Source organism: Herminiimonas sp. (genome assembly GCF_030655415.1).
Window position 1 is genome coordinate 1 of the sequence record NZ_JAURVN010000014.1, and the last position, 57671, is coordinate 57671.

Below are 57671 nucleotides of genomic sequence, written 5' to 3' on the forward strand. Positions count from 1 at the left end.
ACTGCAAAACCAAAACCAAAACCAAAACCAAAACCAAAACCAAAACCAAAACCAAAACCAAAACCAAAACCAAAACCAAAACCAAAACCAAAACCAAAACCAAAACCAAAACCAAAACCAAAACCAAAACCAAAACCAAAAGTTCTAACTACAGCTACCGGATCGAATCTAAGTAAGATGGATTGAGGGTGACTCGCAACTATGTGGTTGCCGTCGAATTGAAGTTGAAGTTGAAGTAGCGGTTGACCTTCACCCGCTCTGACGCTGCCGTTTGTGCGGAGCAGAAAATGGAAAAAGAAGTGAACGCTGTTTGAGCCAAAGGCGAGTTTCGTTCGCTTCCCATTTTTTGATTTGCACAGATGGGAACCCGAAGGGCAGCGGCTTTGTGGTCGCCTTTCTTTGCCTTCTTTCTTTGGCGAAACAAAGAAAGAAGGTGGCAGCCGGGCCACTCCCGGCAACTGATTCAACCACATAGAACACCCATTTTCATAGAAAATCCCCGCAAAACGCAGCAAAAGCTACTGCCAAGCGCAGCCGGCCCAGCTCCACAATGGTAAAATGCCCGCCTATCCAAATTAATACCTCCAAAGGCTTTATCAGTGCTTTCCACAGCTAATATCACGATGCAGTTCGGCCCCAAGCCGTTGTTTGAAAACATTTCCGTCAAGTTTGGCGACGGCAACCGTTACGGCCTGATTGGCGCTAACGGCTGCGGCAAGTCCACTTTCATGAAAATTCTCGGCGGCGATCTGGATTCGACCGCGGGTACTGTCATGCTTGATCCGAACGAGCGCTTGGGTAAATTGCGCCAGGATCAGTTTGCGTTTGAAGAAATGCGCGTGCTGGATGTCGTGATGATGGGACACACGGAAATGTGGGCGGCGATGGCGGAACGCGATGCGATTTACGCGAATCCGGAAGCGACCGACGACGACTACATGAAGGCGGCTGACCTCGAAGCGAAGTTCGCTGAGTACGACGGTTACACTGCTGAATCGCGCGCGGGTGAGTTGTTGCTGGGCGCTGGTGTCTCTATCGACCTGCATCAAGGTCCGATGAGCAATGTGTCGCCGGGCTGGAAGTTGCGCGTATTGCTGGCGCAGGCGCTGTTTTCGAATCCTGACATTTTGTTACTCGATGAACCGACCAATAATCTGGATATCAACACGATTCGCTGGCTGGAAGATGTGCTGAATGAGCGCAACTCCACCATGATCATCATTTCCCATGATCGCCATTTCTTGAATCAGGTCTGCACTCATGTTGCTGATATGGATTACGGCACGCTGAAGATTTATCCAGGCAATTACGACGAATACATGTTTGCTTCGACGCAAGCGCGTAATCAACAACTGGCGAATAACGCGAAAGCAAAAGACAAGGTCGCAGAATTGCAGGAATTCGTGCGTCGTTTTGCTGCGAATAAATCAAAGGCGCGTCAGGCGACATCGCGTGCCAAACAGATTGAAAAAATCAAGGTCGATGACATCAAACCATCGTCACGTGCTTATCCGTTCGTGCGTTTTGATGGCGAGAAAAAATTGCATCGCCAAGCGGTGACAGTAGAAGGCATCTCCAAAGCATTTGATCGCCAGTTGTTCAAAAACTTCAGCATTACTGTTGAAGCGGGCGAGCGCGTTGCGATCATCGGTGCCAACGGCGCGGGTAAAACGACTTTGTTGCGTTGCATAGGCGGCAAGGATATTGCCGGTTTAGATGCTGACGGCGGCCGAGTCAAATGGGCGGAAAACGCCAATGTCGGCTACATGCCGCAAGATCCGACTGAAGATTTTGCCAGCGACAAAAACCTAACCGACTGGATCGGGCAATGGACGCAAGAAGGCGACGATGATCAACAGGTGCGTTCGATTCTTGGCCGTTTGCTGTTTGGTGGAGACGATGTAAAAAAATCGGTTCGCGTATTGTCCGGTGGTGAAAAAGGTCGCATGACTTACGGCAAGCTGATGCTCGGTCGTCACAACGTGCTGCTGATGGATGAGCCAACCAATCACATGGATATGGAATCGATCGAGTCGCTGAACATCGCGCTGGAAAAATACGCCGGCACCTTGATTTTCGTTTCGCATGATCGCGAATTCGTTTCATCGCTAGCAACGCGCGTGCTGGAAGTGAAAGAAAACGAAATCGTTGATTTCCAAGGTACATACGAAGAATATCTGACCAGCCAGGGTATCGACTAAGAACGGCAAGGAAAAAGCGCGACGTGGAAAATTCCCGTCGCGCTTTTTTACGTTTGCAGCCTTGTTTTAAAATAACAAACATTGCATTCGCGACGGCCAACCGTCACCTCGAAATGACGCTACAATTTGACTGCGGTATCGTCACAGCTTAACAAGTTCATCGTGTTCAATCACTGACCAGCCATGCAAATCCAGCCAATCAAAACTATTGAATTCGAACGTCCAGCAATGGAAAGCGGCACCAGTTGCGTCGCCCACGCTTGGGCGCGCTCACCGGCCACACCAACGCCGGAAGAAAAAATTGCCTTGAAGGAGCGCATCAAGCGCTTGCTGAAAGAACGCGAAGCCGTATTGGTTGCGCATTACTACGTTGATTCCGACCTGCAGGATCTGGCCGAAGAAACCGGTGGCTGCGTATCCGATTCTTTGGAAATGGCGCGCTTCGGTCGCGATCATCCGGCCAAGACGCTGGTCGTTGCTGGCGTAAAGTTCATGGGCGAAACAGCAAAAATTCTCAGTCCCGAGAAAACTATTTTGATGCCGGATCTGGACGCGACTTGTTCGCTCGATCTCGGTTGTCCTGTTGATGAATTCAATGCCTTCTGCGATGCGCATCCGGATCGCGTGGTGGTCGTTTATGCAAACACCAGCGCAGCAGTAAAGGCGCGCGCCGACTGGATGGTCACATCGTCGATTGGCTTGAAGATTGTTGAACATTTGCATGCACAAGGAAAAAAAATCCTGTGGGCACCGGACAAACATCTGGGTGGCTACATTCAAAAACAGACGGGCGCGGACATGCTGTTGTGGCAGGGCTCTTGCCTAGTGCATGACGAGTTCAAGGCAGTCGAGCTGGAACTGTTGAAGAAAGAACATCCACTCGCAAAAGTATTGGTGCATCCGGAATCGCCAGCATCAGTCGTGGCACTTGCTGACGCCATCGGTTCGACTTCGCAACTGATACACGCAGCGCAAACAATGGACGCGCCTGAATTTATCGTCGCCACCGACAACGGCATTTTGCACAAAATGAAACAGGCCGCACCGGGAAAAATCTTTATCGATGCACCGACCGCCGGCAATAGTGCGACCTGCAAGAGCTGCGCGCATTGCCCATGGATGGCGATGAATGGTTTGCAGAACTTGGCTGATGTGTTGGAGTCAGGTCGCAATGAAATTCACGTCGATCCAGAAATCGGCCGCAAGGCAACCGTCTGTATCGACCGCATGCTGGATTTTGCCGCAGCACAAAAAGCCAACGTACGTCCGTCCAGCGATCTGGCAAAAGAAGGAAAACTGTTTTCAGGAATAGGTCCGGCATGAGCCAGTTGCACAATCCATTTGCACCTTTCGATGCGGCACTGACCTTGGCGTTCGAAGCCAATATTGTGGCTGCGCTGGCCGAGGATATCGGTACTGGTGATGTCACCGGCAAGCTCGTACCTGAGCAAGAAATCGTCAACGCACACGTGATCGTGCGCGAAGCCGCGGTGCTGTGCGGCGCACCGTGGTTTGACGCCGTGATGAAGCGGCTTGATGCGCGTATCAAGATCGTCTGGAATTATGCAGAAGGTGATTTGATGAAAGCGGACAGCGAAGTGTGCGCCATCGAAGCACCCGCACGTGCCTTGTTGACGGCTGAACGTGCAGCCTTGAATTTTCTGCAATTACTCTCGGGCGTTGCGACCGCGACGCGTGAATATGTAGAACTGATAGCCGGTACCAAGGCAGCCATTCTGGATACGCGCAAAACACTCCCTGGCTTGCGTCTGGCGCAGAAGTACGCAGTGCGTGTAGGTGGCGGCAAGAATCAGCGCCTGGCGCTGTGTGACGGCATCCTGATCAAGGAGAATCACATTGCAGCAGCGGGCGGCGTTAAGGCCGCTATGCAAGCTGCGTTGGCATTGAATGCGGGTGTGACGATACAGATCGAGGTTGAAGATTTACAGCAATTGCAGGATGCGCTGGATGCTGGTGCGGAATCGGTATTGCTGGATAATTTTTCGCTGGAGATGATGGGTGAGGCGGTGGCGCTTACTAATGGTCGCGCTTTGCTCGAAGGCTCCGGCGGCGTCAATCGTGATTCGGTTCGGGCGATTGCGGAGACTGGGGTTGATCGGATTTCGATTGGTGGGTTGACTAAGGATGTGCGCGCTACGGATTATTCCTTGCGTATACTTTAAGCGAATTAGTATTGTGTATTACGAAGCCGCGTTATGCGGCTTTTTTTATGAAGTTGTGGTTTGAGTTTGGTTTGGTGTTTATTAATTTTTACGTTTCTTCGTTGTGAGTAGCCGCCGGGCTACTTCCGGCAACTAACCCTGAAGAGAGAAAAGCATCAACACCAACAAACCAAAACTAAACAACAATTAAAAAAGCGCTCCGAAGAGCGCTTTTTTAATCACAGCAAAAGATTATTGAATCTTCGCTTTAGCACGCAATTGCTGTTGGAACGCTTGCAGTTTTTTCTGTTGCAGGCCTTCTGCGATTTGCGGTTTTACTTCTTCCAGTGTCGGGATTTTCGCTGCACGTACGTCATCCAAACGGATCACGTGGTAACCGAATTGGGTTTTAACCGGTGTGTCGTACAGTTGACCTTTTTGCAGGGAAGTCATCGCATCCGAGAATGGTTTGACGAATGCTGCTGGGGCTGCCCAATCCAGATCGCCGCCGTTAGCTGCTGAGCCTGGGTCTTTAGATTGCTTGGCCAGATCTTCAAATTTGGCGCCAGCTTTCAACTTGACGATGATGGCTTTTGCGTCTTCTTCTTTTTCAACCAAGATGTGGCGAGCGTGGTATTCCTTGTCGCTTGCTTGTGCCTTGAAGCGGTCGTATTCAGCCTTGATGTCTGCGTCCTTGACCGGATTCTTTTTCAGATAGTCGGCAACCAGTGCACGGATCAGGATCGATTGGCGTGCGATTTCGACTTGGCTTTTGACATCGGCTTGGCTACCGAGGCCGAGCTTGTCCGCTTCTTGAATCAGGATTTCGCGATTGATCAATTCGTCCTTGATCATGGCGCGGAGTTCTGGGGTGTCTTGCTGACCTTGAGCAACCATTTGCTTGACCATGACGTCAGCACGGGAAGACGGGACTGGTTTGCCATTCACTACGGCCAGATTTTGTGCCATCGCAGGCAGTGCAGCGGATACGAATAATGCGACCAGCAGATGAGCAGGTTTGAAAGTCATATAAATTCCTAATGGAAGTATTTTATTAGAGGGTACGGCAATCGATCTATTTTTATTTACTAAGCGCGGGTCAAACTTCTGATGGCGCCAAAGCAGTAATGGCTAACGCATGTATTTCTTTTTGCATCATGTCATCTAGGCAATCATACACCAGCCTATGGCGTTGTATACGGCCCTGTTTTTCAAATTTATCGGAAACAATGCGCAGTCGATAGTGACTGCCACCTGAGGCAGCACCAGCATGTCCTGCATGCAAAGCTGACTCGTCTTCTAATTGACATTCCGATGGTGCAAAAGTTTCAACAAGTCGTTCCCGGATGCGGTCAATTCTGTCGCTCATTGTGGCTCTTTCATGTATTTGGACAGGATCAGGCTTTGCGCAATGATGAAGACAAACATCAATCCCATGCCGCCGAATAACTTGAAATTCACCCAAGTTGCAGTGGAAAAATTAAATGCCACATACAGATTCAGCAAGCCCATGCTCATGAAAAACGCGACCCATGACAAATTGACGCGACGCCAGATTCCATCCGGCAGCGACATTTGTTTTTCCATCATGGTGCGGATCAGGTTCTTCTTCAGGAAGATTTGGCTGAACAAGAGTGCAGCGGCAAAACACCAGTAGAGAACGGTAGGCTTCCATTTGATGAAGGTTTCATTGTGGAAGTAAATCGTCGCGCCACCGAAGAACACGATGATTGCGAACGACAGCCACAAGGTGCCGTCGACTTTTCTACGGCGAGAAAGCAGATAGCCGATTTGCACGATCGTCGCAATGATCGCGATGGCCGTCGCCAGCAGAATAGGCGCTTGCGTCAGCGTGACTTCACCACCGGAAACTAGACCGGAAAGAAATTGCTGGCCGAACGATTGCGCGGCTTCGGCATTACCTTCGCCCCATTTAAAGACGATGAAAAAAAGAATGACGGGGAAAAGGTCGAACAGGAATTTCATTTAGGCGCGCCTTCGGTCAGGTCAGGAGTGGCATCGAAGCGTAACGATGCCGAGTTGATGCAATAGCGCAGGCCGGTTGGTGGCGGGCCGTCGTTGAAGACGTGACCCAGATGCGCATCGCATACATTGCAGATGACTTCGGTGCGAATCATGCCGTAGGCGCGGTCGACTTTTTCTTTCACGTTTTCTGGATTGAGCGCAGTGAAGTAGCTCGGCCAGCCGCAGCCGGAATCGAATTTGGTATCCGACGCAAATAGCGGTGTATTGCAGCACACGCAGGTGTAAATGCCGTGTTCGTGATGATCCCAATAGCGGCCGGAATACGGCGCTTCGGTCGCAGCGTGACGGGTAACGTCGTACTGCTCATCGCCCAACATTGCGCGCCATTCGGCGTCGGTCTTGATTACTTTTTCAGTCATGATGAGCAACTCACTTCCAGGTCGTTGGCCCAGTCGGGCGGTAAGGCGGCATATTTCTCGTTTTCAGGCTGCTCGTCAAACGGTTTTTCCAGCACCTGCAATAATTTGGCGACTTCTGAAAAGTCCTTATTCTGCGCTTTTTCGATCGCAATTTGGGCCAGATAATTGCGTAAAACGTATTTGGGGTTGACTGCGTGCATTGCAAGTTTGCGCGGCTCGTCCTGGCTGTTTTCTGCTTTCAGGCGAGCAGTATATTGCTGAGCCCAGCCATCAAATGCGGCACGATCGATAAACAGGTCGCGTACCGGTTCCCAGCTATCGGCCACATCGATTTTCACATTGCCCAGACTACGGAAGAACAGTGTGAAGTCAGCATGACTGCCGTGCAGCACATCGAACAAGCCATCGAATAATTTTCCGTCATCCGGCTGGATGGTTTGCAGACCGAGTTTGGCACGCATCAGTTCCTGGAATTTTGCTGCAAAGGCTGGTTTGTAGATGCGCAGTGCGGCTTGGGTTTCTTCGACTTCGCCGATCAGGGGCAACAATGCCTGACCCAATGCATAGCAATTCCATTCGCCGATTTGCGGTTGGCGCGCATACGAATAGCGGCCTTGCTGATCGGTGTGATTGCAAATGTGGGTAGCGTCAAATGCTTCCATGAAACCGAAGGGACCGTAATCCAGCGTCAGGCCGAGTATAGACATATTGTCGGTATTCATCACGCCATGCATGAAGCCGACCGCCTGCCAGTGCGCAATCATGTGCGCGGTGCGCAAGGTGACTTCGGTGAGCAGCGCCTTGTATGGATTGTCGGCAGTCTTGAATTGCGGATAAAAATTGTCGATGACGTAATCGGCCAGCGTTCTCAGCTCATCGTGTTTTTCATTGTAAAACCAATGTTCGAACGAGCCAAAGCGCGCGAAGCTTTGCGCCATGCGCGTTGCGACCGCGGCGGTTTCACGCTGTTCGCGCATGACGATTTGATCTGAACCTGTGACGCACAAAGAGCGCGTGGTTGGGATACCCAAAGCAGCCATCGCTTCGGAACACAGGAATTCACGTATAGATGAACGCAACACCGCGCGACCGTCGCCCATGCGCGAATAGGGCGTCAAGCCGGCGCCTTTTAATTGCAGCTCCATACGGCCAGATGGTTCGATCGTTGGTGCTGGCACATCGCCGAGCAGGATCGCGCGGCCGTCACCGAGTTGTCCTGCCCATTGGCCGAACTGATGGCCGGAATACACCGCCGATAAAGGTTTCGAGCCTGCCAGGATTTGATTGCCGGTAAAGATGTCGATGAGGGTCACGTCATTGGCATCTTTAATATCAAGACCGATCAATGCCGCAGCCGACGCGCTGGTGCAGACCAGATACGGTTTAGGCAAAGGCGTAGGCATCAATGCCGTGTAATGCGCAGGCGGCAGCGCGGTAAAGGAGTTGGCAAGCGGCAGTTGGTCTATGGTGTGACCAGCTTGCGGCAATATTGGCGCGTTCATGTCAATTCCTTGAATTTCTGTAAGCCTGCAGATGGGGGCGATAGCGCAAAGTACAAATCAGATCAGAGAGTGATTGAGCAATGAATGAGGATCGAATTTAGGCTCGATTCAAATCGTGTGAATGATAGTTTGTAATACTTTGTTCAAGCCAGCTGCAGGACGAAAACGCGTATTTTGACAGAGAAGATCAAATGAGATGCGTGAGCTGGAAAATAGTTTCCTTAATGCATTTTTTGAAACAAAACTTCCCATATATATGGTATAAAAATAGCCACTATTGCTTACAAAAAATACGATGCTTCTTCGCGCTTTCTCTCTACCGATTTCACTTATTGCCACTGCAGCTTTTTCCTTCGCATACGCGCCGCTCGCGCACGCCGAGAATGTGAAAGTTGCCTTCATCGATCCTTTGTCAGGTCCGTTCGCACCAGTCGGACAAAATCTTTTGAGAAGTTTTCAAATGATGGCAGAGCGAGCCAGTCAAAAAAAATGGGGTGACGATAACACGATAGAAGTAGTTGGCTTCGATAACAAAGGTAGCCCGCAAGAATCGTTGATTCAATTGAAGTCCGCGATTGATCAGGGTTATCGCTACATCACGCAAGGCAATGGTTCGGGCGTCGCGATTGCGCTGATTGATGCGGTGAACAAGCATAACGAACGCAATCCCGGCAAGGAAGTCGTCTTTCTGAATCACTCAGCTGGCGATCCAGTATTGACGAATGAGAAGTGCAGCTTCTGGCATTTCCGCTTCGATGCGCATTCCGAAATGAAGATGGAATCGCTGACCACCTACATGGCCAAAGATCCGAGCATCAAGAAGGTGTATCTGATCGGCCAGAACTACGCATTAGGGCAAGAAGTCTCGCGCACCTCGCGTGTTTATTTGAATCGCAAGCGACCGGATATTCAAATCGTGGGTGACGATTTGCATCCTATCGGCCAAGTAAAGGATTTTGCCCCTTACGTCGCCAAGATGAAGGCCTCAGGTGCAGATACGATCATTACCGCCAACTGGGGCGCGGATCTGGCCTTGTTGATCAAGGCGGCCAAGGATGCGGATCTGAAGGCGAATTTCTATACCTATTACGCAGCGACGACGGGCGTGCCGACTGCAATGGCCGCAGCCGGGCTGGATAGAGTCCGCTACATCGCCAATTGGAATCTGAATAACGAAACCTATGCCGGCAAGGACATCATCGAGCAGTACAAGAAAAAATATAACGATGACTACTACGCGATCGCGTCCTATACGATCATGGCCATGCTGGGTAAAGCATTCAAGGAAAGCGGTTCCACCGATCCAGTGAAAGTTGCGTTGGCGATGGAAGGCATGAAGGTCACAAGTCTGAACGGCGAAGTAGAGATGCGCAAATCCGATCATCAGGCGCAACAACCTTTATACATCGCCACCTGGGTGAAGAAAAATAATACCGACGTCAAATTCGATCAGGAAGATACCGGCTACGGCTGGCGCACCAACCAAAAAATCGATGCCTATGTCGCGGCTCAGCCGACTTCTTGTCAGATGAAACGCCCCAATTAATTGCGGGCAAGGTTAGTATTGCAAAGCTGCAGATTTGTACCTGCAGCACTTGCGCAATATCGCCAACATCATCATGCGCGTAAATAGGCAGGAAGCTCACTGCCACTCGCGCTGCAATCAAACAGGGAAGCCGGTTTCTTGGAATTCACGCTGATCTCATTGCTGAACGGATTGAGCTACGGCTTGCTGCTGTTCATGCTGTCATCCGGATTGACGCTTATTTTCAGCATGATGGGCGTGCTGAATTTTGCACATGCCAGCTTCTACATGATCGGCGCGTATTTCGCATACAGCATCAGTACGGCGATCGGATTCTGGCCAGCGTTGGTGCTGGCGCCGCTGGCAGTAGGTTTGCTGGGCGCGCTGGTTGAACGCTACGGTTTGCGCAAGGTGCATAAATACGGCCAGATTCCCGAACTGCTGTTTACTTATGGCTTGTCCTACGTGATTGTCGAGCTAGTGCAATTGCTATGGGGCCGCGTTGCGGTGCCTTATGTTATTCCGGCAGAGCTGCAAGGTTCGCTGTTCACGCTCTACACCACCACCTTTCCGATTTATCGCGCCTTCATGATGTTGATTGCTGTCTTGATGCTGGTCGCGATCTATTTCGTGTTGACGCGCACCCGCATAGGCTTGGTGATTCAAGCTGCCTTGACGCATCCGCAGATGGTCGAAGCGCTAGGTCACAATGTGCCGCGTGTGTTCATGTGGGTATTCGGTGGCGGTTGTGCGCTGGCGGGTTTGGCTGGCGTGATTGGTGGCAATGCATTCGTCACTGAGCCGAATATGGCGCACGCATTGGGCAGCATCATTTTTGTTGTCGTTGTTGTGGGTGGCATGGGTTCGCTGACCGGTGCTTTGCTGGCATCGTTGTTGATAGGTGTATTGCAGACCTTTGCGGTTGCACTGGATTTCTCACTGTTGAGCATGCTCGCTGCATTGGGCTTCAACGTAGATGAAAGCACATTCGCTTACACAGCCATGCAGCTGACGATATCGCAACTCGCTCCGATATTGCCTTACCTTTTATTAGTGCTCATATTGATCTTCAGGCCCAAAGGCTTGATGGGCACGAGGGAAGGCTAGCCCATGAAAAATTTCAATCTCGGTCGCTGGATAGTGTGGGGTGGTTTTGCCTTGAGCTTGCTCATCGCGCCCTTGATTTTCAACAAGGGCGCATCGCTGTCATTACTGTGTCAGATGGGTGCATTCATTATTCTCGCTCTGTCGTACAACATGTTGTTGGGGCAGGGCGGCATGCTGTCGTTCGGGCACGCGGTGTATTCGGGGCTGGGTGCGTTTTGCGCTATCCACGCACTCAATCTTGCAGCTGCTGGCAGTGTGGCTATTCCCGTTTCGTTGATTCCATTGGTGGGTGGTTTTGCAGGGATGTTTTTTGGCGCACTGTTTGGTTATGTGACGACAAAAAAATCCGGCACCACGTTCGCGATGATCACGCTCGGTATTGTGGAATTGGTGTTCGCTTGTTCACTAATGTTTCCGAAATTTTTCGGCGGCGAAGGTGGGGTCTCAACGAATCGCGTCATCGGCGAACCTTTCTTCGGCATCAGTTACGGGCCGCAAATACAGGTTTATTACCTGATCGCATTCTGGCTTTTTTTGTGCACTCTCGCGATGTTTGCATTCACGCAGACGCCGCTGGGTCGCATCATCAATGCAGTACGTGACAATCCTGAGCGCGCAGAATTCATAGGCTACGATCCGCAATGGGTGCGCTATTTGACCTTGATGCTGTCAGCCTTCTTTGCTGGAATCTCCGGTGGTTTGACCGCCATCAATTTTGAAATCGTCAGCGCTGAAAATGTCAGCGCCTTGCGCTCCGGCTCTATCTTGTTGTTTGCGGTGATTGGCGGTACCGGCTTTTTCTTCGGTCCGCTTATTGGCGCAATCGTCGGCGTCTTTTTGACCGTCATGCTGTCGAGCTACACCAGTGCATGGCAGCTTTACTTCGGCGTGTTATTTGTGTTGATCGTCATGTATGCGCCTGGTGGAATTGCTGGGTTGATTATGCAAATTCCTGCTCTGATTCGAAGTGGAAAAATCAAGCATGTGTTGCCGCAGCTCGCGCTGGCTTTGCTGGCTGCAATGTTGGCGACGATCGGTTTTGTGATAATGGTTGAGATGCTATACCACCTGACTTTAAATGCTGCGGATGACAGCAACATGCAGTTATTCTATTTTGCTGTGGATACCGCGCAATCTTATAGCTGGTTAGCGGCGATTGCACTGATTGGTGTGGGTTTGGCTGGCTGGATAGGTATGCGTAGAAGACTTTGTCTTGTCTGGAATACAGTCGATTCAGTAAGCTCAGCTAAAGATCAGCAGGTGCAGGTATGAGCGCACTTGTGCCCGCAATCGAACTCATCGACGTCCGGAAAAGTTTTGGCAAAACCGAAATTATCCGTGGCGCCAATTTGCAAATACAGCAGGGCCAGCGTTACGCCCTGATCGGTCCGAATGGCGCCGGAAAATCCACATTGTTCAATTTGATTTCCGGTCGTTTCCCGCTGAGCAGTGGCGATATTCTATTGAATGGCAAAAGCATTGCCGGCCGTAGGCCATATCAAATCAATCGACTTGGCTTGTCACGCAGCTTTCAAATCACAAACATCTTCCATCGCTTAAGCGTGTTTGAAAATTTACGCTGCGCAGTGCTGTGGTCGCTTGGTTATCGCTATTCGTTTTGGCATCGCTTGAATGCTTTGAAAGATGCAAATGCGTTGGCCGAAAAAGTCATGGAAGAAATCGGTTTGCAGGCGAGACGAGATGTCGACGCAGGTTTGCTGACTTATGCAGAACAACGCGCGCTTGAGATAGGCATCACGATTGCTGGCGGTGCTGAAATCATTTTGCTGGATGAACCGACTGCCGGCATGAGTCGTTCGGAAGCCGAAGCCGCGGTTGAATTGATACGCAAAGTCACCGTTGGCAAAACGTTGTTGATGGTCGAGCACGACATGAGCGTGGTTTTCGATCTGGCAGATCGCGTTGCTGTATTGGTCTATGGCGAGATTATCGCGTGCGATACGCCGGCTGAAATTCGCAAGAACGAGCATGTGCAGCAAGCGTATCTCGGCAGCTCAGCAAATAGCGAGGAGCTTGTATGAGTGCGCTACTCGAAATTAAAAACCTGCACGCCTACTACGATAAAAGTCATGTGCTGCACGGCGTGGATCTGGTGGTGAAGCAGGGTGAAATCGTCAGTCTGTTGGGACGTAACGGCGTTGGCCGTTCAACTACCGTCAAGGCAGCGATGGGCATGGTAGCGGCGACCGGTTCGCTAATATTTAAAGGCCAAGAAAGTTTGGGTTTGCAGACCTTTCAACTTGCACAAAAAGGTTTGGCGTACGTGGCAGAAAGTCGCGATGTTTTTCCCACATTGACGGTAGCGCAGAATTTATTGTTGGGCGAAAAACGAAACGGTCCTTCGCGTTGGAATGCTGATGATATGTATCGTTTGTTCCCACAACTTAAAGCACGTCAGCACGTTGCTGCTGGCATGCTATCCGGTGGCGAACAGCAAATGCTGGCTTTGTGCCGCAGCTTGATGGGCGACCCCGATTTGATCATGATCGATGAACCGACCGAAGGCCTGGCCCCGCAAATCGTCGAGCTGGTGGCCGAGTTTTTGAAGGAATTGGTACAGCGCGGTGTATCGGTTTTGCTGATCGAACAAAAGCTCGATATTGCGCTAAAGATTTCTCAGCGCGTATATGTGATGGGACACGGAAAAATCGTATTTGAAGGTTCGCCGCAAGCGCTGCAATCAGATGCCGCAATACGCAAAGAGTGGTTGGCGGTTTAATAAAGTCTGTTGAATAAACTCTATTAATTAAACTAATCGATCAAATACTTGTAGTGCTGGATGCAATAGCGCATACGCGATTACGACCATTCTCTTTCGCTTGATAAAGCGCCTGATCAGCGGTGTGTACCAATTCTTGTGCAGAGTTCGCTGGCAGACTGCTACGCACTGGGAAGATAGCGGTTACGCCAGCGCTGATGGTGACGATGGATTCTCGATTTTCTGTGTGCGCTATGTTCAGTTCTTGTACTGCCGCACGTGCGCGTTCTGCGACTACTGTGGCGCCGTCTATATCTGTGCCTGGCAGCAGAATGACAAATTCTTCTCCGCCGTAACGAGCGACCAGATCGCCAGGTCTGCTTTGCACGGTTTTTAGCGCGGCACTGACAAGCCTCAGGCATTCATCGCCTTGCGGATGGCCATAGAGATCGTTGTATTTCTTGAAGTGATCGACATCCAGCATGATGACGGCGAGTGGTGTTTTGTTGCGTATGGCGCGTGCGTATTCTTCGCTTAGTGCGGCATCGAAGCGACGTCGATTTGCCAATCCAGTTAATCCATCCATTAATGCCAAGGCGGCCAATTCGCGATTGGTTTTCTCGAGATCATCTTGCGTTGCACGTAACTCCGATTGTGTGCGTTCACGTATCGCAATTTGATGGATTAGACGTAAGCCCAATATCCATAACAGCGCAATCAAGACCGCGCTGGCCAGCGCAAAGCGTATGCTTTCATCGAGCCAACTGGCTAGTACTTCTTCCTTTGATAAAGCTACACTAATCAGCAATGGATAATGCTCAAGATGGCGATAACTGTATATCCGCTCAATCTTGTCGATAATTGGTACCAATATCGTAGTGGCCGCCGGTCCATTTTTTAAATAGTGCTGATATACCGGTCCTTTTTTAATGTCGCGGCCTATCATTTTTTCGTCAAATGGACGTCGTATCAACATAGTGCCAGTGTCAGACGCCAGAAAAATTGAACCGGATTTGCCGATATCAAAGCTTTCATAAAACGTGCGGAAATATTGCATGTTGATGGTTGCCAGCACCACGCCGGCAAAGCTACCGTCAGGATGTTGCAGACGACGCGACACGGTAATGATCCAGTCGCCGGTGGAACGGCTGCGTACTGCAGGCCCGATGTATGGACCTCGAGCCGCATTCTCTCTATGAAATATGAAGTATTCGCGATCTGCGTTATTCAAATCGGTACGCAGAATTTCTTGCGAATTGACGATCCAGCGGCCTTCTTCGTCGTAGACAAAAATACCGTGCAATAGATCCAGATCCTTAACGCGTTGTCGCAAGAAGATATTCATGCGATCAAGATGCTCACGGTTCCAGGAATCCTTTTCCAACATCTCTACTAAACCTACCAGCACGTTGTCGATGCCGCCTATGGTGTCTTCACCATGTTGCGCCAGTGCGCGTGCCATATTGGCAGTGGTAATCTTGCTTTCGTTTAGTTTGCTCGCGCGCGCATGCCAGCTATTCCAAGCGAGGATGCTGATAAGTAAAAGAGTAACTAGGAAGATAAACGCAGTGAGACGTTCCTGAAGGGAAGGGCGTCTTAATTTTTTTGATGCGGGCTGGGTGGAATCAGTCAAAATTTTTGCCAAGACTAAGAGTGCACGATTATAGCGCGTCGTGCACTCGGCTCATTTTTATCTTTTTGATAACCAAAGCGCTCAGTTTTTTGAATGCTAGCGGGAGGAATATATCTTCGGATGTAGCTCTGCGGCTGTTGCTATTAAAGCCAGTATTCCAAACGACGAGCCATCCATTCGCGCATACGGTCTGAAGCAGGGCGTTCTTCCCATTTTGAAGGATCGATTTCCACCGAATTTTTCAAATCTTCATTGAAAGCACTTTCCATGACAGTGCCAAAGTTTTGATCAATCGCAATCAGATTCACTTCGCTATTGTGCAAAAAGCTGCGCATATCCAGATTAGTCGAGCCCACAGTCGACCAGTAACCATCGATGACTGCGGTCTTCGCGTGCAGGACGGATTCCTGCAATTCAAAGATGCGTACGCCACTAGCCAATAATTGGGAATAAAAAGAACGGCCTGCATGTCTGACCATGCTTGCATCCGACACGCCGGGGAAAACAATCTTCACATCGACACCGCGTTTGGCTGCCTTGGTGAGCGCATCCACCATCTGCACATCCGGTACGAAGTAGGAGTTGGTAATGTGTATCGAAGTCTTAGCTTCCTGCATGGCGAGGATGTAAGCCTTGTAGATTTCAAAATCGCCGCCAGGTTCGCTGCCGATGACGCGCACAATTTTGTCGCCTACTGGTTTCAGAGGTGGAAAGTATTTGCGTGCAGCGAGATCATCGACTTTTTGACTGACCCAAGTCTGCATGAACAACCATTGAAAGGATGCCACGGCTGGTCCTTCGACTTGAATATGCGTGTCACGCCAGCCAAGATTCGAATGGTTTTTCGAACGTGAACGAAAGAGCGAGCCAGAAGAATAATCATCCGTAATATTGATGCCACCGGTAAAAGCGATGCTGCCATCGACTACCAAAATTTTGCGGTGATCGCGATTATTCAAGTTCCATGAAATCATCCGTTTGAAAGGATTAACAGGATTGAATTCGACTACGCTGATGCCAGCATCGCGCAGTTTCTGAAAGAATTCTGGCGGAGTGCCGAGCGAACCTATGCTGTCGTAAATTACATTAACTTGCACACCTTCGCGCTGCTTTTGTATCAGCAGATCGGCGAACTCGCCGCCCAAACCTTCCTTGTCGAAAATATAGGTTTCCAGATTGATGTGGTCTTTGGCATTTTTGATCGCCGCCATCATCGCCGCCATTGTTTGCGGGCCATCATTCAAGAGTGTGAGTTTGTTGCCGGCGATGAGCGGGCGTCCGGTAGCGGCTTCTTCCAGCGCAGCCAACTCTGGTAAATCGACTTTTGCACTACGCAGTCTTTGTGAGAGCAAGGACTCCGTTTTGGCTTTGGATAATGTGCCTTGCGTCGTTTGTACGGTTGCCGAATCCTCAGCATCCAACGATGTTTTTAAATAATTAACATCGGGGAGCGATGCACAAGCAGTCATCGAAAGGCAAAATGCCACGAGTGAAAAGCTCTTCAAGAGTTGAACGCGACATTGATTACGCATAATGATTTTTATATTTTAGATTGTTCAACAAGATCAATAGCTGCTTGATTCCAAGCCCGATAACTGAGTAAGTAAGCGCAAATATCTTTTAATTAATCTTTAAAAAGAATGTCGCATTTACAGCTGATAGGCTAATCGATAGGACAGCAAATTTTCTCAAAAGTTGGCTGCCAAGCAAACTTTCTTTTTTGTATTTGTTGTGGTTTTGATTCGTGTAATTTTTACAGTCCAGCATTCATGCTTCACTTATTTAAAGTATTTGGATCCGCTGTCGTTAATAAGATAGACGCGCCACTTCAGGCGCATAAAGGCGAATATGGACGTAAGCAATATTGCTAATTTGGCGACAAGCATGGCGCAGCAGCGTAACAATATGGATGTCTCGGTTGCTGTTTTCAAAAAAGCACTGGACGCACAAAGCTCCGCAGCGCTTTCCTTGATCGAAGCGATCCCGACCGTGTCGCTGCCTCCTCATCTTGGTAACAACGTCAATACAAAAGCTTAAGCAAAAAAGCTTTTGTATTAGCGCATTTTGCAGTTGCAAAATCGACCATACGTCCGCATCTGTTTCTCTTTGAGAAATAGCTAAGGACATATGGAAACTGCAGATGCGATACACGAATTCTGGTTCGGCACTGACACCGATGACGCCAAGGTTGCTGATCAAAAGGCAAAACTCTGGTGGTCCAAAGACACTGCGGTTGATCACAATATCGCGCAGCGTTTTGAAAAATCAACATTGGCTGCTGCCGATGGCTTATTGGATTCATGGAAGTCCACCCCGCGCGGATTGCTTGCGCTCATCCTGCTCACCGATCAATTCCCCCGCAATATATATCGCGGCACGCCAGCGTCGTTTGCATACGATCACTTCGCCTTGCAATTGTGTAAGCAAGCGCTGGAGCAGGGTGTCGATCAATTATTACGACCGATAGAACGCGTGTTTTTCTATTTGCCGTTGGAGCATTCTGAAGCGATCGCTGATCAGGAACGCGCAGTGCAATTGATGGCACAACTTGCGAGCGAGGTATCCGCTGCGCAGAAAAGCACCTTCGATGGCTTCCATCAATTTGCAATTCGCCATCGCGATATCATTGCCCGCTTCGGGCGCTTCCCGCATCGTAATGAAATTTTGGGGCGAACTTCAACCGAGGAAGAAATTGCGTTTCTGAAAACGGCAGGGTCTTCGTTCTGAAGATATATAGATACGTCTATTTCAACCAAAAATAGACGTTCTTCTAAAAATGCATATCACTTTTTAGGTCTTGTTTCTTGCGTACATGATCCTGTGGCCTCGACTTCCGAGGCCACATTTTTGTAAACGTATTGAGATGTCTGGCGGTCAAAATACTGACTGGTAGTTCCATCTTCAGCAAACACAACTCTGCTTGCATTAATGTCTTTTGGAAAACCATCTTCTGAATGTCGAAATCCATTTCCCATATCAACAGATGATTTGAAAAAGCGCGGTTCAAAATCAATCTCATACTTTCGCTTGTATGTTGATGAAGTCTGATTTTTAGCGACTTCTTTGACACTGCAAACAACAATCAAATCAGCTGCATTTGATTGAATCAAAAACATCGTTAATAAGAGTCCTGCTATGCCCTTGTATAGGTGCTTCATTAAATTCCTTCTACCGCGATATTGCGCGTGATAAATTTTCTGTAAAGTGGTTCTTCAATCAAGTGCTTAAATGTTAGGAGCTTAAATAGCAAAAACGTTCCGACGTAGACCATTCGTACCAACATTCCTTATCCGCATGCCAGGACTAAATGATTGTTCTGGTTATGCGGTGGCAAGCGATAAAACTCTTTTAATCGGAGAGCGACAACGTGACTTGCTTCAAGAAAAGAATCGCGAAAAATACTGCGATAATCATCCAAAGTATTTTGTGATCTTTCACCTAGTTCTCCTGTGCCGAGAGTGGCGATTGTGCGGAGGGATCCCCATTTTTTTCAAGACGGTTAATCAACACGGTGGTAATGCGCCGGCCATCAACGCTCGCTATCTCATATCGAATGCTATCAAGTTCAATCGCCGTTCCAACTTCTGGCAGTGTTTCAAATTTACTTAATAAAAAACCGGCAATCGATGTGTAATCCGCGTCATCGCTTACCAATCCATCGGTCTCAAGTATTTGTTCCAGATAATGAAGGTCCGCGGTGCCATCGACCCTCCATCTATTTTCTCCGTCTGGCTGCACAGTGAGGTGTTCGTCCTCATCTGGAAACTCACCTGCAATCGCTTCGAGAATGTCAATCGGAGTAATCAATCCCTGGATACTTCCAAACTCATCCGATACCAACACTAATTGGCCACGTGAACGTTTGAGTGTTGCCATCGCATTTAATACGCCGGATGAATAAGGCAGCACGATGGGCTCACGCAAACTATTCTTTTCATCGATGCGTCCGTTGGTCGCCAGATCACCGAGCAAATCTTTCGTCCGCGCAATCCCTAGCATATTGTCCAATTCTGCTCGGCAGACAGGCATCAAGCTATGCGGTGTTTCACGTAGTTGCCGCATGATGTGCTCTGGATCAGCATCGATATTGACCCATGACATTTCAGTTCGCGGCGTCATGATGGATTTAATGGAGCGTTCTGCCAGAGACAGCACACCACTCACCATATTTCGCTCTTCTACGCCGAAAGTTGGTTCCTCAATGGTTGGACCGGCGTCATTTTCTGGTGCTGCTACATTCCGGCGCTTGCTACCTAGCAATCGCAATACAGTATCTGCAGTCCTGTCTCGTAAAGGAATATGCGATTCCATTTTGAGTGAATTTCTTCGTGCCAATTGGTTAAAGAACTCAATCACAATGGAGAAGCCGATCGCACCATAGAGATAACCCTTGGGGATATTGAAGCCCAAGCCTTCTGAAATCAGACTTAAACCAATCATCAACAGAAAGCTTAAACACAATACGACGACAGTAGGATGAGCGTTGACGAAGCGTGTTAAGGGCTTTGATGCCCAAATCATGATGCCGATCGAGATCACCACCGCGGCCATCATGACGCCAAGTTCATCGACCATACCAACGGCTGTAATAACCGCGTCTAACGAAAACACTGCATCCAAGACTACGATCTGCGCGACGACCACGCCGAAGCCGGCATAAACTTGCGACTGCGTATGCGTGTGTGTGACGCCCTCCAGGCGACCGTGTAATTCCATGGTTGCTTTAAACAATAGAAAGATGCCGCCTACCAATAAAATCAAATCGCGCCCGGAAAAAGAAAATGCTCCTAGCGCAAATAATGGTGTGGTAAGCGTTACTAACCAGGAAATAATCGTCAACAAACCAAGACGCATAATCAACGCAAGCGAAAGTCCAACCAGGCGCGCTTTATCACGTTGATGTGGTGGTAGTTTGTCAGCAAGAATAGCGATAAAAATGAGATTGTCGATTCCTAAAACAATCTCTAAAACGACCAGCGTCAATAGACCTATCCAGATGGTCGGATCGAATAACCACTCCATGTGAGTACCTTGTAAAAATAGTGACTCGGCCACACAAAAAAGTGACCGATAAAATAATGTGGAAACGAGCGCGTTGCTTGAAGAGGTTTACAGAAAAATGTGTAAAGCGATCAAGAACCAATAGGAATTAAAGCCGAGGTGGGGGCTTTAATAAGGGAAGATATAAGGCGTTGTTTTGCAGCGGCAAGCAAGCGGGCCTGATGGTGCCGATCTTCTCCGCTAATTCAGAGACAAGTTCTTGAATCAGGACATCGGTGAGCTCTAGATGTGCAGGCGGCTGGTCAAAACCATCTTCGCTACATACCTTATTAATTAATGACGTGATGCCGCCAGCATTATCAAATTTGGATTCGAAATTAATTTGGCTAAGGCTATCTGGCGCGACAAGATGCACAGGCGGATAATCCGCTGCGTCGGCAAATACTTGAAGGGGAAATAAGAAAATTAAACAGATGACGATAAATCGTCTCATACAAATCAGAAGCTGTGAAAAACAGAATGATTATATCTGCAAATGTTGAACTGTTTGTAATGGCGCTATTCTTACGCCTTCATGGAATATTAAAAGTTTGAATATGAATTCATCTATAGGTTGGTTAGAAGCAGCATTTTTAGGATTGATTCAAGGACTCACGGAATTCCTGCCGGTTTCCTCCAGCGCACATCTACGAATAATAGGTCCGCTCCTGCCATCGGGGACTGATCCAGGCGCAGCTTTCACAGCGATTGTGCAAATTGGTACTGAATTGGCGGTATTGCTGTACTTCAGAAAAGACATCGTCAGAATTGCCTCAGCATGGCTTAAGGCTTTATTCAATCCCGCGCTCAGAAAAGATCCAGATGTGCGCTTGGGGTGGTTGGTTATTCTTGGTTCCTTTCCCATAGCAATACTCGGCTTGGTGTTTCAAAATGCGATTGAAACATATCTACGCAATCTGTATATCACCGCCAGTATGCTCATCATCTTTGGCTTGATACTGGGTGTAGCGGATCGCTATGCGACGCAGCAACGATCACTTGATCAAATGTCTTGGCGCGATGGGATATTTTTTGGATTTGCACAAGCGATGGCACTGATCCCTGGCGTCTCCCGCTCGGGTGGCACGATTACGGCAGGATTGTTGATGGGCTACACGCGCGAAGCGGCTGCAAGATATTCTTTTTTACTAGCGATCCCCGCAGTGCTCGCATCTGGTTTTTTTCAGTTGTATAAAAGCTGGGGAGTCTCCGGCCCTGTCAGCGCAGGTGCGACCGCACTTGCTGCAGGTGTCGCATTTTTCGTCGGCTACGGAGTAATTGTCGTGTTCCTGCGCATCGTCAGTAGTAAAGGGTATTGGCCGTTTGTCGTGTATCGTATTTTTCTCGGCGTGCTGGTCCTTGCGTTGTTATGGCTTGGATATATTTCACCGGGCATTTGAGAAAATCAAAGCCATCAGAATTTTGTTTTTAGCGTAATACACATTACGCTGAACAAAAGTTTTCGCCGATAGCAAACCGATTGCTATCGGCGAAAACCGATTACTCCGCTTTGCCAGATCGCTTCAGTTCATCCGACGCGATGGCCGCTAATTCTTTCAATGCGCGTATTTCCTTCTCTCGTAATTTACGCGGTTCCTGATCAAGTACACATAGCGTTCCCAGACGATAGCCATCAGCATCGATCAACGGAAAGCCTGCATAAAAGCGGATGCGCGGATCGTCCGTAACAAATGGATTGCTCATGAAACGGGGATCGGTACGTGCGTCCTCCACGATCAGCGGCTCATCATGCAAGATGGCGTGACTGCAGAATGCCCACTTGCGCGGTGTTTCTTCGACGTCAATACCGATACGCGATTTGAACCATTGACGTCGCGCCGTCAGGATTGAAATCAGAGCAACCGGCATGTCGGTAATCTGACTGGCGAGCCAGGTGAGGCGATCAAATACCGGGTCAGCCGGTGTGTCCATGATGTCGGTTCTGTCCACTGCCAGCAAGCGCTCGGCTTCATTGGCAGGGACGGGGTAATCCGGTTTTGCTAGAGGTAAAAATTCCATAGCCGAAGGTTCCGACAAACCGCTCCCAGCTATTGCCGGTTTCTTTTTCACTCGCTGCTCTAGCAAATGCGTCACTGCGCTTAGTCGAACGCGTCTATGCCCGCCCGGTGTTTTCCACGACGCGATTGCGCCACTCTCTATCCAGGTTTGCGCCGTACTGACGGCCACTCCCAGCAGGCGCGCAGCGCTGCGCGTGGTCAGGATCGGATCGTTGTTTTCGGATTGTTCCTTGATGCGGTGGTTTGGCATAGGTTTTTATTATGAAAAAAGCATGAACGTACTTAGTGCTATCAATAATATGCTCAATTTAACCAAATATGACATTTGATTTGTTGATTTCAGGAAATTAAAAGATATTATTAGCGTCATATAAATCTAATTCGTCAAATTCATCATATTTCTGTTTGATGAGCGGGTACATAAACCAAACGCTGTAGCTTCAGTCAGCGACATTCATCAAGGGAACATCATGCAATTCATACGTAATTTAAATATCGGTAAAAAACTGGGTTTCGGTTTTGGCGCAGTAACGATACTGATGCTGCTGTTGGCGACTTTCGCGTTGGTTCGGCTATCAGGCGTTGCCGACGCCTTTGACAAGCAGCATCAGGTCCAGCTACAAAAACTAGATCCACTGTACGTCGCACGCGAAGCGCTGGCACAGACCGGCTTGGCAGCGCGTAATGCGTTTATTTTTAGTGACGATGCGAGTGCACAGAAGGAACTGGCGATTCTAGATACGCAAAGAGAAATTTATCTCGCTGCGTTAGCAGAGCTTGCACCTCGTTTCGGCAATGATGCCAACTTCAAAAAAGTGCAAACTGGATTGCTGGCGATGGCAGAGGAGTTGAAGCGCCCGCGTCGCTATCGCAATGACAATGATATGGAGGCGTATGGCACTTTTCTGGTCAAGGAATGTAGTCCCTTGCGTCGTCAGATCGTGGCAGACATCGATGTTGTACTCAATCAGGTCCTGATAGAAAACACCACAGCAACACAAAAAACGGAAGGCATACTCAAAGAATCAATGAAATTCGTGCTGGCCTTGGCTGCCATCGCGCTGATTGTCAGCATTGCCATCGCGATCATGATTACGCGTGGCTTGCTGCGTCAACTTGGCGGTGAGCCAGCATATGCTGTAGTAATTGCTGGCAAAATTGCGCAAGGCGATCTTGCAACTGACATTGTCACGCGTCCCGAAGATCGCTCCAGCCTGCTTTATGCGCTCAAGGCCATGCGTGACAATCTTGCTTCCATTGTGCGAGAAGTGCGCATCGGTACCGATACGATTGCCGCGTCGTCATCCGATATCGCTCACGGAAATTCTGACCTGTCATCGCGCACGGAGCAGCAAGCATTTGCACTCGAAAAAACAAATGCAGAAATGTTGAAGCTGACAGAGACCGTCAAGCTGAATGCCGACAATGCAAAACAAGCCAATCAGCTTGCGGTGAGCGCATCAGAGATCGCGACTCACGGTGGTACGGTAGTTGAAAAAGTAATCGATACGATGGAGTCAATAGACGCGTCGTCACGCAAGATTGTAGAAATCATTGCAGTCATCGATGGCATTGCTTTTCAGACCAATATTTTGGCATTGAATGCTGCGGTTGAGGCTGCTAGAGCTGGTGAACAAGGGCGTGGATTTGCTGTTGTTGCAACCGAGGTACGCAATTTGGCGCAACGCTCAGCGAGTGCCGCGAAAGAAATCAAAACACTCATTAATGATTCTGTCGATCGCATCGAAACTGGCAGTGTGCTAGTAAGCGAAGCCGGAGCGACCATGGAAAAAGTTGTCGCCAGCGTGCATAGGGTGACAGAAGTAATGGCAGAGATCAGCATCGCCGGGCAGGATCAAAGTCAAGGCATCAGCGCAGTCAGCAAAGCGGTTACTGAAATGGATCAAGGCACACAACAAAATGCCGCCTTGGTCGAAGAAGCCTCTGCTGCTGCAGATTCGCTACGCGATCAGGCGGACAAGTTATCAAGTCTGGTCCAAACTTTTGTATTGGCAGATGCATCCAGCTACGCAGCGATGGCCCTGCACAGTCACGCTGCGCCAGCAGTCACATCGAATACTAAATCGATGTTGGGCATGAACCGTTTAAGCGAGTCCTGAAATGGGTGCCCGCAATCAAGTCGGATTTTTGACTGCTGATTTAATACCTGACGAGAATGCGCGCGTCGATGCATTGCGTAATCTTGACTTGCTTGATACACCATCTAGCGAAGCGTTTGACAGAATCACGCGTCTGGCTGCAAAGCTGTTTAATCTCCCGATTTCCGCAGTGTCCCTGACGGATACCAATCGTCAATGGTTCAAATCCAGGGTTGGTGTTGCGCATCAGCAGATTCCTCGCGATCGCGCTCCCTGCGCACAGGTGGCCGATACGTCTGCGCCGGTGGTCATACACGATCTTTTGATAGATCCCTTTTATCGCGAAAGCTTGCTGGCTGAATCCGGTATTCGTTTTTATGCAGGTGCACCACTGATTACCGACGATGGCTACAGCATAGGTGCAATGTGCGTACTTGGAATGGAACCTCGTGGAATTTCAACTGAAGAATTGGCCGCGCTCACCGACATGGCGGCGATGGTGATGACGCAGATCGAACTCAAGTATGCGCTGGGACGCATAGACCCTGTCAGCAATTTGCCTAACAGGAATCAGTTCAAGGAAGATCTCGACGATCTGGTACTGGATCGCCGCGGCGAGCCTGCGCATTTGGTAATGATCAATATTGCACGCCCTGATGAAATCAGTGCCGCTGCGCGCGTGATGGGTTCGTCCTATCTGGAAGACATGGTAAAGGAAACGGCAACCATACTCAAAGCAGCGCTTGGCAAAGGACGCTCTGCTTATCATGTAGCTGAAACACAATTTGTTTTCTTCGCTCCACCTGATATTGAACTATCAGAATACCGCCAGTTGCTCGTGCAAACACTGCATGCGCATAGAGCGAAAGCTGAGTCGCGTTTTGTTACGACAACCACCGTTGGCATTGCACCATTTGTAATCGGTGAGTTGAGTAGTGCAGATATTTTGCGACGTGCGCATTGCGCGGCACAGGATGCCTTGGATGACGAGACGCATGTCAGTGCATATTCGCAAGATCATGATGATGCCTACGAACGCCGATTTTTATTGTTGAATAAATTTGGCGCAGCGCTGGAAAATTTGCAACGGCTGAACCTCGTGTATCAGCCGCGCATCGATATCGCATCAGGAAATTTGATGGGTGTAGAAGCGTTGTTGCGCTGGACTGATCCCGAACTCGGCGTGGTATCGCCCGGAGAGTTTATGCCCGTGATTGAGCAGAGTTCGATGGCACGCGCAGTGACTGAATGGGTGTTGAATACAGCCATCTGTCAGTTGGGTAGCTGGCAACGCGAAGGACTCTCTATTCAACTGTCGATTAACATTTCTGTAGGTAATCTGTTAGAGCCTGATTTCACAGCACGCTTGATGGAAATGATCGATAGGCATGGCGTACAAGCCAAAGCGCTTGAGTTAGAAATCACGGAGAGCGCGATGATGTTCAATCCGGCCAAATCGTATGCAGTGATGGAAACTATTGCCAAATCAGGTATTCGTTTCGCGATCGACGACTTCGGTACTGGCTACAGCAGCTTGGCTTACCTGCAAAGCTTGCCGGCACATGTAGTAAAAATCGATCAGTCGTTTATGAAAAACATGCTCAATGATGTGCGCAAAAGATCGCTGGTCACGACCATGATCAAACTCTCACATGATCTGGGTTATCGCGTTGTTGCAGAAGGTGTAGAGACGCAGGACGTATTGCAATTTTTGGCGGCTGCCGATTGCGACGAAGTGCAAGGCTATTATTTTGCTCGCCCGATGCTTGCGTCGCTTCTGAGCGACTGGAGTACGCAGCATCATTAAGCCTTAGCGTAGGGGCAGGGCGAAGAGCATTACCTTCGGTACGAATCAAGTCTTGGTGTTTGAAAAAGTCGAATGACTTTTATCAGAAGGGCGCAGGCAATATATCCGGCGCGCTTTGAATCTTCGCAAAAACTTCTACAAATAGCCTGAATGTAGAAAATGTACTGCGGCCATCTCCATGCTGCTTCGCGAATGAGCGGTTCAAAATCATTGTGTGCCAAGGCGCTAATCTGTCAAATTATTCACATGCAGTAGCGGTGTGTAAGCATTGCTTATTGCAAAGCACCGGCATGGCGAAGGATGACGGATAATAGCGGCCACATCATTTTGAGCCGCATTTAGGAATTCTCCCATGGAAATTAAGGTCAACTTTCTCGATAAGTTACGTCTGGAAGCCAAGTTCGATGACTTCACAGTGATATCAGACCAGCCGATTCGCTATAAAGGCGATGGCTCGGCGCCTGGTCCTTTCGATTATTTTCTGGCTTCATCGGCCTTGTGCGCAGCTTACTTTGTGAAGTTGTACTGCAACACGCGCAATATTCCTACTGAAAATATTCGCCTGTCGCAGAACAATATTGTTGATCCGGAAAATCGTTATCAGCAGATTTTCAAGATTCAGGTTGAGTTACCTGCGGATATCTCGGAGTCAGACCGTCGAGGGATTTTGCGTTCCATCGAGCGTTGTACTGTGAAAAAAGTAGTGCAAGCCGGTCCCGAGTTTGTGATTGAAGAAGTCGCAAATTTAGATGCCGATGCGCAGGCCCTGCTGACCTTGAATCCGTCGTCTGAAGCGAGTACTTATATTGCAGGCAAGGATCTGCCCTTGGAGCAAACCATCGCTAATATGTCGGGATTGTTGGCCGGCCTGGGTATCAAGATTGAAATCGCTTCGTGGCGCAATATCATCCCCAATGTATGGTCGCTGCACATCCGCGATGCGCATTCTCCTATGTGTTTTACCAATGGCAAGGGATCGACTAAAGAAAGCGCGTTGGCCTCGGCTTTGGGCGAATATATCGAGCGACTGAGTAACAACCATTTCTACGCTGGGTCGTTTTGGGGTGAAGACATTGCCAACGCGGAATTTGTACATTATCCGAACGAGCGCTGGTTCAAACCTGGCCGTAAAGATGCGTTGCCATCTGAAATTCTGGATGAGTATTGCCTGCAAATTTACAATCCCGATGGCGAGTTGCGTGGCTCGCATCTGATCGACACCAACTCCGGCAATGTGGAGCGCGGTATCTGTTCATTGCCGTATGTGCGGCAATCGGATGGCGAAGTGGTTTACTTCCCGTCTAACTTGATCGAAAACCTGTTCGTCAGCAATGGCATGAGCGCTGGTAATACCTTGGTCGAAGCACAGGTGCAATGTTTGTCGGAGATTTTCGAACGTGCGGTCAAGCGCGAAATTCTGGAAGGTGAAATTACCTTGCCCGATGTGCCGCAAGAAGTACTGGCGAAATATCCTGGCATTCTGGCCGGCATCAAGGGATTGGAAGAGCAGGGCTTTCCCGTGCTGGTAAAAGATGCGTCGCTGGGTGGCGTGTATCCAGTGATGTGCGTCACCTTGATGAACCCGCGCACAGGCGGCGTGTTTGCTTCGTTCGGCGCGCACCCAAGCCTGGAAGTGGCGCTGGAACGCAGCCTGACGGAATTGCTGCAGGGTCGCAGTTTTGAAGGCCTGAACGATTTACCGCGACCTACCTTTGCAAGTGAAGCGGTGACTGAGCCGAATAACTTTGTCGAACACTTCATTGATTCCAGCGGCATTGTGTCGTGGCGTTTTTTCAGCGCCAAATCAGATTTTGATTTTGTTGAATGGGATTTTTCCGGGCACGGCGAAAATTCCAATGCGGAAGAAGCCGCGACCTTGTTCGGCATACTCAAAGATATGGGCAAAGAGGTGTACACGGCGGTGGTTGACCAACTAGGCGCCACTGCTTGCCGGATTCTGGTACCGGGGTATTCGGAAGTTTATCCAGTAGAAGATTTGATCTGGGATAACACCAACAAAGCGCTGTTGTTCCGCGCCGATATCTTGAATTTGCATAATCTGAATGATGACAATCTGGATGCTTTGCTTGAGCGCCTGGAGAATAATGAGCTGGATGATTACGGCGACATCGCCACCTTGATCGGCATCGAATTTGATGAGAATACGGATTGGGGTCAGCTAACCGTTTTAGAGTTGAAGCTGCTGATCAATCTCACCTTGAAGCAATTTGAGGAAGCCCACGAGTTGGTCGGCGCCTTCCTTCAATACAACGACAACACAGTCGAGCGCGGATTGTTTTATCAAGCCTTGAATGTGGTGCTGGAAGTGCTGTTGGATGACGATCTGGAACTGGAGGATTACGTGGTCAACTTCCGTCGTATGTTTGGTAACGCTAGGATGGACGCTGCGATGGGTTCAGTAGACGGCAGTGTGCGTTTCTTCGGTTTGACGCCAACCAGTATGAAACTGGAAGGGCTCGATAGGCATCACCGTCTGATCGATAGCTATAGAAAATTGCATACGGCGCGAGCGAAAGTATTGGCTACCGTCAGTTAGAGTGAAGAGTCATGGCTTTTGTGCTGATGTAGTTCATCCTTCGGCACAAAAGCATGTTCGATAACAACGCGGCGACTTGGCGCCACGTGCGATCAATTGTGATTCGCAGCAGACTACGATGAGCTAAGAATTATTTCGGTGTATCAGGAAGCGTGAAATAGAATCGAGCGCCTTTACCAATCTCGCTATTCACCATAATCGTTCCGCCATGCGCTTCGATAAAAGTTTTACAGATGGTGAGCCCCAAGCCCATATCGGATAAATTTATACTTTCGGTCTCAAGCTTTTCAAATACTTGTCCGAGTCTATCTTCTGAAATACCACTGCCGTTATCAGCCACTGCGCACTCGACCACGGAGCCAACGCGGTTGGCCGTAATAATTATTTCGCCGTTCGGTGTATGCCTGATCGCATTGGCAATGAGATTTTGAAATACTCGACGCAGTAAAGAAGCATCAGCGAAAACGGCCAAGTCTTCAGGAACATTATTGATGATGCTTGTACTTCCTGAGCCCGCTACCGGATTTAAATCAAATACCAACGATTCCACCAATGGCCAAAGATCGAATTGCCGGCGTTCCATCTTGATGCCGGTTTCGGTTTCGAGGTTGATATTCTCTTCCAGAATCTTGTTGACCTGATTGGTGAGATAGCCAGCGTTACGTTGCAAGGTCTTGATTGAACGATTGAGACGATCGACGGGCGGATTGTCTTGCGACATCACTCTCTCCAGGAGCTGAGAGGACAAGATAATCGCATTCAAAGGCGTGCGTAAATCATGAGTGATGAAGGCCAGATAATCTTCACGCCGTCTTTGTATATCGATGTTTTGCTGATCGACATATGCTTTGATCGCGGAAGCAATGGCTGCATCTAAAGTGTCGTTCAAAAATTGAACTGCTTTACCCACAAGTATTACGTTATGTTTTTCGGCTAACTCGTGAATGCAGTTACGCAAAATATTGTATTCGGCCACAACTTCTTCAACTTCAAAGCCGTTTTCCAGACGCTGAAGACCGTGTGTCGTCGACGAGCCTTCAGTAATCTGTGAATGAATTGCTTCGCTATCGGCGAGTGCTAGAGCAAAGGCTAATTCATTCAGCAGTACAGGAATGTGATCGTTTAAGGTGGGCTTATCCAGGGATTTGGCTGCCGGCAATTCACGAACCTTCATGCGCCAGTAGGCCAAGAGCGCTTCCTGATGTGCGTCGATTAAAGCCGCAAGCTCTTTGGTTGCGTTGAACTGTTGCATTTATTACTTTCGTTATTAGCCGTGCACTGATTTGAAACGGTTTACTACTGATTTTTCGGTCTTGCAGACTTGTCAAAAGCCACTTACCGGAAAGAAAATATCTGATCTGCTATGTGCTCGAACGCACAGAAACTTCCCATTTAGCAACGCAGTATTAGTATAAGCAAGTATGAGACATGTAAAAATAAGCTAACAATAATAATCATACTTTATGGCACATACCATCCTCGTTGTAGACGACGAAATAGCTTTGGCCGAAGTCCTCGCGAATATACTTGAATATTACGGTTATGCGGTATTAACCGCAGGGGACGGGCTAGAAGCGTTGAATATAGTCAAACAGAATCAAATTGATTTGATCATTAGCGACTATATGATGCCCAGGTTTAATGGCATTGAGCTTCACCATCGTATTTGCGCCGATCAAAGTACATCTGGCATACCGATGATCATGATGAGCGCTCTTCCTGGGGATTTAAAAGATTTGCCGGTTTATGCAATTCTGAAAAAACCTTTTCCAGTAGACGAGTTGATGGAAAATGTGGCGCTCGCCTTGAAGAATACTCAGTCCTAGTTGTCCATCAAGCAATTTCATAGTCATAAAAAGCTTGCGCTTTCTTCAAATCAGGAGCATTATCAGTTCGCGGTGAGTTAACTCGCCCAAGGTTTTGCACTTTCCACTATAGGACTGGCGAAACCCTCATATGAAGCCTGCTACCTTTTGGTCGCGGGCTTTTTTGTTTCTGCTACGTTTTTATTGTGAATTGGCACGTAAAACTAAACGCTAATGCCGGCTCTGGCCTGCGGATTCAAGCCCTCGCTAGCGCTATCTCTAATACTCCACTGCTTGGCATTTAGATCGTGCTTAAACTAAACCGAATTCTGAGCATCGAATTCTGCTTTAGCAAATAACTCTGCAGTCCACTCAGCAAAGGCGCGCACTTTTGCCGATAAATGGCGATTTGGTGGATACAAAATCCATACAGGTACAACTTCAGACATATAGCCCTCAAGCACTGGGACTAATTGGCCCGACGCCGTATATTCATTCGCGATGAATGCGGGGAGTTGTATCAGGCCTATGCCCGAGCATGCGGCAACCGCACAGATATCGAAATCGTTGATGGCGACGCGTTGCCGGCCTTCGATCATGGTTTGTACTTTGTCCTGTTCATAAATAAACGGATAAGTCTTGCCGGTTTTGGATGAGAAAAAATTGACGACTTGATGACGTTCCAGTTCTTCCAGATTTTTCGGCGTACCGTGTTTGGCAATGTAGGACGGCGCTGCGTAGGTGATCATGCGAAATTCGCCTAGTCGGCGTGCGACTAGCGATTCATCGTTGATTTCACCGCCACGGATTACGCAATCGATACCTTCATTGATCAGATCGACGGGTCTATCGGAGCATCCCATTTCGAGATCGATTTCTGGATAACGAGTGAAGAAATCGGCCAGTGCCGGGGCGATGATGCGGCGTCCGACTGCGCCAGGTACGTCGACGCGCAATCTGCCTTTTGGTGTCATCGCCGCATGGCTGACGGCGGCTTCGGTTTCTTCCAGTTCACCTAATAAACGTATCGCGCGTTCGTAATAGCCTGCACCTTCCGGCGTGACGCTGACGTGGCGTGTGGTGCGATTCAGCAATTTGACGCGCAAGCGTTTTTCCAATGCGATCACTTGCGCCGATACGGTTGCCTTCGGTAGATTCAGTGAAACGGCAGCTTTGGTGAAGCTCGTTAGTTCAACCACGCGCGTAAAGGCCAGCATTGTGTCGAAGCGATCCATCGCGTTTTTCCGTTATCGATTAAAGTTGTTGTGATTCTAGTGTATTTATCCCGGCTGTTTGATGGAAGCAGGGAACCTATGCTTTGCGTAGAGACTCTTTTTTACGTTGGTATCAAGTGCCGTCTATTTTATTCAACAGGAAATCGCATGATTACTCTCTATACGTGGACCACGCCTAATGGGCGCAAACCGGCAATCATGCTGGAAGAACTGGGCGTGCCTTATCAGGTGAAGACGATCAATATCGGCAAGGACGAGCAGTTCGCGCCATCTTTTCTCGCTATTTCGCCGAACAATAAAATCCCTGCGATTGTGGATGAGGATGCAGAAGGCGGGCCGCTGGCAATTTTTGAGAGCGGTGCGATTCTGACTTATCTGGCGGAAAAACACGGTCGCTTTCTGGATGCTTCCGGTCCTACGCGTTATAAAACTTTGGAGTGGTTGCATTGGCAGATCGGCGGACTGGGGCCGATGCTGGGGCAGCTCGGATTTTTCGGTGTGCGCTCCAAGGATAAATCGCCATTGGCTATCGATCGCTTTGTCGAAGAGTCTGATCGCTTGTTGAGCGTGATGGAAAAACGCTTGGCGACTAACACTTATCTGGCTGGCGACGACTATACGATTGCCGACATTGCATGCTATCCGTGGACGATTGCGGCGACGACTTATTTGAAAGACGTGCTGGCGGAAAGTTTGGCGACCAAGCCGGCGGTGCATCGCTGGCTAAAAACGGTGGGTGAACGTCCAGCAGTTCAACGCGGTATGGCGGTGCCGAAAGTTTGATGCGGTAATCGCAGTCATAAATAAAAAGAGATCGATAGAAATATCGATCTCTTTTTCATTCCGAGGCTGAAATCGCATGCAAGTTATGCCCCCTCAAAATGGCCGTTTATTTAGGAGCCGGCCAGGCACGCATCGCCGTTGCGGCGATCGCAAGTAGTTTGTCGCGATCGACATGATCTCTTGCCTGTGTCGACATCCCTTGAATCACCGTCCAGTAAAAATTGGCGAGTCCGCTTGCGTCGGTATCAGGTGGCAGCTCGCCATCTTTGACCCCTGTTTCCACTCTAGTGCGGATCATGTTTTCGACATGGTCGCGACGTTCTATCATCGCGTGCTGCACGTGTTCGGAAGAAGCGGAACAATTGGTTGCCGCTGTATTGACCAGACAGCCAGGTGGATGGCTCGGGCATGTGAAATCTACCGCGGCACTTTGCAGCAATCGTTCTATTGCATCACGTGCTCTTGGCGCCTGATTGAACAAGCAAAGCAGGGCATCGCAATTTTTGGACGAATAACGTTCGATTGCTTCCAGAAAAAGTTTTTCCTTGTCGCCAAATGCGGCATACAAACTCGGCGGCGTAATACCCATCGCCGAGGTCAGTTCACTCAAGGACGCGGCTTCATAACCGTAACGCCAAAACACCAGCATCGCGCGTTCGAGCGCAACTTCGCGATCGAATGAAAGCGGCCGGCCGGTTTTTTTGCGCGGCTTTTCGGATTTATTTTCTATTTCCATAGTGATCGATAGTAAACCTCTTGACACGCGAAAACAAGCTCTATAAAGTCACAAACTTAATTCGTAGTGATCGCTATTAAATATGACGGCGGCATGACAGCTGCCGTTTTCCACACGGTATTTCTTACAAAGATGATTAAAGATCATCAATTTTTGCGTCAAATATGATCGACTGTCCAATATTTATAGATAGTTCTTCATAAATAGCGCTATTTATCTTTAATCGATGGATTCCTATACTCCACCCCATCGAATCAAGTTTTACGGGAGCAACAAAATGAAAAATCAAATTTCAAGACGAATTTCTCATCACTTATATCAAGCAAGCGCGGTCGCAGCAAGCACATTGGTGCTTTCTGTTGCAATGCAAAACGGCGCTTTCCAGGATGCAATTTTTGACGGCGCTTTAACCGGCGGCGCGATGTGGGCCAGCGCAACTTCCGTCAATGCTTTTGCGCAATCGACACCGGTGGAGCATCACTGAGATGAGTTTGACCGGCACAGTTCAGCGCAGTTCAGCTTTTGGTCCTTGGACCACGTCGTTTAAAACGTCGGTACAGTCACGCGAAATCGGTTTGCGCGTGTTTGGCAAAAACGGAGTTAAAGACAGCGCGAAAAGTGGGCCGGCAGAATTGTTGCCATTAGTGATTTATTTCCACGGTGGCTTCTTCACTTGTGGCGCGGTGGAAGATGCCGATGGCATTGCCCACGCATTGTCGGAAAAAGCAGTTGTCGTAGCAGTGGACTATCCGCTGGCTGGCAACGACTCTTTTCTCGATATCACCGAAGTTGCATTCGAAGCCTTGCAATGGGCGTATGACCACGCCGCGGGCTTGGGTGCAGACGGCACGCGCGTGATGGTGGCCGGTGATCAGGCTGGCGGCAATCTGGCCGCTGCCGTCGCGATGATCGCACGCGATAGATTGACGCCAACTACACGCGGCATCTGCCTCAAAGGCCAGATCCTGATCACGCCGATGCTGGATCCGACTCAATCATCCAAGTCCATGAAGGCACTCGGCAAATGTGTTTGCCAAGAAGGTTGGGCGGCTTATCTGCCATCGACCAGCGACGCTTTGCATCCGTATGCAGCGCCAGCGCAATCGCGTCGTCTTGGCGGTTTGGTGCCGGCATTAGTTATCACTGCGCAGAACGATGCATTGCGCGATGAAGCTGAACAGTACGCATCGAGTTTGATCGCTGCCGGCGTGCCGGTACAGGTGCGCCGCTTTGCCGCAGAAAGCGGGCAACTGGTTGATCCGACTCACGCAAGTTTTTCATCCGTCATCTCAACGATTAAGCAATTTATTCAGGATCCAGCCTGATCCAGCATTTTGGGCAACAGCCATTTCATTTCATTTTTCACATACACATCTTTACTTAAGTCTTCAGGGGAATAAAAAATGCAAAACTCCATCTCATCACGTTTCTCACGCAGCACGATCGCCATCGCAATCGGTGTTCTCTTCGTCATTGGCGTTGCCACCGTATCGTTGACCGGTCATGCAGAAAAATCTGCGCCGACTGCGCCGCCAGCAACACCAGTTACCGTTGCGAATGTGCTTGAGCGTTCGGTCACCGAGTGGGACGATTTTTCCGGCAGGGTTGAAGCAGTAGAGCGTGTTGAAATTCGTCCACGTATATCCGGCACCATCGACGCAGTACATTTTCAAGATGGCCAGTTGGTAAAAAAAGGCGCATTGCTGTTCACGATTGATCCGCGTCCTTACAAAGCTGAACTGGCGCGCGCCGAGGCTGCTCGTGCAGGCGCATCAGCCCGCTTGTCCCTGGCGAAAACAGAATTGGAACGCACCAAACGTTTGCTGGAAGATCGCGCAGTCGCACAACGCGAACTTGATCAACGTGAAAACGCATTGCACGAAGCCGACGCCAATCTGAAATCTGCCGATGCTGCAGTACTGACCGCACGCTTGAATCTGCAATACACCGAAATCACTGCGCCAGTCGCTGGTCGTGTCTCGCGTGCCGAGATCACGGTCGGCAATCTGGTCGCAACTGGCCCGACGGCACCAACGCTGACGACGCTGGTTTCTGTCTCGCCGGTGTATGTCAATTTTGAAATCGACGAACCAACTTACATCCGTTATTCAAGCGCTGGTGCTGTTGGTAACACCGGCGTGAATCGCGTGCCGGTTGCGATGGGCCTGACCAGCGAAGATGGTTATCCACGTCAAGGCCATGTCAAATCTTTCGACAACCGCGTTGATACCGGCTCCGGCACGATTCGCGTCCGCGCCGTATTCGATAACGAAAACGGCAGCTTGACGCCAGGCATGTACGCACGCGTACGCACCGGTGATTCCAACGCGAAAAATGCCTTGTTGATTGATGACAAGGCAGTCGGTACCGATCAAGACAAAAAATACGTGATGGTAGTCGGCACTGATAACAAGGCCGTGTATCGCCAAATCACATTAGGACCAATCGTCGACGGTTTGCGTGTCGTACGTACCGGCTTGAAAAAAGATGAACGCATCGTCGTGAACGGTTTGCAACGCATCCGTCCGAATGACATCGTCGCACCGGAAGCGGTAGCGATGGACGCCAAAGTTGCGAGTGCGAACAAGGCGGCAGGGAAGGGCACTGCAGTTGCAGTGAACTAAGCCGCCTTTGTTCAGAACATTTAAAAAGAAGAAACTGACATGAATATCTCTCGATTTTTTATCGATCGTCCCATCTTTGCCGGCGTTTTGTCATCGATCATTTTGATCGGTGGCTTGATCTCGATGTTGAATTTGCCGATCTCCGAATACCCGGAAGTCGTCCCACCATCCGTTGTTGTTAAAGCTAATTTCCCAGGCGCCAATCCGCAAACCATCGCGGAAACAGTTGCCACGCCGATCGAAGAACAGATCAACGGCGTCGAAGGCATGTTGTATATGTCGTCACAAGCAACCTCCGATGGTTTGATGACATTGACCGTCACCTTCAAACTCGGCACACCACCAGATCTGGCACAGCAACTTGTACAAAATCGTGTGAACCAGGCTTTGCCGCGTCTGCCTGACGTAGTGCAACGCTTGGGTGTGACCACGGTCAAGAGCTCGCCAGACATGACGATGGTGGTCCATCTGGTTTCGCCAAATGATCGCTACGACATGACGTATCTGCGTAACTACGCGGTGCTGAACGTCAAAGATAATATTGCGCGTTTGCCTGGCGTTGGTTCAGTCCAATTGTTTGGCGCTGGTGATTATTCGATGCGCGTATGGCTTGATCCACGCAAGGTAGCGGAGCGCGGTTTGTCTGCCAACGATGTGGTTGCTGCGATCCGTGAACAAAACGTAAACGTCGCGGCCGGTGTGATCGGTGCATCGCCATCGGTACCAGGTGTTGATTATCAAATGTCGGTCAACGCACAAGGTCGTCTGAAATCTGAAGATGACTTCCGCGATATCGTGATCCGCACTTCGCCAGATGGCGTGGTGACGCGTTTGCGTGATGTGGCGCGTGTTGAATTGGGTTCCAGCGAATACGCATTGCGTTCGCTGCTGGATAACAAGTCGGCAGTTGCGATGCCTATCTTCCAATCGCCGGGTTCTAACGCGCTGGAGATTTCAGACAACGTCCGTAAAACGATGGCTGCACTGAAAAAAGATATGCCGGAAGGCGTCGATTACAGCATCGTCTACGATCCAACACAGTTTGTGCGTTCGTCGATTGAAGCAGTTGTGCATACTTTGCTGGAAGCGATTTTGCTGGTCGTGATCGTCGTGATTATCTTCCTGCAAACATGGCGCGCATCGATCATTCCTTTGCTGGCTGTGCCGGTATCGGTGATTGGTACCTTCGCGGTGATGATGGGACTAGGTTTCTCGATTAACGCACTCAGTTTGTTCGGGCTGGTACTAGCGATCGGTATCGTCGTCGATGATGCGATTGTGGTTGTCGAAAACGTCGAGCGGAATATTGAAGATGGCTTGACCGCACGTGAAGCAACCTACAAAGCGATGCGTGAAGTGTCCGGTCCTATTGTTGCGATCGCATTGACCTTGTCCGCTGTATTTATTCCACTCGCGTTTGTCAGCGGTTTGACTGGTCAGTTCTTTAAACAGTTTGCGTTGACGATTGCGATTTCGACCGTGATCTCGGCTTTCAACTCCTTGACTCTGTCGCCAGCGTTGGCTGCCTTGCTGCTGAAAAGCCACGGCGCACCTAAAGATAAATTCCAGTTGCTGATTGATAAATTGTTTGGCTGGTTCTTCATTCGCTTTAATAAAGTGTTCCATCGTGGTTCGCAAAATTACGGCACCGGTGTGACCACCGTATTGAAACGCAAATCGGCTTCGCTGGCAGTCTACGCAGTGTTGATCGGCGCGACGATGTTCTTGTTCCATCACGTACCGGCTGGCTTTATTCCAGCTCAGGACAAACAGTATCTGGTTGGCTTTGCACAATTGCCTGATGCCGCATCGCTCGATCGTACTGAAGACGTGATACGTCAAATGTCCGAGATCGCGATGAAGACACCTGGCGTTGAATCGGCAGTGGCTTTCCCAGGTTTGTCGATCAATGGTTTCGTGAATAGTCCTAACTCAGGCATCGTGTTCACCACACTTAAACCGTTCAATGAACGCAAGAGCGCTGATTTGAGTGGCGGTGCAATTGCATTGAAATTGAATCAGCAATTCGCCGGCATTCAAGGTGCGTACACCGCGATGTTCCCACCACCACCGGTGCAAGGTCTGGGTACGATCGGCGGTTTTAAACTGCAGATCCAGGATCGCGGTGCACTCGGCAAAGAAGCATTGAACGATGCATTGAAAGCGTTCCTGGCGAAGGCTTATCAGGCGCCTGAACTGGCCGGCATGTTCTCCAGCTATCAGATCAACGTGCCGCAACTATATGCCGATCTGGATCGCACCCGTGCGCAGCAACTTGGTTTGTCGATACCTGCTGTGTTCGATACCTTGCAGATTTATCTGGGTTCGCTGTACGTCAACGACTTCAATCAATTCGGTCGTACCTTCCAGGTGCGGGTACAAGCAGATGCACCTTTCCGTGCGCATGCTGAAGATATCGGTTTGTTGAAAGCGCGTAATACCAAAGGTGAAATGGTGCCTTTGTCTTCCGTGCTGAAAATGACGCAAAGCTATGGTCCTGATCAATTCATTCGCTACAACGGCTTCCCGGCTGCTGACGTGAATGGTGGCCCGGCTCCTGGTTACAGCACAGGTCAAGCGCAAGCAGTAGTTGAACGTCTATTGGCGGAAACTCTGCCACGCGGCATCAGCTACGAATGGACCGAGATCACGTATCAAGACAAGATCGCTGGCGATACGCTGTTCATCATTTTGCCGTTGGCAATGTTGCTGGTGTTCTTCGTACTCGCTGCGCAATACGAAAGTCTGGCGTTGCCTTTGGCTGTATTGTTGATCGTTCCTATGGGCTTGCTGTCTGCAATCTTCGGTGTCTGGTTAACCGGTGGCGACAACAATATCTTTACGCAGATCAGTCTGATTGTATTGGTGGGGCTAGCCTGTAAGAACGCGATTCTGATTGTCGAATTCGCTAGGGAACTTGAGCATCAGGGACGTGAGACTTATGCAGCAGCAATCGAAGCAGCACGTTTGCGTTTGCGTCCGATTTTGATGACATCGATTGCGTTTGTCGCTGGTGTGGTGCCGCTGATTATTTCTTCTGGTGCAGGTTCAGAGATGCGTCATGCGATGGGTGTAGCGGTGTTCGCCGGCATGATTGGTGTAACTGCATTCGGTCTGTTCCTGACGCCTATCTTCTATGTGTTGCTGCGTACGCTGGAGAAAAAATTCAGCCGTAAAAAGGAACCCGAAGGCGAAGCTTATGTGCATCACCCGGCTCCTGTCGCACTCGACACCAAGCATAATTACGAAGGTTGATCATGAAAAAATTTAATTTAACTCTGACAGCTCTAGTCGCAGCATTAGTACTCGCGGGTTGCTCTACAGCGAAACCGCCAGATCAGGTCAAACTCGATTTGCCTACGCAATATCGTGAAAAGTCTGATCAGCTGGATGGCGCATGGAAAGTCGCAGCACCAGCCGACAACAAAGATCGCGGTGCATGGTGGACTGTGTATGGCGATAATGATCTGGGCAATTTGATCGTCGAAGCGACCAACTCAAATCCTAATTTGGCAATGGCGCTGTCTCGCGTAAAAGATGCACGCGCTACGGCCGGTGTGGTCGATGCTGATCGCGGGGTGCAAGTTGACGTCGGCGTAGGTCCAACTCGCGTTGGCAATGCACAGACAACATCGACCACTTATCGTGCGCCTTTGTCGTTTTCTTATGAAGTCGATTTGTTTGGTCGCTTGTCCGATTCCAGCCGTGCTGCACGACTGGATGCAGAAGGGCAGGAAGCCGCTTATCGTTCAGTCTTGCTTGCATTGCAGTCTGATGTCGCGCAACTGTATTTCACGATACGTTCACTCGATTCGGAAATCGAAGTTCTGCAAAAAACCATCGCCTTGCGCCAAGAAGGACTGGATCTTGCACAGCGTCGTTTTGATGCAGGTGACACCAGCGAGCTGGATGTTGCTCAGGCAAAAACCGAATGGGCAACCACCAGCGCCGAGTTGGAAGGCGTCAATCGTGAACGTGCACGCAGCGATCACGCCCTGGCAATTTTGCTCGGCAAAGCGCCAGCTGAATTTACCCTGGTTGTCGCACCGTTCAATGCGCCTATCGTGACAGTACCGGCTGGCTTGCCATCCGATTTGCTGGAACGTCGCCCAGATATTGCACAGGCGCAGCGTCAACTTGCTGCATCGAGTGCACGTATCGGCGCAGCCAAGGCAGCATTTTTTCCTAAGCTGTTGTTGACGGGTTCAGCTGGTTACGAATCCAACGAATTGCGCGACCTGTTTAAATGGTCGAGCCGTAGCTGGATGCTGGGACCAGTAGTTGGCACCATGTTGTCGCTGCCATTGTTTGATGGCGGTCGCAACAAATCCAACCTCGCACGTGCCGATGCAAACTACGAAGGCATGGTCGCCAACTATAGACAGCAAGTGCTGGTTGGCTTCCGCGACGTCGAAGATAATTTGAGCGCACTGCGTACACTCGATAGACAAATGGTGTTCGAAGAGCAGGCAATCAAATCGGCGCAACTTGCTGCACGCCTGGCAGATTCACGCTATCGCAATGGTTCGGCTAGCTACTTTGAAGTGATCGATGCGCAACGTACCAACCTGTCGTCGCAACGTTCACGCGTACGTAGTGCAGGTCAACGTGCCGTAGCTTCAGTCGGTTTGATCCGTGCACTGGGTGGCGGTTGGGAATCACCGTTGCAGCAGGCACAGTCAGCGCAACAGGACGTGCCGCAGCTAGCAAAACAGTAAAGTTGTAAACTCAAAGAAAGCCAGACAGGTTTTGCTGTCTGGCTTTTTTATCTGCATTTTCCTGATTGGATATCGATCAGAGTAGGATGCACGACTCACTTTTATCAAGATACCGTAATGAAACAGAATTTTTTCAGGAATGCGTTGGTGCTGGGATTGCTATCCGCCATCGGACCGTTCGCCATCGATATGTACTTGCCCGCGCTGCCTTCTATCGGGCAGAGTCTGGGTGCGCAAATGAGCGCGGTGCAAGCCAGCTTGATGGCCTTCTTTATTTCACTCGGGATCGGACAAATTATTTACGGCCCAATTTCAGACATGTTCGGTCGCAAGCCGCCGCTGTATTTCGGCATGGGCTTGTTTGCCATCTGCAGCGTCGGCTGTGCGATCGCGCCTGATGTGCAGACCCTGATTGTCCTGCGTTTTCTGCAGGGATTGGGCGCAGCCGCCGGCATGGTAATCCCGCGCGCGATCGTGCGCGATTTGCATACCGGTAAAGATGCTGCCAAGTTGATGTCCTTGCTGATGCTGGTGTTCAGCGTGTCACCGATTCTGGCGCCATTGGCTGGCAGCTTGCTGATCGAATGGGCTGGCTGGCGCAGTGTGTTCTGGGTGATCACTGTTGCCGCTTTGATGGCGTTGGTATTGTTGGCAACCGGGCAGGCGGAAACACGATTGCCCGCTGATCGCGTAGGCAGCAATTTACGTAGTGCGTTGAGCTGTTACTGGTTGCTGCTGCGTGATCGCCATTTTCTTGGACTGGTATTTATCGGTGCGTTCGGCATCTCCAGCTTTTTCGCCTACCTTGCCAATTCGTCGTTTGTGCTGATCGATCAGTATGGCTTGTCGCCGCGTGAATACAGCATTGCGTTTGCTGCAAACGCGGCGGCATTCATTGGTGTGTCGCAATTTACCGGACGCTTGAGCGCACGTTTCGGACTGGTGCGATTAGTGAAAGCAGCTGTCATTGGTTTCGCCGCAGTCATGACTTTGCTGTTGCTTGTTAATCTATTTGGTGTAACGCGACTGGATGTGATGGTTGTACTGCTGTTCATAGGCTACGGTTTTCTCGGTCTGATCATACCGACCACATCGGTGCTGGCTCTGGAAGAGCATGGCGCAATTGCAGGTACCGCATCGGCATTGATGGGTACGCTGCAGTTTGTCACTGGCGCGGTGGTGATGGCAGTCGTCGGACTGTTCGTTGGCGATAGCGCGACACCGATGATTGCAGGCATTGCGGGATGTGCGATTCTGGCGTTTGTCTTTTCGTGGTTTACGTTAAGACGCATTACTGATGATGCTCATCAGCACGGCAAGTGATTTGTTTACCTAAGTGCTGCTTCTTAGATATTTTTTTGATTCACTCGTTTGCTTAAGGCTTCAGTGGATTCTTTACGTTCACTGTAACGATCGACCAGATACGCTGATGCATCGCGTGTCAGCAGAGTGAATTTGAAAAGCTCTTCCATCACATCGACCACACGTTCGTAGTATGACGATGGTTTCATGCTGCCATCGTCATCGAATTCAAGAAATGCTTTAGCGACCGACGATTGATTGGGGATGGTGATCATGCGCATCCAGCGACCGAGTATGCGCATTTGATTCACTGCATTGAATGACTGTGAGCCACCGGATACCTGCATCACTGCCAGCGTCTTGCCTTGTGTCGGACGGACCGCGCCTATAGCTAATGGAATCCAGTCGATCTGTGCTTTCATAATCCCAGTCATTGCGCCGTGACGTTCGGGCGAAGTCCACACCATTCCTTCAGCCCATGCCGCCAGATTGCGTAATTCTTTTACCTTGGGATGATCGTCAGGTTCGCTGTCCGGCAACGGCAATCCTTTAGGATCGAAAATCTTGACGTCGCCGCCCATCGCTGTGAGCGCCGCTTCAAAAGTCAGAAAACGACTATACGATTTGTCGCGCAATGATCCATACAAAAGCAGGAAGCGCGGCGCATGTGTCGCTGGGACTGCCACCGTCAAATCATTCATCGTTGGTGCTTTGAATAAAGCCGCATCGATGTTCGGTAGATCAGGAAGATTTTGCGACACGGTGGCCCTCAGCATTGATGACTGCTTCGCCATCTTCTTTGGTGAATTCTTGTTGCTGCGGTTTGCTTAAAATATCCAGCACCAGTTCCGATGGACGGCACAAGCGCGTGCCTTTGGCGGCGATGACGAAAGGCCGATTGATCAGAATGGGATTTGCCAACATCGCATCGATCAAGGCATCGTCGCTGAGTTGTGGATTATCCAGCCCCAGCTCAGCGTAAGGCGACCCTTTTTGACGAATCGCGTCACGTACCGACAAGCCGGCATCGCTGATCATTTGAATCAATGTTGCTCTTGTTGGCGGCGTTTTCAAGTACTCGATGACGGTCGGTTCTTCACCGGTATTGCGTATCAAGGCCAGTGTATTGCGAGACGTGCCGCAAGCAGGGTTGTGATAAATCGTAGTCATGTTTTTCCTATGTTAATGACGCTTAAATACTGAGTCGAACCGCCAGCGCGGCGAGCGTCACCAATAATACCGGCAGCGTCAGCAAGGCACCAACGCGGAAGTAATATCCCCACGAAATGCGTATGCCTTTACCCGCCAACACATGCAGCCATAAGAGCGTAGCGAGACTACCGATAGGTGTGATTTTCGGACCAAGATCGCTACCGATAACGTTGGCGTAGATCATCGCTTCACGCACTGCACCTTGTGCAGTCGACGCATCTATCGACAGCGCACCGATCAGTACAGTCGGCATATTGTTCATGATCGATGACAAGAATGCGGTCAGCAGGCCGGTGCCGATTGCGGCGCTCCATATGCCATGTTCTGCAAACTGATTCAGCAAGCCAGTTAAATATCCGGTCAAGCCTGCATTGCGTAATCCGTAGACGACCAGATACATGCCGAGTGAGAAGAACACGACTTGCCACGGTGCGTGCTTGATGACTTCGCGTGTCGAGATCACATGACCTTTCGCTGCAATAGCCAGCAAAACCAGCGCGCCAACCGCTGCGACAAGACTCACAGGCACGCCTTGATCTTCTAACCAAAAGAATCCGATTAACAAGAATGCCAGTACCCACCAGCCTGCGATAAACGTCGCGCGATCACGGATTGCTTCGGCAGGTTTTTTCAATTGCTCAATGTCATAGCTCGCTGGAATATCGCTCTTGAAAAACCAGACCAGCACCAGCAAGGTCATGGCGACGGAGACAAGATTCACCGGCATCATCACCGATGCATAACGTGCAAAACTGATTTTGAAAAAATCTGCCGAGACGATATTGACCAGATTAGAAACGATCAGCGGCAGGCTCGCAGTATCCGAAATAAAGCCGGCGGCCATCACAAAAGCCAGCGTCGCTTGCGGCGAAAATCGCAAGCCCAGCAGTATCGCAATCACGATCGGCGTCAGGATCAATGCCGCGCCGTCGTTGGCAAACAAGCCCGACACGACTGCACCCAACAGTATCAGCAGCACAAACAATTTGCGTCCATTGCCACCGCCCCAGCGGGCTACATGCAGGGCAGACCACTCAAAGAAACCCGCTTGATCGAGTATCAGACTGGTGATGATGATCGCGATGAATGTGGCGGTCGCATTCCACACGATGTGCCAGACCACAGGAATATCAGCAAAGCTGATGACACCGAACAGTAATGCGAGCACCGCGCCCAAGCTTGCGCTCCAGCCTATGCCCAGGCCGCGAGGCTGCCAGATGACGAGTGTGAGTGTGATGAGGAAAATGAAAATTGCGGTGAACAAGATGGACTTTCTTTGAGCGTGTAATGAGTGGCAGAGCCATAAGACTAGGAGACTTTTTCTTCGGGCATGCAGCAAGCAATAACAGGTGTGCAAACATTCCCGCCGCAGCAATTCTCGGTGAGGAAACCTATGAGCTCGTTCATGACATTGAAGTTGGCTGAATAGATGACGTAGCGACCTTCTTGTCGAGCGCTGACGAGATTGGCGTGTGCGAGCTCCTTCAAATGGAAGGACATGGACGAGGGTGCGATACCTAATTCCGAACCTATTTTGGTAGCTGCCATGCCTTCAGGTCCCAACTGGATAAGCAGACGGAAGACGGCGAGCCGTGATTCCTGGGCTAATGCGGCAAGGGCGGTGATAGTGGCTTTGGTATCCATGCTTACTCCTTAATTCTACATTTCAATAATAATTGAAATGTAGAATTGGAGCAAATTTTCAAGCTGATTCTGCCTAGCGAAATTAAAGGAGCTAGTCAAAATGTAATGAGGCTTGATGCAGATATTTTCTCTGACAACGCTCGCAGTAAAAGCTGCGACGTTTTGTTTTGCCCAGATGTACTTTACTAAAAGGAATGTTGCAGCGTGGGCAAATTAGTTTAGTGTGGGCCAGCCAATGCTGTTTCAGTACAAACGCTCTTTTCCACTTCAGGACGTCGAAGGCGTATTCGCGGGCTTGTTCAACCAGTGCACGCAGCTTGGGAGCTGGTAATCCGCCTATGGTGGAAAGCGGATGGATGCGGATACGAAACAGTACTTCGTTCTTGATGATGTTGCCTACGCCAGAGAATATGGTTTGATCGAGCAAGGCATCACTTACCAGCATGTCTGGTCTTGCGCGTAATTTTTTGCGCGCTGCAGCGGCATTCCACTGGTCGGACATGACGTCGCTGCCCCAGTCATAGTGTTGGTCCAATTCCTCTTCTATTAATTGCACCGAACAAGTATAAAAATTCAACTCGTCGTTCTTGAACTTGAGGCTCAATCTTGGTTCTGCATCTTTGCGCTGATTGATGCGATAACTACCGAACATCAGCAGATGAATACGTATCGTCAGCTTGGGTAGCTGAATCAAAAAATGTTTGCCCCACGTGCGTAAAGCGACAATGCGCTGGCCGACTAATTGAGACTTCTCTATCTTGCTGTTGCCGCTGGCGTGCAATATGGTCTTGCCCTTGAAGGTGCCCGCTTCTTCCTTCAGGATAATCATGGTTGGGCCTTCAGGCATGAGCTTCTACCTCGCCGGCTTGAAGTTAAGCAGCTTCATTGCCGCTGTAATGTTTTGTGCAGACTTATCGTATTCACTCCAGGGCGCGTTGCCTTGATCGAGTCGGGTGCGAATATTCGCGACCGTCCATTGGCCGCTGCCATGCAATTTTTCAACTTCTTCCCATGCGACCGGTACCGATACTCCCAAGCCGGGGCGCGAGCGTACTGACCACGCGGCGACGGTGGTTGCACCAAAACCATTACGCAAATAGTCGATGAAGATTTTTCCGACGCGATTTTTTGGTCCGCTCTTGGCAACAAAGCGCATCGGCAAGGTCGCCGCCATGTGTTCGACTATCGCCTTGGAAAAATCCTTGACCGTATCCCAGTCGTATCGCTTCTTCAGTGGAACAACCACATGCATGCCTTTCCCTCCGCTGGTTTTGACGAAAGATTGCAAACCGAGTTGTGTGAGGAATGAGCCCATCAGCAAGGTTGATTCCTGCATGACTTCCCATTTCACCCCTTCGCCCGGATCGAGATCGAAGGTCATGCGGTCAGGTTTATCTATCGCCGTTTTTACGCCATTCCAGGTATGGAATTCGATCACATTCATTTGCGCCGCAGACAACAGGCCTAGTGGTTTGGCCACTTCCATCAAAGGCGCGTGATCTGGATCGAGAGCAGGATCGAGCAGGGCGATACCGTCGAGTGGATGTTCCATATGTTTCTGGAAAAATAACTGGCCTTCTATGCCATCTGGCGCGCGTACCAGCGACACAGGCCGGCCTTTGAGATGCGGCATCATCAATGGTGCGACCAGCGCATAAAATCGAATCAGATCAATCTTGCTGATGCCGGTCGATTGATCGACGACGCGTTCACCATGACTCATCTTGAAATTTTTTGGCAAGGTACTCGGCAATGCGAGTTTCGCCGCAGCTGATTTGCTCGATGTCTTCTTCGAAGCTGCCTGAGTGGCAGCCGGTTTCTCGCGAATGATTCCTTTGGCTTTTTTATCAGTACGCAAACCATGGAAAACCGAATGTCGTATGCGGCCGGTATTCGTCCATTCACCAAACGATACTTCTGCCAGTAAAGTCGGTTTGACCCAATGCGCTTTTTTATCGATATCGGTTTCGGAAGAAAACGGATTCTTGTTACTGACTACCGCATCAAGTTGCTTGCGCAAGTCGGCCAACGTCTTGTCGCTGAAACCGGTACCGACATTGCCCGCATACAGCAGGTTTCCTTCATCATCGTGCACGCCTAACAGCAGCGAGCCGATACCGGTACGCGAACCTTTTGGATCAGTAAATCCACCGATTACAAATTCCTGTCTCTGTGTGCATTTGAGTTTGATCCAGTCGCGCGAACGACGCGAACTATAAAGAGAGTCCTTGCGTTTGCCGATCACGCCTTCCAGTCCCAGGCGACACGCGGAAGTTACGACTTCACCGGCAGGTGCTTCGAAGGTGTCGCTGTAGCGGATAAAATCGGAATTTGTTTTTTGCAATATTGATTGCAACAATGTACGCCGTTCAATCAGCGGCACATCGCGCAAGTCGTAGCCTTTATAAAACGGCAAATCAAATACGTAATAGACGATCTGTTGCGTCTTCGCAGTGTCGAATGCGTTTTGCAAAGCCTGAAAATCCGGTATGCCATTTTGGTCGGCAACGACGATTTCCCCATCTAGCCAAGCCGAAGGGATTTTCAACTCCGACAACGCCTTGGCGAGGGTCGGTAGTTTGGCAGTCCAGTCGTGACCGTTACGCGTGATGAGCTGGATTTTTTTGCCGTCTATGCGCGTGACGACGCGATAGCCATCGAACTTGATTTCATATAACCAGTCGTCTTCACCAGGCGGGGCTTCAACCAGGGTTGCCAACTGCGGTGATAACGCTGTCGGCAATGCAGCTTTGCGCGCGCCTTCGGGCATAGCAGCGGTTTTTGCTTTGGAACGAACGGTGGTTTTAGCAGGCGCAGAATTTTTACTCGCAATGGTTTTTTTTGCGATAGCTTTCTCCGCCGCCGAGGCAGTTTTTTGAGGCGTAATCTTTTTACTGCCGAGCTTGGCAACGCTATCCGGCATTTCGTCGACGACGCTAAATTCGGCGGCAGGGCGGACGAACTCATCTTTTTCCTTGATCAGCAACCACGGTTCTTTCTTTTCACCTTTGCCCTTCATGCGTACGAGTACCCATTTGCCGTGCAACTTGTGGCCGCGCATTTCAAATTTCAGATTGCCGTCGCGATAGCCTTTACGCGGATCTCCTACTGGTATCCAGGTTCCCTTATCCCAGATGATGACTTTGCCGGCACCGTATTGTTTTTCCGGAATTTGTCCTTCGAAGGAATTGTAGGAAATCGGATGATCTTCAACATGTACCGCCATCCGTTTGTCTTTGGAATCGAAGCTGGGGCCTTTCGGCACGGCCCAACTTTTCATCGTGCCATCGAGCTCAAGACGGAAGTCGTAATGCAGATGCGATGCCCAATGCTTTTGAATAACAAAGGAGCGCGCTTCCAGATTTTCTTCACCACCTTCGGCTGGTTCGGAAGTAATGGCGAAGTTACGCTTGTCCTTGTAGAGCTTGAGCGGATCGATCTTTGCCATGGTCAGGCCGATTTACGTTTGGGCGCCGCTTTGGAAACAGCTTTTTTAGCGATTGATTTTGCAGCTGCTTTTTTAACTGCCTTCACGGCCGCTTTAGCAGCAGGTTTCGCGGAAGACTTCGCCCCTGTCTTCGCGGTATCTTTTGCTACAGGTACATCGTTCTCATCTGCTTTGGATTGCTTGCTGCCTTTCAAGCTGCGCTGCAGCATCTCGGTGAGGTCGTAGATTTTTGCCGATTCGCCGGATTCATTTGGTTCAAGTTGAGTAACGGCTTCTGTCTCGCCAGCTTTTACTTTTTCATCCACCAAATGCAGTATCTGCTCCTTGAATGAGTCGGTGAACTCTTCGGGGTTCCAGTCGCCACTCATATCTTTGACCAGTTGTTCGCCCATCTTGATTTCTTTGTCTGTCAGGCCGGCGGCCTTGATACCTTCTTTCGGTAAATCGAGTTCGTCCCAGGTGCGGATTTCGTCACCCCAACGCAATAGGTTGAGCACCAATGCTGGTCCGGATGGAATCAAAACTGCCAGATGTTGCTTGGTCTGGATCACTACTTTGGCGAGACCGACTTTGCCAGTCTTGATCAGGATCTCGCGCAACAATGCATAAACTTTTGCGCCCTTGTTAATCGGCGAAATGTAATAGGGACGTTCAAGGTAAACAAAGGGGATCGCATTGGCCGGTACGAATGATTCGATCTCGATGGTTTGCGTTGTCTTTGGATAAGCTGCTTCGATTTCTTCCGGGCTGAGGATGACGTAATTACCGTCTTCATACTCAATGCCCTTGACGATGTTTTCCTTGGTGATTTCCTTGCCGGTTTTTTTGTTGATGCGCTTGTAGCCGACCGGATCCATCGTTCGTTTATCCAGCCAGTCGAAATTCAATCCTTGCTCTTCGGTAGCTGAATGCAAGGCGATAGGAATGTGGACCAATCCGAAAGAGATTGCCCCTTTCCACAAAACGCGTTTACTGGTTGTGGCCATGATCGATACTCACAATGACGGAAGATAATGAAATCATGCAACGGTCTCATTGAATCGTCTGTAGGAAAAAACCGAAAGCTGTTGTCAGAGCAGACGAGTGCCCGCATTTATGGGATGGTCATGCGATGGCGCTTACGTATGATGCAAGCAGCGCAATCGAGCGTTGCCTCATAGAAAATCCCTATGCGTATTCACCATTTCATTTTTCTACTATTCTTGTTTTGCTCGCACATCAACACGCACGCAGCAGAAGAGGTGGGCCGGAATCACGCGCCTGTGATGCTGGCTAATGTTTATCATTCCGGCGTCGATCTGAAAGCGTATTGGGTCAGTGAAAAATACGACGGAATACGCGGCTACTGGGACGGCAAGAAGTTATGGACACGCGGTGGCGAACAGGTTTATCCGCCCGCGTGGTTTATCGCCGGCTGGCCGAATATCGCGCTGGATGGCGAGTTGTGGGCAGGTCGTGGTGGATTTGCAGATGCAGTTTCAACCGCAAGACGGCAAACGCCGGATGATGCTGCATGGCGCAAAATGCGCTTCATGGTGTTTGATTTACCCGCACATGAAGGTACTTTCGATCAGCGATTGCCATCGCTTAAATCAACGGTTGCCTCTATCAATTTGCCGTGGGTACAAGTCGTCAAGCAAAGCAAGGTAGAAGATCATCGTAGCTTGCAAAAGATGTTGAACGCGATCACGAAAGACGGTGGCGAAGGATTGATGCTGCATCGTGGCGCATCTTTCTATCGCGCTGAACGCAATGACGATTTATTGAAAGTTAAATTGCATGATGATGCCGAGGCACGCGTGATTGCCTATATCCCTGGCAAGGGAAAGCATGCAGGACGGCTCGGCGCATTGGTGGTCGAGATGCCAAACGGGCAGCGCTTCAAACTCGGGACCGGATTCAGCGATGCGCAACGCGCGCAGCCCCCGGTCTTGGGCAGTCTGGTAACGTATCGTTTTCGCGGCTTGAATGACAGCGGCATCCCGCGCTTCGCCAGTTTTCTACGTGTGCGTGAAGACTTGTAGAGTTCGCTGCGCTAGATATACTCAAGCGATAGATAGGCAAGTCAAACGCACACTCGTCCATTATTATTGGTCACTCATTTCCATCCATTCAGGAGACATCATGTTTATTCCCCATTTTTCCAAGTCTGTCATTGCCGCTTCGTTGGTATGCGCCACATCGTTTGCCTGGGCTTTTTCTTTGGCCGACGTCAGCAACAAGGATGCGACCAGCGGCGTCAAGGCTGCATTGGAAAAAGGCGCGACGGTTGCTGTCGCCAAACTCGGTGTTGAAAACGGTTTTCTGAATAACGACAAAGTGAAAATCGGTTTGCCTGCTTCATTAGAAAAAGCCATGCCGCTATTACGCATGACCGGCCAAGGCAAGAAGATCGATGAGTTGCAGGTATCGATGAACCACGCTGCCGAATCGGCAGTGGCATTGGCGAAGCCTATGTTGCTGGATGCAGTGAAGTCGATGTCGGTGACCGATGCAAAGAATATTCTGACTGGTGGCGAAACCTCGGTAACAGATTTCTTCCGTCAAAAAACAGGCACGCCTTTGAGCGCAAAATTCTTGCCGGTCGTGAAGAAAATCACAGACGGTAACGGTTTGTCATCGCAATACAATGCCGTGATGGGCAAGGCCAGCGCCAGCGGTCTGGTATCGAAAGAAGAAGCCACCGTTGAAACCTATGTGACCAAGCGTGCGCTGGATGGTCTTTACACCATTATTGCCGATGAAGAAAAAGCGATTCGTGCTGATCCGGTTGGAACAGGTAGCGCGATTCTGGGCAAGGTGTTTGGCGCAGTGAAGTAATAAGCTGGCACTCATAAAAAACGGCGCGTGATGCGCCGTTTTTTTATTGTAAGTCTTCTTTTTAAACGTGCTTAAAAACCTTCCAGCACAATTTTCCCTTTTGCCGTATTGCTCTCCAATAGTGTGTGGGCACGGCGCAAGTTGGCGGCGTTGATGGTGCCGAAGTTTTCCGCGATCGTGGTTTTGATGGTGCCGGTGTCGATCAAGCGAGCGATTTCATTCAGCAGATCATGTTGCTTTTGCATGTCGGGCGTCTCGAACATCGAACGCGTGAACATGAATTCCCAATGTAGCGAGACGCTCTTGCGCTTTAACTTCATTACATCCAGCGAGGCTGGATCGTCGATCAACGCGAACTTGCCTTGCGGTGCAATGGCCTCGACGATTTCGCTCAGATGTTTGTCAGTCTGGTTCAGGCTGGCGACGTATTGCACATTATCAAAGCCGATCTTTTTCAGTTCTTGCGATAAAGGTTTGGAATGGTCGATCACATGATGTGCGCCAAGATTGCGCACCCATTGTTCTGTTTCCGGGCGCGACGCCGTGCCGATCACGGTGAGACCGGTTAACTTGCGTGCGAGTTGAACCAGTATCGAGCCGACGCCGCCTGCCGCACCGATGACGAGCAGTGCACCGGTCGACTGAGCATTGACGCCAAGCCGATCGAACAGCAATTCCCATGCAGTGATGGATGTCAGTGGCAATGCGGCAGCTTTTGCAAATGTATGTGAGCCCGGCATGTGGCCGACGATGCGTTCATCGACCAGATGCAATTCGCTATTGGTGCCGGGGCGCGTCAACGAGCCTGCATAAAAAACGCGATCGCCCGGTTTGAACAGGCTGACTTGATCGCCCACTGCACGCACGATGCCGGCCGCATCCCAGCCGATTACCTTGTATTCGCCGTCAGGCGGATTCGCGCTTGAGCGGACTTTGACGTCCACCGGATTAACCGAAATCGCCTTGATCTCGACCAGCAAGTCGCGACCTTGCGCAATCGGATCTGGCAATGTTATGTCCAGCAGTGCTTGGTCATCGGTAATCGGCAAGGCCTTTTGGTATGCAATGGCTTTCATTTGAATCTTCCTTTTTTAGTTTGGCGGGCTATCTGCCCATAAAGCTGCTGAACCCATGCGATGCAGTTTCCGCTATATTCTCTTTATTGAAAATACGTTGAATTAACTATCACTTTCAAAAATAAAATGAAAATACCGCGTAGTGAAGATTTGATGTTGTTCGTCCGAGCCGCCGATTGCGGTGGTTTGTCCGTTGCCGCACGTGAACTTGGTATTGAGCCTGCGGCAGCTAGCGCGGCATTGAAGCGACTGGAAACAGCATTGGGCGTGCGCTTGTTTGTACGTTCGACGCGCAGTCTGCGTTTGACTGCGGATGGCGAGCAGTATCTGGTGCACGCGCGGAATGTTTTGCTGGCGCTGGAGGAAGGCGCCGCGAGTCTGGTGCGGAATCAGCAAACCATAGGCGGCGAATTGAATCTGTCGATTCCATCTGATCTTGGACGCAATATCCTGTTGCCGTGGCTGGATGAATTCCAGATTTTGCATCCGGATATTCGATTCAGAATACGCGTCAGTGATCGTCTGGCCGATTTGTATCGGCAAACCGTAGATATCGCGATTCGATATGGCGCGCCGGAAGATTCCAGCATGGTGGCTTTGCCGCTGGTACCGGACAATCGGCGCGTGTTGTGCGCATCGCCTGATTATTTCCAACGATATGGCATGCCGAAATCTGTCAGCGACTTATCCAGCCATAACTGCTTGCGCTTTGTATTGGGCGAAGCGGTGCATGAGCGTTGGACCTTCCACAAGAACAAGAAGATCGAAGCAGTCACCGTGCTAGGGGACCGCGTATCCGACGATGCAGATCTGGTACGGCGCTGGGCAATCGCGGGAAGAGGGCTGGCGTACAAATCCCGACTGGATGTCAGCCGGGATTTGAGCGAAGGAAGACTGGTTGCCGCGTTGACCGGCTATCAGGGCGAAGCGGCACCCGTGAATCTGGTGTGCACGCATCGCCTGATGTTGTCGCCGGCAGTGGTCGCGCTCAGAGATTTTTTGCGACCGCGACTGGCGGCATTGATCGCTTAGATTTTCAAACTATCCCGAAAAATCAGACCGCCATATCCTTGCTGATCCAGTCGAAAACCGAGGTATGGGTTGGCTTCCAGCCCAGTTCCTTGCGCGCCTTCGCTGCAGTGACGCGACTGTTGGAGCCGAAGGAATACACTGCGTGGCCGAATCCCCATTCCTTGATAGCTTCTTCAACTGGCCATGATTGCGGCGCGCCTAGCTTGAGGCGTTTAGCAATAGCGGCAACAATGTCTGCATACGACGCTTCGCCGTTCTCGACGAAGTAGAAAGAGCCAGCTGGCGCATTTTTCAAGGCAAGTAAGTACAGTTCGACGACATCGGTGATGTGCACGTTGGACCAGACGTTGACGCCTTTGCCGACATAGCGTGCGATGCCGCTTTTCTTCGCTTGAGAAACCAAGGGCGGGATTTGTACGCTGTTCGCGCTGGCTCCCAAGCCTGTGCCGTAGATCATCGTGTTGCACAAGATGACCGAGCGCACGCCGCGTTGCGCTGCATCGACGATCAGTTTGTCGAGCGCTGCGCGGGCAGCTTTTTCAGGGACGATGGTGACGGGTGTGTCTTCGGCAAATACCTTGTCCGACTTCCATTCGCCGCGCGCATCGTCGCCGATCACGCTGGAACCGCTGGTGTGAACGAAGGCTTTGCCCGAACCTTCAAGTGCGTTGAGCATGGTGGTTACCGAAGCCAAGTGGTCAGAGCTGGCGGCGTTGATAACGGCGTCGGCCTGTTTTGCTTCGCGCGTCAGGATGTCGCTGTCTTCCAGCGTGCCGACTACCGGAACTATGCCGAGTTGCTTGACGCGCTCGGCTTGTTCTTGTGTACGGACCAAGCCGCGGACTGTGTAACCTTCTTTGAGCAGACGCGCTGCGACTGAGCCGCCGATATAACCTGCTGCGCCGGTGATGAATACGTTCATGTTTTTATCCTTTTATAGAGTTGTTCTATCTGTTGGGCTTGTTCCGCGCCAGAGTTTTTGGCTATAGAAGCAAACGCATGGACGTACTATGCCGGGATTTATTGTTGAGAAAAATAGCTGTACTATCAAAACATACTTTCATTGAAATCAACAATAGAGCTGACGCATGGATATCAATTCAGACGATTTAAAGACCTTTGTCACGGTAGTCGACAGCGGGACTTTGGGTGCGGCAGCGACCAATCTCGGCCAAACCACTTCGGCAGTTAGTCGCGCCTTGTCGCGGCTGGAAGAAAAACTGGCGACGTCTTTGCTGACGCGCACCACGCGCCGCATGGAATTGACTGACGAAGGCCATCTGCTATTAAAAAAGGCGCGCAGCATCTTGGCGGCAATGGATGAGGCGGAAGAAGCGATACGCGTGCGGCGTCAAAGGCCGAGTGGTCGGTTGCGGATCGATGCGGCGGCGCCATTTATCCTGCATGCAATCGTGCCGCATGTGGCCGAGTTCCGCGCGCTGTATCCCGAAATCACGCTGGAACTGACCAGTAACGATCAGGTGGCCGACTTGCTTGAACATCGCACTGACATCGCGATACGGATCGGGACTTTGCAGGATTCCACCTTGCATGCGCGCGCCTTGAACTCAAATCCGCTGTATTATTGGCGAGTCCTGAATACCTGGAAAAGCATGGCACGCCGAAAACGCCGGAAGAATTGGCGCAGCATCAGTTGTTGGGATTTCTGCAATTTGAAACGGGGAACGCGTGGCCGATACGACATAGTGGTGGCGAAACCCTGATCGTCACGCCGTCGATTTTTGCATCAAGCGGTGAGACTTTGCGTGCTCTGGCTTTACACGGGCAGGGCATTGCGAGCCTGGCGGACTTCATGACAAGGGAAGATATTGCGGCTGGTCGGCTGGTGAAAATCCTTGAGGATTACTACACGGGGTACCGCCAACCGATCCATGCGGTGTATTACCGGAATACGCAGCTGTCACGGCGTATCAGTTGTTTCCTGGAATTTTTACAGAAGAAATTGTAGTAATTTACTGTTTAAAAACAATAAATTAAGGCTGAAATTTAATGTTATTTACTCGTTTTCTTTAATGCTGGTTGATGGCTGAAAACACCAATGCCAAGGCTCGTATATAAATCCTAAAGTGTTATCGCGCGGGTAAGACAGCGTAAATCCAAAGCGCCCCGCATGTTCTTGCAGCCAATGATATGCGGCGGTACTTTCGAACTCTTCTTCAGTTGCCACGCAACCCGGCGTATTGATATCGATCGCGCAACCGGTGTGATGTTCGCTGTAACCGGGCGGTGCGCTCAGCGTCAAAATCTTTTCAATCGGCATGTTGCGATCCAGCTTGTTCTGGATGATTTCAATTTGCCGGTCGATGGAACGGAAGGCCGAGACGACTTCTAGAATCACATCGTCTTCCAAAGCTGCCGCTTTCATTCTGGCCCAAGCTGCAGCGGTCGCCGGCGTCATCATGTACTCGCGACCATCGGCATCAATCTCGCCGATTGCCAGTTCCTGTGCTTCCAGATAAAACGGCAATTTCTTGTGCGCGATCAGTTCCAGCGCGATCCCCAGCTTTGCCAGTTCGCGGTTGATGCGGTTCTCGTACTCGTGATTTCTGATTTCGTTTTTCATGCAATTCTTTAGTTCTGTAGCGGCAGATAAGCCAGCTTACGTTGGAATGTGGATGTCTGCAAATCCACGCCGCTTATGAATTTGTCCGCGAGCATTCTCGACCAGCATCGAACTACGTTATGATGCCAGCCAAAGAAAACTATGAGGTGACACGTGAACTTGAAGATGAAGAAGAATTCAATTTTTGGCTTATTGCTGCGCACCGAATGGTGGGTGAGCGGTGCGATTGCGGTGGTCATTGGCATTATTGCGTGGGCATTGATGCCACGACAATATGCGCTGTACGGTGTTTTTACTGGCATGCCATTCATGGTCGTCTCCCTGATGGTGTTATGGCGCAAACGCGGCGAACCGAGTTCGGCACGCGTGGCGGAAATCATGCAGGCAGCGCGGGCAATGTCCTGGAAGGATTTTTCAGTAGAGATCGAACGGGCGTTGGTACGCGATGGTTTTGAAGTGACGCGTATAGACCAGCCACACGCTGATTTCTCCATCACTAGTTCGGGCCGCAAGGCGCTAGTTAGTTGCAAACGCTGGAAAGCGGCGAGCAATGGCATAGAACCTTTGCGCGATTTGCATAATGCGGTAGAGGCGGGCGGTGCCGATTACTCGTTTTACATCACGGCTGGCGAATTTACGCCGAATGCGATGCAGTTCGCGGTTGCTCACAAAATGCGTTTGGTGCATGGTGCGGGTCTGGCCAAGTTGTTGCGTGAAATGACTGTCGCCAAGAGCAAGGCTTAAAATATTGCAATTGGCGTCCAGCTTGCGCTGATAGACACAAATGGTCTTTATGAAAGGCCATTAACGTTTTAACTAACCCGGCCTTCAGCCGGGTTTTCATTTTGAAGCATAGATTTTTTGTAGCGAACAAGCTGTGAGCGAGCATTTCGACAAAGCGTTGTCAAAATTAAATATATCATCTTGTGATATAGTTGGCGCTTTCATCCTTATCCGGTATTGGGCAAAAAGCCTGATATTGAGCGACGAACATGACGACCACACCACCGTTGGAACAAGCTGATTTTGAAGCGCTTTCTGAATTCCGCTATCAGTTGCGGCGCTTCTTGCGTTTCAGTGAAGATGCCGCGCAAGAGGCTGGCCTGACGCCGCTGCACTATCTGGTTTTGCTGCATATCAAGGGTTTCCCTGGGCAGGATTGGGCGACGGTTGGTCAATTGGCCGAACGCTTGCAAATCCAGCATCACGGCGCGGTGGCATTGGTATCGCGCTGCGAAAAAGCCGGTTTGGTAACACGTACTCCGGGTCTGGAAGACAGACGGCAAGTCCGCGTCAAGCTGACTGCCGTTGGCGAAAAGCAGTTGCGACATCTGGCGGAGCTGCATCGGAATGAATTGCGCTCCTTGTCGAACGTCTTCAAGGTGGCGCGCATTTCGGCCTTCAACGATAGCGGGAATGGCGCTTGATCAGACGTTCTTGATCGCAGCGTCCTGAGGATTTTCTGTCGCGTTGGTCAGCGCTACACACAAACATTCAAGCGAGCATTTTTCTTATGCAAACTCATAAAAATCATGAGCATCAAGGTGCGCATCAGCGTGACTTTTCTTTCGATAAGCGGATTCTTCTTCTGTGCCTGATTGCAGTCGTGATTGGCGCCGTCAGTACTGTTGCAGCTTACGTGCTGTTGAACTCGATTCATTTCTTCACCAATCTGTTCTTTTTCCAAACCTTGTCGTTTGAAGATCGTTCGCCTGCAGGGAACACATTAGGTTTATGGGTGATCGCGGTGCCGGTGGCTGGTGGGCTGATCGCCGGTTTGATTGCGCGCTACGGTTCGGACAAGGTGCGCGGTCATGGGATCCCCGAAGCGATAGAGGCGATTCTGTTTAAGAAAAGCCAGATGTCACCCAAGGTCG

At 50.0% G+C, this 57671-nt stretch carries 52 protein-coding genes and 3 pseudogenes (1 of these 55 running past the window's edge); 30 read left to right on the forward strand and 25 right to left on the reverse strand.

Translation table 11 applies throughout. From position 1 onward, the window contains the following. Positions 1 to 473 (reverse strand): annotated as a pseudogene (locus Q7T66_RS09170) (hypothetical protein); the annotation flags it as partial. Positions 474 to 599: 126 nt separating this feature from the next. Between Q7T66_RS09170 and Q7T66_RS09175 the strand changes: the two are divergent. The 3 genes from Q7T66_RS09175 to nadC all read left to right on the forward strand — a co-directional run bounded on the left by Q7T66_RS09175 (position 600) and on the right by nadC (position 4384). Beyond that, positions 600 to 2201, forward strand: a complete 1602-nt coding sequence (locus Q7T66_RS09175; RefSeq protein ID WP_304933034.1) for an ABC-F family ATPase — start codon at positions 600 to 602, stop codon at positions 2199 to 2201. A gap of 183 nt (positions 2202 to 2384) precedes the next feature. Then, positions 2385 to 3524, forward strand: coding sequence for a quinolinate synthase NadA (gene nadA, locus Q7T66_RS09180; protein ID WP_304933035.1), 1140 nt, complete (start codon positions 2385 to 2387; stop codon positions 3522 to 3524). After that, positions 3521 to 4384 (forward strand): carboxylating nicotinate-nucleotide diphosphorylase, encoded by an 864-nt coding sequence (gene nadC / locus Q7T66_RS09185; protein WP_304933036.1) that lies wholly within the window; start codon positions 3521 to 3523, stop codon positions 4382 to 4384. The genes nadA and nadC overlap by 4 nt, the downstream gene beginning before the upstream one ends. 231 nt (positions 4385 to 4615) lie before the next feature. Here nadC and Q7T66_RS09190 read toward each other — a convergent pair whose 3' ends face one another. The 5 genes from Q7T66_RS09190 to Q7T66_RS09210 all read right to left on the reverse strand — a co-directional run bounded on the left by Q7T66_RS09190 (position 4616) and on the right by Q7T66_RS09210 (position 8270). Then, complete coding sequence (locus tag Q7T66_RS09190; RefSeq protein WP_304933037.1) at positions 4616 to 5392, reverse strand: peptidylprolyl isomerase; 777 nt, start codon at positions 5390 to 5392, stop codon at positions 4616 to 4618. A 70-nt stretch (positions 5393 to 5462) separates the two neighbouring features. Then, positions 5463 to 5732: a BolA family transcriptional regulator gene (locus Q7T66_RS09195; RefSeq protein WP_304933038.1), complete on the reverse strand. Its 270-nt coding sequence runs from the start codon at positions 5730 to 5732 to the stop codon at positions 5463 to 5465. Next, positions 5729 to 6349, reverse strand: coding sequence for a septation protein A (locus Q7T66_RS09200; protein ID WP_304933039.1), 621 nt, complete (start codon positions 6347 to 6349; stop codon positions 5729 to 5731). The genes Q7T66_RS09195 and Q7T66_RS09200 overlap by 4 nt, the downstream gene beginning before the upstream one ends. Then, complete coding sequence (gene msrB / locus Q7T66_RS09205) at positions 6346 to 6768, reverse strand: peptide-methionine (R)-S-oxide reductase MsrB (RefSeq protein WP_304933040.1); 423 nt, start codon at positions 6766 to 6768, stop codon at positions 6346 to 6348. The genes Q7T66_RS09200 and msrB overlap by 4 nt, the downstream gene beginning before the upstream one ends. Continuing rightward, positions 6765 to 8270 carry a YdiU family protein gene (locus Q7T66_RS09210; RefSeq protein ID WP_304933041.1) on the reverse strand — a complete coding sequence of 502 codons (1506 nt, stop codon included), beginning with the start codon at positions 8268 to 8270 and terminating at the stop codon, positions 6765 to 6767. The genes msrB and Q7T66_RS09210 overlap by 4 nt, the downstream gene beginning before the upstream one ends. Before the next feature lie 295 nt (positions 8271 to 8565). On the opposite strand from Q7T66_RS09210, the gene Q7T66_RS09215 reads away from it, so the two are divergent. The 5 genes from Q7T66_RS09215 to Q7T66_RS09235 all read left to right on the forward strand — a co-directional run bounded on the left by Q7T66_RS09215 (position 8566) and on the right by Q7T66_RS09235 (position 13642). Continuing rightward, complete coding sequence (locus Q7T66_RS09215) at positions 8566 to 9816, forward strand: branched-chain amino acid ABC transporter substrate-binding protein (RefSeq protein WP_304933042.1); 1251 nt, start codon at positions 8566 to 8568, stop codon at positions 9814 to 9816. A 138-nt stretch (positions 9817 to 9954) separates the two neighbouring features. Continuing rightward, a complete protein-coding gene (locus tag Q7T66_RS09220) occupies positions 9955 to 10902 on the forward strand; it encodes a branched-chain amino acid ABC transporter permease (protein ID WP_304933043.1) in 948 nt (315 codons plus the stop codon). 3 nt (positions 10903 to 10905) lie between these two features. After that, entirely contained in the window at positions 10906 to 12174 is a 1269-nt protein-coding gene (locus tag Q7T66_RS09225) for a branched-chain amino acid ABC transporter permease (RefSeq protein ID WP_304933044.1), read from the forward strand. Beyond that, a complete protein-coding gene (locus Q7T66_RS09230; protein ID WP_304933045.1) occupies positions 12171 to 12944 on the forward strand; it encodes an ABC transporter ATP-binding protein in 774 nt (257 codons plus the stop codon). Before Q7T66_RS09225 ends, Q7T66_RS09230 begins: the two co-directional genes overlap by 4 nt. Further along, a complete protein-coding gene (locus tag Q7T66_RS09235; protein WP_304933046.1) occupies positions 12941 to 13642 on the forward strand; it encodes an ABC transporter ATP-binding protein in 702 nt (233 codons plus the stop codon). The genes Q7T66_RS09230 and Q7T66_RS09235 overlap by 4 nt, the downstream gene beginning before the upstream one ends. 40 nt (positions 13643 to 13682) lie before the next feature. Here the strand turns inward: Q7T66_RS09235 and Q7T66_RS09240 are convergent, their stop codons facing one another. Both Q7T66_RS09240 and cls read right to left on the reverse strand, forming a co-directional pair. Beyond that, entirely contained in the window at positions 13683 to 15266 is a 1584-nt protein-coding gene (locus Q7T66_RS09240) for a diguanylate cyclase domain-containing protein (protein ID WP_370691636.1), read from the reverse strand. Positions 15267 to 15397: 131 nt separating this feature from the next. Next, positions 15398 to 16723: a cardiolipin synthase gene (gene cls, locus Q7T66_RS09245; protein ID WP_304933048.1), complete on the reverse strand. Its 1326-nt coding sequence runs from the start codon at positions 16721 to 16723 to the stop codon at positions 15398 to 15400. A 379-nt stretch (positions 16724 to 17102) separates the two neighbouring features. Between cls and Q7T66_RS09250 the strand changes: the two genes are divergently transcribed. Together Q7T66_RS09250 and Q7T66_RS09255 are read left to right on the forward strand one after the other, a co-directional pair. Further along, entirely contained in the window at positions 17103 to 17291 is a 189-nt protein-coding gene (locus tag Q7T66_RS09250; RefSeq protein ID WP_304933049.1) for a YjfB family protein, read from the forward strand. A 90-nt stretch (positions 17292 to 17381) separates the two neighbouring features. Next, positions 17382 to 17981, forward strand: a complete 600-nt coding sequence (locus Q7T66_RS09255; RefSeq protein ID WP_304933050.1) for a DUF924 family protein — start codon at positions 17382 to 17384, stop codon at positions 17979 to 17981. Between the two features lie 56 nt (positions 17982 to 18037). Here the strand turns inward: Q7T66_RS09255 and Q7T66_RS09260 are convergent, their stop codons facing one another. The 3 genes from Q7T66_RS09260 to Q7T66_RS09270 all read right to left on the reverse strand — a co-directional run bounded on the left by Q7T66_RS09260 (position 18038) and on the right by Q7T66_RS09270 (position 20748). After that, positions 18038 to 18412, reverse strand: a complete 375-nt coding sequence (locus Q7T66_RS09260) for a hypothetical protein (RefSeq protein WP_304933051.1) — start codon at positions 18410 to 18412, stop codon at positions 18038 to 18040. Positions 18413 to 18692: 280 nt separating this feature from the next. Continuing rightward, a complete protein-coding gene (locus tag Q7T66_RS09265; RefSeq protein ID WP_304933052.1) occupies positions 18693 to 20276 on the reverse strand; it encodes a TerC family protein in 1584 nt (527 codons plus the stop codon). Between the two features lie 127 nt (positions 20277 to 20403). After that, the gene (locus Q7T66_RS09270; protein ID WP_304933053.1) at positions 20404 to 20748 is read right to left on the reverse strand and encodes a hypothetical protein; all 345 of its coding nucleotides are present in this window, start codon (positions 20746 to 20748) and stop codon (positions 20404 to 20406) included. Between the two features lie 103 nt (positions 20749 to 20851). Between Q7T66_RS09270 and Q7T66_RS09275 the strand changes: the two genes are divergently transcribed. After that, a complete protein-coding gene (locus Q7T66_RS09275) occupies positions 20852 to 21694 on the forward strand; it encodes an undecaprenyl-diphosphate phosphatase (protein ID WP_304933054.1) in 843 nt (280 codons plus the stop codon). A gap of 100 nt (positions 21695 to 21794) precedes the next feature. On the opposite strand, the gene Q7T66_RS09280 is transcribed toward Q7T66_RS09275, so the two are convergent. Continuing rightward, positions 21795 to 22562 carry a GAF domain-containing protein gene (locus Q7T66_RS09280; RefSeq protein ID WP_304933055.1) on the reverse strand — a complete coding sequence of 256 codons (768 nt, stop codon included), beginning with the start codon at positions 22560 to 22562 and terminating at the stop codon, positions 21795 to 21797. Positions 22563 to 22782: 220 nt separating this feature from the next. Here Q7T66_RS09280 and Q7T66_RS09285 point away from each other — a divergent pair, with 220 nt between their 5' ends. From Q7T66_RS09285 to Q7T66_RS09295, 3 genes are all read left to right on the forward strand, one after another. Beyond that, on the forward strand, positions 22783 to 24432 hold the full coding sequence (locus Q7T66_RS09285; RefSeq protein ID WP_304933056.1) for a methyl-accepting chemotaxis protein: 1650 nt from the start codon (positions 22783 to 22785) through the stop codon (positions 24430 to 24432). A gap of 1 nt (position 24433) precedes the next feature. Continuing rightward, positions 24434 to 26218 carry a bifunctional diguanylate cyclase/phosphodiesterase gene (locus Q7T66_RS09290; RefSeq protein ID WP_304933057.1) on the forward strand — a complete coding sequence of 595 codons (1785 nt, stop codon included), beginning with the start codon at positions 24434 to 24436 and terminating at the stop codon, positions 26216 to 26218. Between the two features lie 352 nt (positions 26219 to 26570). Then, entirely contained in the window at positions 26571 to 28775 is a 2205-nt protein-coding gene (locus tag Q7T66_RS09295; protein WP_304933058.1) for an OsmC domain/YcaO domain-containing protein, read from the forward strand. A gap of 130 nt (positions 28776 to 28905) precedes the next feature. Here the strand turns inward: Q7T66_RS09295 and Q7T66_RS09300 are convergent, their stop codons facing one another. Continuing rightward, the gene (locus tag Q7T66_RS09300; RefSeq protein WP_304933059.1) at positions 28906 to 30027 is read right to left on the reverse strand and encodes a sensor histidine kinase KdpD; all 1122 of its coding nucleotides are present in this window, start codon (positions 30025 to 30027) and stop codon (positions 28906 to 28908) included. 211 nt (positions 30028 to 30238) lie between these two features. Between Q7T66_RS09300 and Q7T66_RS09305 the strand changes: the two genes are divergently transcribed. After that, on the forward strand, positions 30239 to 30601 hold the full coding sequence (locus Q7T66_RS09305) for a response regulator (protein WP_304933060.1): 363 nt from the start codon (positions 30239 to 30241) through the stop codon (positions 30599 to 30601). A 296-nt stretch (positions 30602 to 30897) separates the two neighbouring features. On the opposite strand, the gene Q7T66_RS09310 is transcribed toward Q7T66_RS09305, so the two are convergent. Continuing rightward, positions 30898 to 31815 (reverse strand): LysR family transcriptional regulator, encoded by a 918-nt coding sequence (locus Q7T66_RS09310; protein ID WP_304933061.1) that lies wholly within the window; start codon positions 31813 to 31815, stop codon positions 30898 to 30900. 147 nt (positions 31816 to 31962) lie between these two features. On the opposite strand from Q7T66_RS09310, the gene Q7T66_RS09315 reads away from it, so the two are divergent. Beyond that, positions 31963 to 32598 (forward strand): glutathione S-transferase family protein, encoded by a 636-nt coding sequence (locus tag Q7T66_RS09315; protein ID WP_304933062.1) that lies wholly within the window; start codon positions 31963 to 31965, stop codon positions 32596 to 32598. 106 nt (positions 32599 to 32704) lie between these two features. Here Q7T66_RS09315 and Q7T66_RS09320 read toward each other — a convergent pair whose 3' ends face one another. Further along, the gene (locus Q7T66_RS09320) at positions 32705 to 33334 is read right to left on the reverse strand and encodes a TetR/AcrR family transcriptional regulator (RefSeq protein WP_304933063.1); all 630 of its coding nucleotides are present in this window, start codon (positions 33332 to 33334) and stop codon (positions 32705 to 32707) included. 277 nt (positions 33335 to 33611) lie between these two features. On the opposite strand from Q7T66_RS09320, the gene Q7T66_RS09325 reads away from it, so the two are divergent. The 6 genes from Q7T66_RS09325 to Q7T66_RS09350 all read left to right on the forward strand — a co-directional run bounded on the left by Q7T66_RS09325 (position 33612) and on the right by Q7T66_RS09350 (position 41999). Further along, the gene (locus tag Q7T66_RS09325; protein ID WP_304933064.1) at positions 33612 to 33818 is read left to right on the forward strand and encodes a hypothetical protein; all 207 of its coding nucleotides are present in this window, start codon (positions 33612 to 33614) and stop codon (positions 33816 to 33818) included. Between the two features lies 1 nt (position 33819). After that, positions 33820 to 34659, forward strand: a complete 840-nt coding sequence (locus Q7T66_RS09330) for an alpha/beta hydrolase (RefSeq protein ID WP_304933065.1) — start codon at positions 33820 to 33822, stop codon at positions 34657 to 34659. Positions 34660 to 34737: 78 nt separating this feature from the next. After that, on the forward strand, positions 34738 to 35958 hold the full coding sequence (locus tag Q7T66_RS09335; protein WP_304933066.1) for an efflux RND transporter periplasmic adaptor subunit: 1221 nt from the start codon (positions 34738 to 34740) through the stop codon (positions 35956 to 35958). A 39-nt stretch (positions 35959 to 35997) separates the two neighbouring features. Continuing rightward, complete coding sequence (locus tag Q7T66_RS09340; RefSeq protein ID WP_304933067.1) at positions 35998 to 39213, forward strand: efflux RND transporter permease subunit; 3216 nt, start codon at positions 35998 to 36000, stop codon at positions 39211 to 39213. A gap of 2 nt (positions 39214 to 39215) precedes the next feature. Continuing rightward, entirely contained in the window at positions 39216 to 40676 is a 1461-nt protein-coding gene (locus Q7T66_RS09345; RefSeq protein WP_304933068.1) for an efflux transporter outer membrane subunit, read from the forward strand. 117 nt (positions 40677 to 40793) lie between these two features. Then, complete coding sequence (locus tag Q7T66_RS09350; RefSeq protein WP_304933069.1) at positions 40794 to 41999, forward strand: multidrug effflux MFS transporter; 1206 nt, start codon at positions 40794 to 40796, stop codon at positions 41997 to 41999. 23 nt (positions 42000 to 42022) lie between these two features. On the opposite strand, the gene arsH is transcribed toward Q7T66_RS09350, so the two are convergent. From arsH to Q7T66_RS09385, 7 genes are all read right to left on the reverse strand, one after another. Continuing rightward, positions 42023 to 42754, reverse strand: coding sequence for an arsenical resistance protein ArsH (gene arsH / locus Q7T66_RS09355; RefSeq protein WP_304933070.1), 732 nt, complete (start codon positions 42752 to 42754; stop codon positions 42023 to 42025). Continuing rightward, a complete protein-coding gene (arsC, locus tag Q7T66_RS09360) occupies positions 42720 to 43148 on the reverse strand; it encodes an arsenate reductase (glutaredoxin) (protein WP_304933071.1) in 429 nt (142 codons plus the stop codon). Before arsC ends, arsH begins: the two co-directional genes overlap by 35 nt. A gap of 22 nt (positions 43149 to 43170) precedes the next feature. Continuing rightward, positions 43171 to 44454, reverse strand: coding sequence for an arsenic transporter (locus Q7T66_RS09365; protein ID WP_304933072.1), 1284 nt, complete (start codon positions 44452 to 44454; stop codon positions 43171 to 43173). 44 nt (positions 44455 to 44498) lie between these two features. After that, the gene (locus tag Q7T66_RS09370) at positions 44499 to 44834 is read right to left on the reverse strand and encodes a helix-turn-helix transcriptional regulator (protein ID WP_304933073.1); all 336 of its coding nucleotides are present in this window, start codon (positions 44832 to 44834) and stop codon (positions 44499 to 44501) included. A 91-nt stretch (positions 44835 to 44925) separates the two neighbouring features. Continuing rightward, positions 44926 to 45681, reverse strand: coding sequence for a DNA-formamidopyrimidine glycosylase family protein (locus tag Q7T66_RS09375; RefSeq protein WP_304933074.1), 756 nt, complete (start codon positions 45679 to 45681; stop codon positions 44926 to 44928). A 6-nt stretch (positions 45682 to 45687) separates the two neighbouring features. After that, entirely contained in the window at positions 45688 to 48282 is a 2595-nt protein-coding gene (gene ligD, locus Q7T66_RS09380; protein WP_304933075.1) for a DNA ligase D, read from the reverse strand. Between the two features lie 2 nt (positions 48283 to 48284). Continuing rightward, a complete protein-coding gene (locus Q7T66_RS09385) occupies positions 48285 to 49268 on the reverse strand; it encodes a Ku protein (RefSeq protein WP_304933076.1) in 984 nt (327 codons plus the stop codon). A gap of 183 nt (positions 49269 to 49451) precedes the next feature. Here Q7T66_RS09385 and Q7T66_RS09390 point away from each other — a divergent pair, with 183 nt between their 5' ends. Both Q7T66_RS09390 and Q7T66_RS09395 read left to right on the forward strand, forming a co-directional pair. After that, positions 49452 to 50306, forward strand: a complete 855-nt coding sequence (locus tag Q7T66_RS09390; protein ID WP_304933077.1) for a DNA ligase — start codon at positions 49452 to 49454, stop codon at positions 50304 to 50306. A gap of 100 nt (positions 50307 to 50406) precedes the next feature. Next, positions 50407 to 51102, forward strand: a complete 696-nt coding sequence (locus Q7T66_RS09395; RefSeq protein WP_304933078.1) for a DUF4197 domain-containing protein — start codon at positions 50407 to 50409, stop codon at positions 51100 to 51102. 71 nt (positions 51103 to 51173) lie between these two features. Here the strand turns inward: Q7T66_RS09395 and Q7T66_RS09400 are convergent, their stop codons facing one another. Continuing rightward, positions 51174 to 52178 carry a zinc-binding alcohol dehydrogenase family protein gene (locus tag Q7T66_RS09400; RefSeq protein WP_304933079.1) on the reverse strand — a complete coding sequence of 335 codons (1005 nt, stop codon included), beginning with the start codon at positions 52176 to 52178 and terminating at the stop codon, positions 51174 to 51176. Positions 52179 to 52310: 132 nt separating this feature from the next. Here Q7T66_RS09400 and Q7T66_RS09405 point away from each other — a divergent pair, with 132 nt between their 5' ends. After that, entirely contained in the window at positions 52311 to 53210 is a 900-nt protein-coding gene (locus tag Q7T66_RS09405; protein WP_304933741.1) for a LysR family transcriptional regulator, read from the forward strand. Positions 53211 to 53232: 22 nt separating this feature from the next. Here Q7T66_RS09405 and Q7T66_RS09410 read toward each other — a convergent pair whose 3' ends face one another. Further along, positions 53233 to 54132, reverse strand: coding sequence for an NAD-dependent epimerase/dehydratase family protein (locus tag Q7T66_RS09410; RefSeq protein WP_304933080.1), 900 nt, complete (start codon positions 54130 to 54132; stop codon positions 53233 to 53235). Positions 54133 to 54298: 166 nt separating this feature from the next. Here Q7T66_RS09410 and Q7T66_RS18035 point away from each other — a divergent pair. Then, positions 54299 to 54430 (forward strand): annotated as a pseudogene (locus Q7T66_RS18035) (LysR family transcriptional regulator); the annotation flags it as partial. A 96-nt stretch (positions 54431 to 54526) separates the two neighbouring features. Next, positions 54527 to 55179: pseudogene (locus tag Q7T66_RS09415) on the forward strand (LysR substrate-binding domain-containing protein). A 48-nt stretch (positions 55180 to 55227) separates the two neighbouring features. Here Q7T66_RS09415 and Q7T66_RS09420 read toward each other — a convergent pair. Beyond that, on the reverse strand, positions 55228 to 55794 hold the full coding sequence (locus Q7T66_RS09420) for a D-alanyl-D-alanine carboxypeptidase family protein (protein ID WP_304933081.1): 567 nt from the start codon (positions 55792 to 55794) through the stop codon (positions 55228 to 55230). 165 nt (positions 55795 to 55959) lie between these two features. Between Q7T66_RS09420 and Q7T66_RS09425 the strand changes: the two genes are divergently transcribed. The 3 genes from Q7T66_RS09425 to Q7T66_RS09435 form a co-directional block, all read left to right on the forward strand. Beyond that, positions 55960 to 56538, forward strand: coding sequence for a restriction endonuclease (locus tag Q7T66_RS09425; RefSeq protein ID WP_304933082.1), 579 nt, complete (start codon positions 55960 to 55962; stop codon positions 56536 to 56538). Between the two features lie 248 nt (positions 56539 to 56786). Next, positions 56787 to 57221, forward strand: coding sequence for a MarR family winged helix-turn-helix transcriptional regulator (locus Q7T66_RS09430; protein WP_304933083.1), 435 nt, complete (start codon positions 56787 to 56789; stop codon positions 57219 to 57221). 86 nt (positions 57222 to 57307) lie between these two features. Continuing rightward, a protein-coding gene (locus Q7T66_RS09435; RefSeq protein ID WP_304933084.1) for a chloride channel protein crosses the window boundary here: on the forward strand, positions 57308 to 57671 show its start. The gene runs 1400 nt beyond the window's last position; only the first 364 of its 1764 coding nucleotides appear in the window; its start codon is at positions 57308 to 57310; the stop codon falls past the right edge of the window.

Bases quoted from the DNA above. Each gene is read 5' to 3' on its own strand.
- nadA (WP_304933035.1), top strand. From the start codon at position 2,385: ATGCAAATCCAGCCAATCAAAACTATTGAATTCGAACGTCCAGCAATG.
- nadC (WP_304933036.1), top strand. From the start codon at position 3,521: ATGAGCCAGTTGCACAATCCATTTGCACCTTTCGATGCGGCACTGACC.
- Q7T66_RS09190 (WP_304933037.1), bottom strand. From the start codon at position 5,392: ATGACTTTCAAACCTGCTCATCTGCTGGTCGCATTATTCGTATCCGCT.
- Q7T66_RS09195 (WP_304933038.1), bottom strand. From the start codon at position 5,732: ATGAGCGACAGAATTGACCGCATCCGGGAACGACTTGTTGAAACTTTT.
- Q7T66_RS09200 (WP_304933039.1), bottom strand. From the start codon at position 6,349: ATGAAATTCCTGTTCGACCTTTTCCCCGTCATTCTTTTTTTCATCGTC.
- msrB (WP_304933040.1), bottom strand. From the start codon at position 6,768: ATGACTGAAAAAGTAATCAAGACCGACGCCGAATGGCGCGCAATGTTG.
- Q7T66_RS09210 (WP_304933041.1), bottom strand. From the start codon at position 8,270: ATGAACGCGCCAATATTGCCGCAAGCTGGTCACACCATAGACCAACTG.
- Q7T66_RS09215 (WP_304933042.1), top strand. From the start codon at position 8,566: ATGCTTCTTCGCGCTTTCTCTCTACCGATTTCACTTATTGCCACTGCA.
- Q7T66_RS09225 (WP_304933044.1), top strand. From the start codon at position 10,906: ATGAAAAATTTCAATCTCGGTCGCTGGATAGTGTGGGGTGGTTTTGCC.
- Q7T66_RS09230 (WP_304933045.1), top strand. From the start codon at position 12,171: ATGAGCGCACTTGTGCCCGCAATCGAACTCATCGACGTCCGGAAAAGT.
- Q7T66_RS09235 (WP_304933046.1), top strand. From the start codon at position 12,941: ATGAGTGCGCTACTCGAAATTAAAAACCTGCACGCCTACTACGATAAA.
- cls (WP_304933048.1), bottom strand. From the start codon at position 16,723: ATGACTGCTTGTGCATCGCTCCCCGATGTTAATTATTTAAAAACATCG.
- Q7T66_RS09250 (WP_304933049.1), top strand. From the start codon at position 17,103: ATGGACGTAAGCAATATTGCTAATTTGGCGACAAGCATGGCGCAGCAG.
- Q7T66_RS09255 (WP_304933050.1), top strand. From the start codon at position 17,382: ATGGAAACTGCAGATGCGATACACGAATTCTGGTTCGGCACTGACACC.
- Q7T66_RS09260 (WP_304933051.1), bottom strand. From the start codon at position 18,412: ATGAAGCACCTATACAAGGGCATAGCAGGACTCTTATTAACGATGTTT.
- Q7T66_RS09265 (WP_304933052.1), bottom strand. From the start codon at position 20,276: ATGGAGTGGTTATTCGATCCGACCATCTGGATAGGTCTATTGACGCTG.
- Q7T66_RS09270 (WP_304933053.1), bottom strand. From the start codon at position 20,748: ATGAGACGATTTATCGTCATCTGTTTAATTTTCTTATTTCCCCTTCAA.
- Q7T66_RS09275 (WP_304933054.1), top strand. From the start codon at position 20,852: ATGAATTCATCTATAGGTTGGTTAGAAGCAGCATTTTTAGGATTGATT.
- Q7T66_RS09280 (WP_304933055.1), bottom strand. From the start codon at position 22,562: ATGCCAAACCACCGCATCAAGGAACAATCCGAAAACAACGATCCGATC.
- Q7T66_RS09285 (WP_304933056.1), top strand. From the start codon at position 22,783: ATGCAATTCATACGTAATTTAAATATCGGTAAAAAACTGGGTTTCGGT.
- Q7T66_RS09290 (WP_304933057.1), top strand. From the start codon at position 24,434: ATGGGTGCCCGCAATCAAGTCGGATTTTTGACTGCTGATTTAATACCT.
- Q7T66_RS09295 (WP_304933058.1), top strand. From the start codon at position 26,571: ATGGAAATTAAGGTCAACTTTCTCGATAAGTTACGTCTGGAAGCCAAG.
- Q7T66_RS09300 (WP_304933059.1), bottom strand. From the start codon at position 30,027: ATGCAACAGTTCAACGCAACCAAAGAGCTTGCGGCTTTAATCGACGCA.
- Q7T66_RS09305 (WP_304933060.1), top strand. From the start codon at position 30,239: ATGGCACATACCATCCTCGTTGTAGACGACGAAATAGCTTTGGCCGAA.
- Q7T66_RS09310 (WP_304933061.1), bottom strand. From the start codon at position 31,815: ATGGATCGCTTCGACACAATGCTGGCCTTTACGCGCGTGGTTGAACTA.
- Q7T66_RS09315 (WP_304933062.1), top strand. From the start codon at position 31,963: ATGATTACTCTCTATACGTGGACCACGCCTAATGGGCGCAAACCGGCA.
- Q7T66_RS09320 (WP_304933063.1), bottom strand. From the start codon at position 33,334: ATGGAAATAGAAAATAAATCCGAAAAGCCGCGCAAAAAAACCGGCCGG.
- Q7T66_RS09325 (WP_304933064.1), top strand. From the start codon at position 33,612: ATGAAAAATCAAATTTCAAGACGAATTTCTCATCACTTATATCAAGCA.
- Q7T66_RS09330 (WP_304933065.1), top strand. From the start codon at position 33,820: ATGAGTTTGACCGGCACAGTTCAGCGCAGTTCAGCTTTTGGTCCTTGG.
- Q7T66_RS09335 (WP_304933066.1), top strand. From the start codon at position 34,738: ATGCAAAACTCCATCTCATCACGTTTCTCACGCAGCACGATCGCCATC.
- Q7T66_RS09340 (WP_304933067.1), top strand. From the start codon at position 35,998: ATGAATATCTCTCGATTTTTTATCGATCGTCCCATCTTTGCCGGCGTT.
- Q7T66_RS09345 (WP_304933068.1), top strand. From the start codon at position 39,216: ATGAAAAAATTTAATTTAACTCTGACAGCTCTAGTCGCAGCATTAGTA.
- Q7T66_RS09350 (WP_304933069.1), top strand. From the start codon at position 40,794: ATGAAACAGAATTTTTTCAGGAATGCGTTGGTGCTGGGATTGCTATCC.
- arsH (WP_304933070.1), bottom strand. From the start codon at position 42,754: ATGCTGAGGGCCACCGTGTCGCAAAATCTTCCTGATCTACCGAACATC.
- arsC (WP_304933071.1), bottom strand. From the start codon at position 43,148: ATGACTACGATTTATCACAACCCTGCTTGCGGCACGTCTCGCAATACA.
- Q7T66_RS09370 (WP_304933073.1), bottom strand. From the start codon at position 44,834: ATGGATACCAAAGCCACTATCACCGCCCTTGCCGCATTAGCCCAGGAA.
- Q7T66_RS09375 (WP_304933074.1), bottom strand. From the start codon at position 45,681: ATGCCTGAAGGCCCAACCATGATTATCCTGAAGGAAGAAGCGGGCACC.
- ligD (WP_304933075.1), bottom strand. From the start codon at position 48,282: ATGGCAAAGATCGATCCGCTCAAGCTCTACAAGGACAAGCGTAACTTC.
- Q7T66_RS09385 (WP_304933076.1), bottom strand. From the start codon at position 49,268: ATGGCCACAACCAGTAAACGCGTTTTGTGGAAAGGGGCAATCTCTTTC.
- Q7T66_RS09390 (WP_304933077.1), top strand. From the start codon at position 49,452: ATGCGTATTCACCATTTCATTTTTCTACTATTCTTGTTTTGCTCGCAC.
- Q7T66_RS09395 (WP_304933078.1), top strand. From the start codon at position 50,407: ATGTTTATTCCCCATTTTTCCAAGTCTGTCATTGCCGCTTCGTTGGTA.
- Q7T66_RS09400 (WP_304933079.1), bottom strand. From the start codon at position 52,178: ATGAAAGCCATTGCATACCAAAAGGCCTTGCCGATTACCGATGACCAA.
- Q7T66_RS09410 (WP_304933080.1), bottom strand. From the start codon at position 54,132: ATGAACGTATTCATCACCGGCGCAGCAGGTTATATCGGCGGCTCAGTC.
- Q7T66_RS09420 (WP_304933081.1), bottom strand. From the start codon at position 55,794: ATGAAAAACGAAATCAGAAATCACGAGTACGAGAACCGCATCAACCGC.
- Q7T66_RS09425 (WP_304933082.1), top strand. From the start codon at position 55,960: ATGAAGAAGAATTCAATTTTTGGCTTATTGCTGCGCACCGAATGGTGG.
- Q7T66_RS09430 (WP_304933083.1), top strand. From the start codon at position 56,787: ATGACGACCACACCACCGTTGGAACAAGCTGATTTTGAAGCGCTTTCT.